Below are 53,319 nucleotides of genomic sequence, written 5' to 3'. Positions count from 1 at the left end.
CATACGAGATCAGCCAGCGTCCCGACTGCGCGCCGTCGACATCGTCGTCGCGATCGGCGGCCGAACCGGAGCGTGCGGAATCAGTTCGGGTGGTCATGTCGCAGTTCCGGGTTCGTCATGCGAGGGACTCCGCCGCGCGGCCGCGCACGTCGCCGGTCAGCCGCGTTTCGATCGTATGCGGCGACTCCTTGCGCGAGATCGCCAGCAAGCCGTCGAGATACAGCTTGCGGAAACGGAGCTCGCTGTCGATCTGCGCGCGCAGCTTTCCGTACAGCGGCAGAAACACGAGGTTCGCGAACGCGAGGCCATAGAGCGTCGCGATGAACGCCACCGCGATGCCCGGGCCGAGTTGCGCCGGTTCAAGCATGTGGCTCGTCACCTGCACGAGCCCGAGCACCGATCCGAGGATGCCGAACGTCGGCGCGTAGCCGCCGGCCTGCTGCCAGACGCGCGCAGCGGCCAGCCGGCTGCGCTCGTACGCGTCGAGGTCGCGCTGCAGCGCATCTTCCAGCACCGCGGTCGACACCCCGTTCGCGAGCAGCTCCAGCCCGCGTCGCGCGAAAGGATGAATGCCGCTCACGTCCATCGATTCGAAGGCGAGCAGGCCATCGAGCTTCGCGCGATCGCCCCACTCCAGCAGGTCGGCCAGATGCTTGCGATCGACTTCCTGTGCGCGCACGAACGCGAGCCGCAGTTGCTTCACCGCATCGAAGAAGCGCGCCCACGTGTTCTGGATCATCACCGCGCCGAGCGTGCCGCCGAGCACGATGACGAACGCCTCGAACTGGAACAGCATCGGGAAGTGCCCGCCTTCGAGCGCAAAACCGAATACGATGGCCGCGCCGCCGAGTAGCGCGCCGACCAGAGTCAACAGGTCCATATGTGTCTCCGTTCCGTCACCCGTCACGCACCGGACGCGGCCGGCGGCGCGGCTGCCGCGCCCGCCGCAGGCGCCCTGGCCGCACGCACGGCATCGAGCACGCGCCGCTCGATCTCCTCGATCTCGATCGGGTCGAGCTTCAGCTCGCGGCGCATCACCCACGCCACCTCGTTGCGCCGCGCTTCCGTCATCACGGAGAACAGCTTGTCGGCCACCGCGCGATCGTCGAGGCTGGCGATCAGTTTCGCGAGATCGTACGTATCGAATGCGCTGATCACGTCGAACAGCGTGCGCTGATCGACCCACACGATGTCCTCGAGGCCGCGCATGTCGCCGCCGGCCCGCGCGTTGCGCCGCGAGAAATACGCGACGCCCCTTTGCTCGACATAGCCGAGCACCTTCGATTTGCGGAACGCGAACACTTCTTCGGCGATCTCGGCATGCGACAGCTTGTTGAGCAGGAGTTTCCGGTCGACGCCGATCAGCGCCTCGAGATCGGCCAGCTCGATGAGTTCGAGCTCGCTGTTGATCGACACGTCGAGGTCGCGATCGGCGACCTGCTGCGCACGGTCGATCACGCGCGCCGCGTCGAACGTGACGATCTGGCGCGCATCCGACGACGCCGCATGGTCGGCCGCGTTGCCCGCATGATTCGTCTGCGCGGCTTCGATCGTGACGAGATTGAGCTTCTCCATGCGGCGCAGCATCGCGAGCACGTGCGGCCGCGAATGGCCGGCGATCGCACGGCACCGGCGGATCACGTCGGCCAGCGGCACCGACGTCTCGGCAGCATGCGCGTGCAGCGGCCGGCGCGTCCACGCGTCGCCGGACTCGCGCGTTTCGGCGCCCGCCATCAGCGACAGCACATGCGCATACGACAGCACGCCGGGCATGAAGTCGGCATGTGTATAGGTCGCGAGTTGATCGTCCTTGCGCTTCACGCGCCGGATCATCGTGCGCACGATATGGCGCAGCAGCGCGGACACCTGCTCGATTTCCTTGTCGAGCATCGCAGCCGGCACGACCGTGAGCTGACAGAACGACAGCGCCTTCGCGGTGTGTGCGCGCGGCTCGGACGCGAGCAGCGCCGATTCGCCGAAGAATTCGCCGCGGCCGAGCGTCGCGACCACGACGCGCTTGTCGTCGCATCGCGTGGATAGCTCGACCCTGCCGTCGGCGATCAGGAAGATGACGGGCTCACCGGCGAAGCCCTCCGAATAGATGATCTCGCCGGGCGCGGCGGTACGTGTCCAAGATTGCTGATGATTCAAGTTGATTCCCCTGCTGCGCTGGTTATTGCGGACCGCGCGTCGCACGTCGGATGCATGCGATCGACAGTCGTCCCCGTGACCGTTTAACGTCATCGGCACCCGCATCCTTTAGGGAAATCCTGCTCGTTATTATCGAAAATAAAGATGAAAGGTTCGCCGACGCGTCGGATCGCCGAACGGCTATCGCGCACGGGTGCGTGCGGATCGTGACCGGGGCGGCGTCAGGCGCGATGGAAGCGGTCGCCATGCGCATGCGTGGCGGCATGTCGCCGGCATGGCCCGGCCGCCCTGCGGGCCGGCCAACCGGGGCCGCCCGGATTCGTTTCGCGATGCTCCGTTTATCTTGCGACGGCCTCCGAACACCACGCCCAACCCGGACAATCCGCCCCCATTACCAGCATATCGTCGGATAATTATCTTTTATTTTCGCCTAAAATCCCGCTTCCCTTTGTTTTGGAGTGGAAGAACGTTTTGATTAAACTGACGAAATCTATCTCGCGCACGGCCATTGCCGCCTGTGTCGCCTATGCCGGCCTGATGCCGGTATCCCGGTTCGCCGAGGCCCAGGTCGAACCGCTGAAGAACCCGGTCTACGGCGTCACGCTCGACGACCTGACGAAACTCGATGCGATCATCGCGTCGCTGCAGAACCTGCCGTACCGGCCGACCGTGCGTGTCGTGTTCGATCCGGGCACGTCGGCCGCCGACTACTACGCCCCGCTGCTGCGCCTGCACGCCGTCGCGTACGTGATGGGCGAAGTCTACGATTCCTACTATTTCCCGACGAATCTCGCGACGTACCAGGCACGCACGCAGGAACTGGTGTCGCAGCTGAAGAACACGGTCGACGTGTGGGAGATCGCCAACGAAATCAACGGCGAATGGCTGCGCAACGATCCGGACGGCAGCAACGCCACGGTCAATTCGGAAGAGCAGCAAATCGGCCAGATGGTCGCCGCGGCCAACACGATCGTGAAATCGAACGGCGGCAAGACCGCGATCACGCTGTACTACAACGACGACAGCAAGGGCAACAACTGCTGGGAGAAGCCACAGGACTACTGGAAGACCTGGCCGACGACCTTCCTGCCGTCGACGGTTCGCCAGCAGGCCGACTACGCGTTGTTCAGCTACTACCCGTATCAGGATTGTCCGGGGCTGAGTCCGTCGTGGAACAACGATTTCTCGGCGCTGGAAAGCATCTTCCCGAACGCGAAGGTCGGCTTCGGCGAGATCGGCACGTCCGAAACCTCGGCGCCCGCATCGGTGCAGCAGAACCTGATCAAAACCTATTACCCGATGGTCGACAGCATGACCGATCCGCGCTTCATCGGCGGATTCTTCTGGTGGAACTACGTCGAGCAGATGCTCCCGTATTCCACGAGTTCGTACTTCCAGCTGTTGCGTCAGACGATCATCACGCTCAAGTCGCCGAACTGATCGGCCCATCCGTAGGCAGCCCCACCGTCAGCGCAGTCGCTCAGAACCACAATGTCGCGCGCACCACGAGACCACGTGCGCGGACCGCTGACGTCAATGGAAACCGGTATTGCACCGTCACATCGAGGTAGCTTGCCGGCGCGCTGTACCTGCCTTCGCGAAACCAGTACCTGAGCTGAATGCCGGGCCCCGCGCCGATTGCCGTTTCGTCAGGCTGACGATTGTCGTGATCGCCCGCCACGGCGACGTGCGGATAGACGGTCAGCCGGTCGCTGATCATCGGCAAACGCCACGTGTGCCCGTAACGCAGCTCCGAATAAATGATGTAGCGGCCTGCCTTGATGAAATACGCGCCCTCGACATACGCCTGCCAGCTGCGCCAGCTCGGTTCGGTCACCCTCAGGTCGGTGCCGCCTTCCGACGAATAGCCCAACCGCATCAGCCAGTCCGTCGTCGACAAGCTGCCGATGTGGAACAGCCGCTCGGCGGTCAACACCACGTTCTGGTCGGCCAGCGGCTTGTAACGCGCCCCAACCGATCCCTGCACGGTCGGCATGCCCGTCACGTTACCCGTGCCGTCGTAGGCCGTGCCGTATCCGCGCACGAAGAACTGGAGGATGCGACCGTTCTGATAGCCGATCTTCGGCGGCTGCCAGTACGCCTCGATACCGGGCTGGAGGACACTGATGGTGCCTTGCGGGCCGAACGCGGCCGACTGGTACGGCGCGCTCAGCACGAAACCCCAGGTGCGCTCCAGTTGCTCGACTTCCCGCCGATAGCCGAACTTGCGCTGCGCGTCGAATGCATGTTCGTTTTCATCTGCGTCGAGACTGTGCTCGAAAAACTGGACGGACTGCTCGTTCAAGCCGATCCGCTTGGCCGCATAGCCGGCGTCCGCGTAGTTCATCGCGTTGCCGGCGCCGCCGGCGAAGCCCTCCTGAAATGCATCGAGCGCCTCGCGATCCTTGTGTTCGCGAAGCAGGTCGTAGGCCTGCTGCAACTTCCGCGTCGCGGTGTCGTCCACCGGCACCGGCGCCGGCTGATCGGCTTGCCGCGCCTGCGCGACGATCGACGCGGCCATGTTCCGCTCACCATCGGTCGTTGCGTCACCCGCCGCCAGCTCGGCCACGCGGACGGCGCTTTCGTTGTCGCCCGCCTGCAAGCTCATCTGCGCGATGCGCACCTGGATCGCGGCCGATTTTTCGTCGGCCAGCGGCGCCAGCGCCACGCCGGCCTCGTGCGGGCGCTTCGCCGCGAGCGCACTGTCCGCCCACGCGAGGCGCAGGTTGCGCTGCTGCTCGTCGCTCCACTTCCCGGTCGCGACGGCCGCCGAGAAATCGCCGCACGCGACGTCGTAGCGCATCTGCCGCTGCGCCATGTAACCATGTTGCGCGAGTACCGACGCGCTTTTCGGGAACCGGGTGTTCAACGATTCGACCAGCGCGTCCGCTTCGTCGACCTTGCCTTCCCGGCGGTACACGTCGACGAGCAGCAGCCCGAGTTGTTCGCTTCCGGGCTGGATCCTGAGCGCGCGCGACGCATAGTCTTCCGCGCGCGGCAGGTCGCCGGCATTGATGGCCTTGTATGCGCCGTCGGCGAGCCGATAGGCTTTGGGCGTCAGTGGGCGGGCGGCGGAAGCCGGCGCCTGCCACGCGAGCGACATGGCGATCGCCAATGCGCTCGACCGCGCGCAGCGCTTGAGGCTCGCCGCGATCGGACGTGTCGCGCGCTTCATGCTTGTTCTCCCAACGGCTTCTGCGGCGTCGCGGCGTCGCCGTCGCGCGCCCGCGCTAGTTCGACAAAGCGCGAATGCCGGGCCAGTTCGGCTGCAATCTCCGCATCGCAAGCGATGAAATAGGCAACGCTCGATCTGGCGCCGCGTCGCACGACATCCTGTTCGTCCGACGTGAGCGGACGCCCGACTGCAACGTTCAAGGTTCCGTCGTCCGCGGTCGAAAACGGGACGGCGTGGTACGCGTACTGCACCTCGAATGCGAGCGAATCCGCGAAATGGCCCACCGCGACGTTGCCCAGGCTCACGCGGGGCAGCTCGGCCTGCTCGGCGATCGCATCGGCCAGCGATTCGGTCGACAGTGCGTAGTCTTCGAGCAATAGCTCGCCCAGCCGCCTGCCGCACGTAAGTTGCTTGTCGAGGCTCGCCTGCAACTGCTCCGGCGTGACCACGCCCCAGCCGACCAGGATCTCCCCGATCTTCAGGCGCGCCTTCCCGAGCGCTTCGTTCGACAGGTAGATATGGCTGGTCTTGTCCCACGCGATAGGCTTGCCGCTCGCAAGATGGTTGAGATAAATGCGCCACGCGCGGCAAACCGCGCAGAAGTTGATCAGGTTGTTGACGAACATGCGCGGAATCGACAGCAGCCCCTGCAACCGGCCGTTCAACCTACTGACGAAGTAATAGCGCTGCCCGGCGCGGGCAAGCAGCATGATCGTGTTCACCCACAGCAGCGGCGCGAGCCACGCGGCGGCCGTGACAAGAGGCCCGCCGACAGGGACGACCTGGCCGGCTCTTTGCAATACGGCAACCAGCAGGAAGTTGAGCAGCACGCCATACGCAACCACCGAAAACAGCGATGTCACGACGCCCTTGCGATCGTGAAAGAACATGTAACGGGTGAGGAGGTCGCCCTTCCAGCCCAGTTGCTCCCAACCCTGAAAGGCGATGCCGAGGATCCAGCGCGCGCGCTGCCGATAGGCGGTCCGGAAAGTCTTCGGAAAATACTCGCGCGTGGCCAGCAGGTTTTGATTGACGCCGCCGCCCGGTGCGGGCCGTGCGGCGGTATCGCGTGTGCGATCCGAAAGCGGAAAACGTGCAAACGTCTCCTTCATGCCGAGGTCTCTCAACCTGAAGCTGAAGTCGTAGTCCTCGGTCAGCGACGCGGTGTTGAACGCGCAGCCGCCGCGCGCCTTCATCGCTGCTTCGATCGAACGCCGGCTATAGCACGACGCGACGCCCGCGCCCGGGACGACGCCGGTCAGACGCGCGCGCACCGGCACATCCTTCTGGTGCGTTTCGCTGAAATCGTCGAGATAGCAGCCGGCGACGAACTCGTTCCATTTTCGCGGCAACGACAGGACGGGAAGCTGGACCAGATCGCTGTCCGCCACCGCATGATTGAGGTACTTGAGTTCGACCGGATGAATGACGTCTTCGCAGTCGTGCATGACGACGCCTGCGAACTGAATATGGTGGACCTCTTCGTAGCGCAGGATCGTTTCGATGATCCAGTTCAGGCAATCGGCCTTGCAGGTCGGCCCGTCGTTCATGACGGTCGCGCGCGTCACCCGCCCCGGATACCGGCGCACCATCCGTTCGACTTCCGCGGTGGTTTCGGCGTCGTTGTGATAGGTCCCGACGAAGATGACATAGCGCTCGTACTCGATGGTCGCCAACGTGTTTTCGATCATTTTGGCGATCACGTCATACTCTTTCCATGCCGGCACCATGAGCGCCAGATGGCGCTCTTCCAACGCACGCAGCGTGCCGACATCGATGCTCTGCGATTGCTCGCGACGCAGAAGGCGCCCGATCTCGAAGGACCAGTAGCAGGCGTCCAGCACGAGATCATCCAGCGTACTGACCAGGATGACGACGGCCGTCACGATGGCGACGGCGGTCAGCGCATTTATATACGTACTCCATATTATATGATTCATCATTGTTCCGATATTTGCGCTTGTCGGTATTGCTTCCCCCTCTCACCGACTCGGACGAAACGCGCTCCGTCCTCGTCGTCCCCGTCATACCCACCCGGCGACTTGCGCCACGAAAGCCTCCCCCGTTCGAACACGCTCCCGGCCCCTGGTCTTTCACGATTCACGCGAGCAACGTCGCCAAGAATGCAACGTATTCGACGCATGACATTCAACGCTGCGCGCTGCACTGCTCGTAAAGCAAGTCGTGCGCCATCGCCCGCGCCGCCCTTGATATTCAGGGTACCGATGTATGCGAAACGGGATTGGCTCGACGAATCCGGATCAAACGTTTCAGTGCTGAAACGCGCACCGGCCGGCCGTGAAAAATGGCGTTTTCATGGCGTCTGCCGCGCAATCGGCACGCGATGGCGACGGTCGCCGGTCGAAAAAAGCGTGTCGAAGCCGGCAATCCGGCGCGTCGGTCGCCATGGTTTGCGCCAGCACCCCGAATGAATTGCCGATTGGCCATTTATCGAGCGTGACGCGCAACTGGTTTTCCCTGAATCGTCCGAACACACTTCAACGGTTTGGCCGACTGAACGCGCAAAACCAGCGGCGTTGCATGCATGAAACGTTTATCGAAGCAATTTCGAACGGCCGTGACGCGCCAGTTCAGGTGCCGTGGCCCAGCATCCATTTGCGACGGATGGTACGTTTTTAGCTTGAGAAAACCACCATCCGGTTCAGGATTTTTATCCGGTATCAGGCGAAAAACACGACGCGGCATCCCGATTCCGAATCGGCATCCGGCCGTGCTCGTTTTCGTTCTCACGATGAATTTAATTTGCATATCAAAGGATGAAAATCATGCCTTCGCGCCGCAATCAATCTTTTCGAAACGGGTTGAGTGCCGTCGGGCTACTCGTCGCACTGGTTCCCGCGCTCGTCGTTATCGGCGCGACCCAGGAGGCGAGTGCGCAACAGACGAGCAAGTCGTCCCCCGGCAAGATCAAGCCGCCGCCGCTGCCGATCGGTTCGGCACAGGTCAACGTGAAGGCCGGCATGTCCGACGAGGATTGGGAAAAGGCATACAAGGAGACGGGGCGTCCCAAGTTCGACAGGAAGCTCGTCAAGAAAAGCAACGGCAACGTTGAACGCGACTAGGGAGAAACGGCCATGAAAAAGATCTTGATCGTCATTGCCCTGCTTGCCGGACTCGCGCAAATGACGTTGCCGGGCACGGCGCACGCGCAGGCCACCACCGCCCATACGCTCGTGCTGTACGACAACCCGCCCAACGACCCCTACTCGAAGCTCGGCCTGATGTACAGCATCATGCTGAGAAACCTGCTCGGCCACTTCAATACGACGGTCGACATGGTGCCGATACAGAACTACACGGCCGGCATGATCGGCAGCCACGATGCCACGTTCTACATCGGCGACTACTACAACAACCCGATTCCGGCGGCATTCATGAGCGACGTGATGACCGCCACGAAGACCGTCGTCTGGTTCAAGTACAACCTGTGGCAGCTCGCCTGGAACACGGCTTACACGTTCAACCAGACCTACGGGTTCAGCTTCCTGGGCCTTGCCGGGATGAACGCGACGCCGTCGTCGAGCAATCCTACCCCGGGCTTCTACGACACGGTCACGTACAAGAACCTGTCGATGGTCAAGTACTACGCGTATAACTCGTCGACCGGTGTCATCAGCGCGGACCCGGATGTCGGCCTGACCCAGGTGCTCGACACCACGAAGGCGCAGGCGCTCGTCACCATCAAGAACAGCCAGAGCGGCGCCACCACGCCGTACATCGTTCGCTCGGGCAAGCTCTGGTACTTCGCGGACGTGCCATTCTCGTACATCGGACCGACGGATCGCTACCTGGTGATCTGCGACATCCTGCACGACATCCTGCAGACCAACGCACCGGTGAATCATCGTGCGCTCGTCCGTCTGGAGGACCTCGACGCGTATACGACGACGAGTTCGATGACGACGCTGACGAATTACCTGTATTCGAAGAAGATTCCGTTCACGATGGCCACCATTCCCGTGTACACGGATCCGAACGGCTATTACAACGGCGGCGTCCCGGAAACGATCCATCTTGCGCAGGCAACGGGCCTCAAGAGCGCGCTGAACTATGCGATCGCGCACGGCGGCTCGATCGTGGTGCACGGCTATACGCACCAGTACGATTCGACGCCGAACCTTCAGAACGCGGTCAGCGGTAGCGATTACGAGTTCTGGTACGCCGTGCAGAACCGGCCGGTCGATGAGGACTCGATTCCGTGGGCGGAAGGCAGAATGGCCGACGGCATCGCCGAGTTCACGAACAACGGCTACAAGATCGTCGGCTGGGCCGCGCCGCAGTATCAGATGTCGCCGAATGCAGCGGCGGCCACCGCCGTCACGTTCCCGACGACGTTCCAGCGAGCCGTTTACTACACGTCGACCAATCCGCAACTCGGAACGGGAGCGGCCAACCAGGACTTTTCGGCCGGGCAGTTCTTCCCGTACATCATCAATTCCGATTACTACGGAGAGCGGATCATTCCGGAGAACCTGGGCAGCATCCAGTACAACATCTGCAATATCGATCCGTTCTCGTGCATCTCGTACACATGGCAGCAGCTTCTCACCAATGCGCAGTATGGCCTGGCGGTGCGGGACGGCTTCGCGTCCTTCTTCTTCCACCCGTACTGGCTCGAGCCCGATCTCAAATTGCCGGCCTACCAGGACTTCCAGAGTCTGATCACCGGCATTACGAAACTCGGCTATACGTGGGCGGACGGCACGACGGCCAAGTGACACACGTCGGCGAAAGCCTCGTGCGACCCGCTGCGGTGATGCGGGTCGCACATTTGCATGGGGTTGGCTACGATGACGCACGGGCATGCTTCCGGGGAGGCAGCGATGGTCACGTACGCCATCCAGGCCTTGCGCGGCATTCCGCAGCGTCTGGGCCGGTTCCGGCACGCAAGCCGGGCGCGCCGGCGCTCGCCCGCGCCACCCGCGCCGCACTCATCGCGGGCGGCGACGCTCGCGACCATCGGCGCGTCGCTCGTCATGGCCGCATGTAGCTGGACGCCGCACGACGTGCAGGCCGACGGCATCGTCTGGCAGGTGGACAACGCGACAACCCGTCCGGTCGGGAACTGGCAAATGCTCGGCGTCCACGATCTGTTGATCCAGTGGAGCGTCGTCGACGATACCGCGTACGTGCCCGGAACCGGTATCCGTTCCGCGCCGCACCTTCCGGACTGGGCGCGCATCGGCCGCGAACCGTGGGCCGCAAACGTCATTCTGGGCCTGGCCGGCTACCAGGACGAAAAGCGTGCGCGTACCCATCTGTCGACGCTGGCGGAGCAGTCCGCGCAGGTGGCCCGCGTGCGCGTCCCGCTGCATGTCACCGGTTACTACTTCCCGGTCGAAATCGATCCGACGTGGCAGGACGCGCCCAGGCTCGCCGAGATCCTGCAGCGACTGCCGCGGCCGCTATGGGTGAGCGTGTACGACCAGACCAATATCGGCGGAAAGGCGCTGGCCGACTGGCTCGCATCCTGGCTTCCCGCGGACGTCGGCGTGTTCTTCCAGGACGGCTGCGGCGTCTATGCGCGCGAACCCTACGTCGCGCGCACTTACGTCGACGAACTGGCCTCGCGCCTGGGGAAACGACGTGTGCGGATGATCGCGGAGGCCTTCCGGCCCGCCGAGCACGGCGGATTCCGTCCAGCCACCGCCGAGGAACTGGGCAAGCAGCTGGCGACTTACCGGGGCTACCCGGTCTATCTGTTCGATGGTCCGCACTACGTGTCGGACGATCTCACCCGCGCGCTCGTCACCGGAACGCCCGGGTCGCCGGCATCAGGGCCCGCCGCAACGACGCCCTGACGATCCTGCCGCGCCGGGCGGCAATGCGGACGGCGTGTCTCGGGCCGATCGACAGCAGATAAAAAAACGCCCCGCTCGAACGGCGGGGCGTGATGCCCGACGGACAGCCGGCGGGCAATGCGCGAGCAGGACTCGCGCGGCCGGCTTACGAACAGGCCTTGCCGTGCGACGGATGGAAGCCCTTCGCCTTCGCATCCGCTTCCGACATGTAGCTGCCGTGCTTCGTCTTGCCGTAGTACTTGTCGGTCGGGCAATGATAGACCTTGGTGCTGTCGTTGACCCACACCTTGCCCGCGCCGCCGCCTGCCGCCGCGGTCGTCGCCGGTGCGGTCTTCGCGGTTGCAGCGGCGGACGTCGAAGCCGCCATGGCAGGCGCGGCCGCGGCCGGTGCGCTGGCGGCGGCTGCCGCCGACGCGCCGTACCACGTCTTCACCCCCTTGTGACCCGCGCATGCGCCCTTCTTCGACGCGCCCGAGTAGAACGAGCCGTCCTTGCACAGGCCGGTCGTACCGGCCGGCGCGCTGGCCGGAACCTGTGCGAACGCACCGAGCGACAGCCCCATGCCGGCAGCGAGCACGGCGATCAACATCGTCTTTTTCATTTCCTCTCCTGATTTGCCTGAATGTCGACAGCGTCCCGGGCGCACCCGAGGAAAGTCGCGATTACGCGATTACCGCACCCAGCGACACACGCGGTGGTGGTGGTGATCGAAATGGCACACACGGTGCGAATGCGCTTCGGCAAGCGCCGGAACGAGAACGGCGCAAGCCAGTGCCGTGGCCGTCAGAATCTTCGCGATGCGGTTCATGGAACTCTCCCGGGTAGGTCAGCCGGTCATCCGGCTGGTATCTCCTTAACGCCGGTCGACGGATCCCGGTGTACCGCGCTTGCGCTGAATTGACGATGTTTGACATCGAATGCCTACAGTCTTTCGATGCTTTCAACGACGGGCGGGCGCGTGACGGGGGAGCGGGGAGGCTTCGCGACGAGGGATGTCATCACGCAGCAATCAGGAAAGGCATAAAAAACAGCGTGTGCCGCACGCGAGCGTCAGGCCGACGCCCATGCGGCACACATTACTGCAAGCTTACTTCAGGCGTCCCGACAGGAATTGCCCGAGGCGCTCGCTCTTCGGGCTCACCAGAATCTCCTGAGGATCGCCCTCCTCCTCGATCCTGCCCTGATGCAGGAAGATCACGTGATTCGACACGTTGCGCGCGAAACCCATTTCGTGCGTGACGACGACCATCGTGCGGCCTTCCTCGGCGAGCTTCTGCATCACCTTCAGCACTTCGCCGACCAGTTCGGGATCGAGCGCCGACGTCGGCTCGTCGAACAGCATCACCTCGGGCTCCATCGCGAGCGCCCGCGCGATCGCCACACGCTGCTGCTGGCCGCCCGACAGGTGCGACGGATACATGCTCTCGACGCGCGTCGGCAGGCCGACCTTCTCCAGGTATTTCCGGGCCCGCGCGATGGCTTCATCCTTGCTGACGCCGAGCACGGCCATCGGTGCCTCGATGACGTTCTCGAGCACCGTCATGTGTGCCCACAGGTTGAAGTGCTGGAACACCATCGACAGCTTCGTGCGCATCCGCTGCAGCTGCTTCTGGTCGGCCACGCGCAGCGAACCGTTGCGGTCGCGCGCGGTCTGGATCGGCTCGTCGCCGATCGTGATCTGCCCCGAGCACGGCTGCTCGAGGAAGTTGATGCAGCGCAGGAACGTGCTCTTGCCGGAGCCGCTCGAGCCGATGATGCTGATCACGTCGCCGGCCTTCGCCTTCATCGACACGCCCTTCAACACCTCGTTGTCGCCGAACTTCTTGTGGAGGTTTTCAACGGTGAGCTTGTACATGCTTGGTCCTTCGTTGCGATTAGTGGCTGCGCGGCGAGAGGTACGCGAGCCAGCGCGTCTCGAGCTTGCGGAATGCCCAGATGAGCGTGAACACGACGATGGCGTACAGCACGGCCGCGACGCCGTAGGCCTGGAACGACATGTACGTCGCGGAATTGACGTCGCGCGTGACCTTCAGGATGTCGGGCACGGTCGCGGTGAACGCGAGCGTCGTCGCGTGCAGCATCAGGATCACTTCGTTGCTGTAGCTCGGCAGCGAGCGGCGCAGCGCGGACGGCAGGATGATGCGCGTATAGAGCTTGAAGCGCGACATTCCGTAGGCCATGCCGGCTTCGATCTCGCCGGCCGCCGTCGCCTTGATCGCCCCCGCGAAAATCTCAGTCGCATAGGCGCATTCGTTCAGCACGAACGCGAGCAGCGTACAGTTCATCGCGTTGCGGAAGAACGTGTCGAGCAGCACGTGGTTGTGCACGACCTGCAGGCTGTAGATGCCGGTGTAGCACATCAGCAACTGCACGTAGAGCGGCGTGCCGCGGAACACGTACGTATAGAGCCACACCGGGCCGGAGATCCAGCGGTTCGACGACGCGCGCGCGATCGCGAGCGGCACGGCCAGCGCGAAGCCGAGCACGATCGACACGACCAGCAGCCACAGCGTGATCGCGAGGCCGCTGAAGCGGTAGCCGTCGGTGTACAGATAGTTTTGCCAGTACTGGCTGATGATTTCGATCACAGTGCGAGCCTCCGGACGCCGACGGAATAACGCTTCTCGAGGTGATGCAGCACGACGTTCGACACCGTCGTGATCGCGAGGTAGATCGCGCCGGCCGCGAGCGTGAAGAAGAAGAAATCGAGCGTGCTCTTGCCGGCGTCCTGCGACGCCTTCACCACGTCGGCAAGGCCGATGATCGACACCAGCGCGGTGGCCTTCACGAGCACCTGCCAGTTGTTGCCGATGCCCGGCAGCGCGAAGCGCATCATCTGCGGGAACAGGATCCGGTGGAACACGCGCCAGCCGCTCATCCCGTACGCGAAGCCCGCTTCGAGCTGACCGCGCGGCACCGCGAGGAACGCGCCGCGGAACGTCTCGGTGAAGTACGCGCCGTAGATGAAGCCGAGCGTGATCACGCCTGCGACGAACGGATCGATGTCGATCTGATCCCAGCCCAGCATGTCGGTCACGTTGTTCAGCAGGATCTGGATCCCGTAGAACAGCAGCAGCATCAGCACGAGGTCGGGCACTGCGCGGATCAGCGTCGTGTAGAACGTGCCGAGCGATTTCAGCACGCGGTTGGTCGACAGTTTCGCGGCAGCGCCGGCGAGGCCCAGTATGAGCGACGCGGCCAGCGACAACACCGCGAGCTTCACGGTCTCGACCGTGCCGGCCCACAGCAGCGGGCCAAATCCTTGGAAGATCATGTAAGGGATCCAGAGCGAGGTGGCTGGATTGTCAATAGCCATTAACTACGCATCAAACGATATCTGCGCACTACCTGATGCCGTCCGCTCATCAAGCCAGACGCATCATGCGAAGCAAGTGGCACCCGGAAACTGGCGCGGCGCGTCGCAGCCGATGCGCGCCGCATCGACGATCAGCCGCCGTAGACGTCGAACGCGAAGTACTTCTTCTCGAGCTTCTTGTACGTGCCGTCCTTCAGCATGCCGGCGATGGCTGCGTCGATCTTCGCCTTCAGGTCGGCGTCATCCTTGCGCAACCCGATGCCGGCGCCGTTGCCGAGCGTCTTCGGATCGTTGATGTCGCCGCCCGCGAACTGGAAGTTCGCGCCGCGCGGCGTCTTCAGGAAGCCGAGATCGGCCTGCACCGCGTCCTGCAGCGCGGCGTCGAGGCGGCCGGACATCAGGTCCTGGTACACGCCGTCCTGGTTCTGGTACGGCACGACCTGCACGCCCTTCGGCGCCCAGTAGGTCTTCGCGTAGGTTTCCTGGATCGTGCCCTGCTCGACGCCGACCGACTTGCCTTTCAGCGATTCGGCCGTCGGCTGGAGATTCGAGCCCTTCTTCTCGACGAGGCGCGTCGGCGTGTTGAACAGCTTGTCGGAGAACGCGATCTGCTCGGCGCGCGCCGGCGTCATCGACATCGACGACAGCACGCCGTCGAACTTCTTCGCCTTCAGCGCCGGGATCATCCCGTCGAAGTCGTTCTCGATCCACACGCATTTCGCTTTCAGGCGCGCGCAGATTTCGTTGCCGAGATCGACGTCGAAGCCGACGACCTTGCCGCTTGCATCCTTCGATTCGAACGGCGGATAGCTGGCGTCGACGCCGAACCGGATCGTCGACCAATCCTTGGCGTGGGCACCGACCGCGAGGCAGGCAAGGGCAATACTGAGCGCGAGTTTCTTCATGGCGTTCCTGTCATAGGCGAACTGGGCACGGGTCCCGCCGGGCGTCGCCGCCGTGAACCCTTCCAACCCGGGAGCCGTCCGTTTGACCGCACCCAAGTTGTACATACAACTTTGCCTTTTCCTGCCCGATGCCAGCAATCCGTGTTTATCTCTAATTGTCGGCGGATTATTGCCGTGGGTCGCGAATATCCTTGAATTTCAATTAATTAACGCTTACGCAGCGCTGAATTTTTGCTTTCTCGATGCGTAAGCAGCCAGCGGCACGACCGGAAAACCTGTCTATACCTGCCGGGGCGGGACGATCGTTTCCAGACCGACCAGCCGGTAGCCGAACTGCAATTCCGTCAGCAAGCGGCGCAGGCCGGCCGGCACGGGCTCGAGTTTCTGCCGCCGGTTCGTCATGTACACGCGCACGTGCTTCGCGGCGTTGTCGGTCAGGTTCATCAGCGCGCGAGCGCCATCGCGATCGACGAGCACCGCGTGTCGATCGGGCGGCGATCGTCGGGGATGGTCTGCACCAGCTGCGTGTCCGGCATGAGCGCGACGCGCGCCCCGAGCAGCGGCGGCGATCGTGTCGGCGCAGGTCGCCGAGAACTGGCCGGTCGCGAGCGCGACCGCGAGCATCCGCATGAACGTGAACACGTATCGCGGATCGGATACCGCGAACGACAACCTCGGTTCGACGAAGAGGAAATCGAAGCAGCCGGCGCAGACGAACCCGGCCCATGTGCCGGCCAGCCGGCCGAACCGCAATGCGATCACGACGACGGTCATCAGGAACAGCATCGCGACGCTCGGCATCCGGCATCGGTTTTGCCGCCACGCGGCACGCCGCTGTCCGACCGCCCTGCGCAATCCCGCATGGACGCGCACCGGCCGAACAGGGATCATTCACGGACTCCGGGCCTGCACGCCCACGAAACCGGTACACTCGGCGCCGGGCGCGCACCGGATCGGCATTCGGCGGCGGGCCGATGCCGACTCTGAAACCGTGATCCCATGACCACACCGATCTATCAGGAAATCAAGGACTTCATCCTCGCGCGCATTCATGCCGGCGAATGGGCGGAAGGCGACCAGGTACCGTCGGAGAACGAGCTCGCGCGCGAATTCAACGTCGCGCGAATGACGGTCAACCGCGCGCTGCGCGAGTTGACGGCCGAGCAAGTGCTCACGCGCACGCGCGGCTCCGGCACGTACGTCGCGTCACCGAAATACGAATCGACGCTGGTCGCGATCCGCAGCATCTCGGACGAAGTCGCCGCGCGCGGCCACCGCTATCGCGCGCAGGTGCTGGAAGTCGGCGCGGCCATCGCCGATGCGAAGCTCGCCGACGAACTGCAGCTCGACACCGGCAGCGCGATCTTCCATTCGCGCGTGCTGCACTTCGAAAACGACACGCCCGTGCAGCTCGAGGAACGCTGGGTGAATCCGGCCTGCGCGCCCGAATACGCGTTGCAGGACTTCACGACGACGACGCCGAACCAGTATCTGACGCGCGTCGCGCCGCTGCAGCGTGTCGAATACCGGATCGAGGCCGCGATGCCCGATACGGAAACGCGTCGCCACCTGACGATGGACGAGCGCGAGCCGTGCCTGTTGCTGCATCGGCGCACGTGGTCGCAGGGGATGGTCGCGGCGGTCGCCAATCTTTGGCACCCGGGCAGCCGCTATCGGTTCACCGGGCATTTCTGACCCAGGCGGGGGCGCGGGAAGCCTCGGCCGGCGCGTCAGCGCGCGCCGGAGCGCACACCGCATGCGTGTGGCAACAGCTGATCGCGGCCGGCCGGCAAACCGGAGAGCTGGACGCGGCGCTATCGGCCGGCCGGCTCGCGACGTGGTTCCATCACCTGTATCTCGCGGCGATGCTGCGCCGGCTGACCATACCGGGGTTGTCGCTGAAACGGGATTTCCAGTCGATTGCGAAGCCGTTCGTCGAAGGCGCACACGCGAAAGCCTGAGCGGCCGCCGCGGGCGCGCGGCGCTTCGCGCCTGCCGGCCATTGCGTCTCGTCGAGCAGCCGGTCGAACAGCCGCGCGCGCTTGTCGGCCGACAGCGGACACAGCCCGAACATCGCCGATAGCGCGATACCCCACGCCGCCTTCCACCGCAGCAGCGCCAGATCGGGATCGTCGGATTCGGTGGCGATGCGCTGCACGTTCTTCGCATCGGCTTCGCGAACCTTCTGCAACGGCTCGGTATCCTCGACGAGCGCGGCCATGATCGCGAGCGCCGCCGATGGCTGCGGGTCGATCGCCTCGCGCATCGTCGCGATCTGTGCGGACAGCGTCGGCCGGGCTTCGTCCGGATCGCGCGTGGCCAGGTAATCGCGCCGAAGGCATTCGTAGGACTCCTTCTGATGTACCATCAACGCATTCAGCACGTCGTCTTTCGTTTCGTGCGGAACTGATGCGGCGGGCGGCGTCGGCCTGCGACTCGACGCGGGCGGGATGAAGCTCGGCACGCCGTCGCTCGCCGCGATGCTTGCCGGCGGCCTCGCATTCGTGGTGCCGCCCGGACGCACGACCATCGTCGCGGCGCACGACGGGGCGCGTTTTCGCGTGGCCGACGATGAAATCGATGCGATGCGCACGCCCAACGCACCGGCGGCTCCGGTCGTCATGCGGTTCGACCGCTCGCTGCGCGGCCTCGACGTGGGAGCGCCGGTGGATTTTCGCGGCATCGAGCTCGGCACCGTGACGGCCGTCGGCACGGAATACGATGCGCGGCGCGGCAGCGTCACGATGCGCCTGACGATGGCGCTCTATCCCGATCGCCTCGGGCAGCGCTACCGCGACGTACTCGGCAACGGCGACACCGATGCCGGCAAGGCGCTGCTGCGCACGCTCGTCGCGCGCGGCTTGCGCGGGCAATTGCGCGTCGGCAACCTGATTGCAAACCGGTCGTCCGTCGCGCTCGACATGTTCCCGAACGCGCCGCCTGCGTCGGTCGACACCGATCGGCTACCGATCGCACTGCCGACCGTTCCCGGCACGCTAGACGTGCTGCGCGTCCAAATTGCCGACATCGCCGGCACACTTGCCCGCTTGCCGCTCGATCGCATGGGGGCGCGTGTCAACGCGGCGCTCGTGAGCACCGGTGCGCTGTTCGCGCAACTCGACACCGAACTCGCACCACAGACGCGCGACACGCTCGGTGCTGCGCGACGCGCATTCACGAGCGCGCAGGCGATACTGGGGCAGGAGGATGCGTCCGCATCCAGTGTGCGCCGCGCGCTCGCGCAATTCACGCGAACGTCGAGCGCGCTGCGTGCGCTGGCCGGTGATCTGGCGCGACATCCGGAGTGGCTGCTGCGCGGCGTCGCGCACGATACGCCACTGGCCGGCCCGCCGCGTGCAAACGGCGACGGCCATTGATTGCATCGTGCGATGCGCACGCATTTTTGCAACGAATGCACGTACGGGATGCCAAATTTCCCGAGCCGCAGTATGCTGGTGTCGTACGGCACGCACGATACATCGGGCAATCCCCTAGTCCGCACGTCGCTGCGCCGCCGTCGAGACCGCAATCATGCATTGCAAGGAGGGATTCGTGATGGCTACCACGCATCAGCACTTCCACCTCGAACTACGGCACGCCACCGCGCCGACGTACTTCATCAGCTACCTGTTTCCCGCCTTGCTGTTCGCTTACGAACTGCTGCGCGTCGGCCAGTGGATCCGCGATCACGGGATGCAATTCGCCGCGTTCAAGCAGATGGGTTACGAGTATCTGCTGATGCTGCTGTTCGTCGGGTTGCAGATCGTCATCGAAGCGATCTTCCTGCTCGGCGCCGCGATGCGCCGGGATCATCGCGATTTCGAGCATCGCCTGCCGAACGTGATCCTCGGCATCGGCTGCTCGATCGCGCTGCTCGCGGTCGACCTCGCGATCCAGCTGTCGTTCTGACAGCCGGCGGGCCCGCCCCGCCGGTCGTAGTGGCGCTCAGGCGCCCGCGTCGCGCAGGAACGTCGCGACGGCTGCCAGCACGTCGTCGGTTCGCTCGCGGTGCGGCATGTGTCCGCACCCGCTGAGCAGCAGGAACGACGACGGCCCGGCCACGCGTGCGGCGATTCGCTTCGGATGCACGTCCGAGCCGTATTCGTCCTGCTCGCCGTGAATCGCGAGTGTCGCGCAGCGTACGCGCGGCAGTTCGTCGTCGAGATTCCAGTCGCGAAACGCCGGCGACAGCCACGTGTCGACCCACGCGCGCAGCACCCACTCGGCCTTGTCGCCGTGATAGCGCGCGAGCCGGTCGAGCTGGCCCGGCGCACCGAACTGCTCGCCCGCTTCGCGAATGCCGTCGATCGTGCGATCTTCGACGAATGCCTGCGCGGCGACGGTCACCAGTGCACGGCAACGCGCCGGGTGCGCGGCCGCGCACCCGACCGCCATGCCGCCGCCGACGCTGTGCCCGAACGCGACGAACGCATCCACGCCGAACTGCTCGAGCAATGCATGAAACCCGTGGTCGGCTTCGTCGCGCACGAACGTCGTGCCGAGCTGGCCCGGATGACGATCCGAGCGGCCGAAGCCGAGCCGGTCGTACGCGATCACGTCGCGTTGCGTCGCGTGTGCCAGTTGCCCGGGGAAATCGCGCCATAGTTCGACGCAGCCGAGCGAATCGTGCAGCAGCACGATCGGCGCGGCCGGCATAGGCGCGGCCGCGTCCACCGCGGCAGTCCCTCGCCAGCGCTGCGCGAAGAGACGCCCCTGCGGCGTCTCGACAAAAGTCTCCTCGGTCACGATATCGGTCATCTGTCTGTCGTCGTTCCGCATGAAAACGGCGGCACACCGGCGTGCCGCATCGAATGCCGACGATGGTGGCTCGGCGCCGCGCGCCGCGTCAAGCAAGCCCCCATCGGGCGCCCGCTCATTCGGGCTGCGGCGGCAGGTATTCCATCTGCGACTCGTCGTACAGCCGGTAGATCAGCGCCTGTATCGCGCGAATGTCCTCCGACTCGTCGAGCATCCGCATGCTCATGATGATCGGCGACACGAGGTTCGGGTCGTCGAGCGGCTTGTAGCTGATGTCGTCGCGCTTCAGGCCGTACACGCTGTGCGGCACGACCGATACGCCCTCGCCCATCGCGACGAGTCCGAGCGCGATCTGCAGTTCGCGCGTCTCGTAGATGCGCCGCGGCTGCAGCGCGCGATCGTGGAATGCCGCGAGCACCTGGTCCGCATAGCTCGGACGCGGCGCCTTCGGAAAGATGATCAGCGTGTCGTTCACGAGATCGTGCAGCGACAGCACCGACTTCGCGCCGTCCAGCGGATGGCCGACCGGCAGCGCGACGATCATCCGCTCCTCGCGCAGCACGACGCGCCGCACGCTCGGATCCTCGTGGCGGATTCGCCCGAATCCGACGTCGATGCGCCCTTCCTTCAGCGCCTTGATCTGGTCCATCGTCGACATCTCGTGCAGGCTCAGCTCGACGGCCGGATACTCGCTGCGAAAGCGCCGGATGATCTTCGGCAGCATTCCGTACAGTGTCGAGCCGACGAAGCCGACCGACATGCTGCGCTCGATCTTGCCGACCCGCTTCGTCATCGATTCGAGCTCGGTCGTCTGCGCAAGCAGTTGCACCGCGTGCGAATAGAAGAAGCGCCCTGCGTCGGTCAGCTTCAGCGGCCGCGCGTTGCGCTCGAACAGCGGCACGCCGAGCTCCTCCTCGAGCTGCTGGATCTGCCGGCTCAGCGGCGGCTGCGCGATGTGCAGCCGCTCGGCCGCCCGCGTGAAATTCCGCTCCTCGGCAACCGCGACGAAGTAGCGGAGGTGTCTCAACTCCATTTTCGGTTCCTCCCCGGACAGGCACCGGACGTTCAACCGGCAGCGCGCGGGCCGCGCGCGCGCCGTTCGTCCCGTGATGGCCTGTCCCGATCCCGTGACGATACCTCAGCCGGCGTCGATACCGGTTCGAGCCGCGTCGCGCAAAACAAAACGGGAAGCCGCCAGGCTTCCCGTTTCTTCATCGACGCTGCGTGGCGGCCTCGTCGCAACCGCGCGTCATGCCTCGGTCGCGTATAGCGCGTCGCGCTGCGCGTCGCTCAGCGAATCGAGCGGCACGTCCGGCAGCCGATAGCAGATCATCGCGCCGTACAGCTCGGCCAGGCAGTTGCTGCCGGCGTCCAGCGCGTAGCCGTCCTCGCCGTCCGGGGCGGGCGGATACACTTCGCGCCACGCGTTGATCGCGGCTTCGATTCGCACGATGGAAACGGGTCCGGCCTTCCGCTCGGCGGGTGATGCGCTCATGGATTCCTCTGGGTTGCGCGCTCCGCGGGCCGTGCCGGCCCCGACGAAACGATGAAAACGCCGGGCGCCGCCGGCCGTCGCAGGCTGCGCGCACGCCGGATGCCGATCCGCGCCGCGCTCGTCGCGCCGGCCGGGCCGCAGCCCGGTAGGGTCGGGAAATATAACCGGCTTTGACCCCGTGCAGGCGAAAGCCGACAAAAAAAGCGGATTCGGCAAGAACGGACGCACCAAAGAGAAAAAACGGGAAGCCCGCAGGCTTCCCGTTTCGTCGGATATCGCGTGGCGGCGTGCCGCGCCCGCATCAGCCGGCGGTTTCGCGGTTCGTCACGCGCGGTGCTTGTGCGCCGCGATTCGCAGCCACCCACGGCGCAATCTCCATGTCCTCGTAGCGCACGAAGCGGCTCTTGTTCATGAACCGGTAGCCGAGCCATACGACGAGGAACAGCGGAATGCCGACGTAGGTCGCGGCCACGCCGGCCCAGTCGATCCGGTTCGCGAGGAACGCCTGATAGTCCTGCCCCAGCGCGATCACGAGACACAGCACGAACGCGAACAGCGGGCCGAACGGGAACCACTTCGACTGGTACGGCAACTGGTCGACCGAGTAGCCCTGCTTCACGTAACCCTTGCGGAACCGGTAATGGCTGATCGCGATGCCGAGCCACGCGATGAAGCCCGTCATCCCCGACGTGTTCAGCAGCCACAGGTACACCGTCTTGTCGCCGTACAGCGACGTGAAGAAGCACAGCGCGCCGACGGCCGTCGTCGCGTACAGCGCATTGCGCGGCACGCCGCCCGGCGACAGCTTCGCGAACAACTTCGGCGCGCGGCCTTCGGTCGCGAGGTTGTAGAGCATCCGCGTCGACGCGTACATGCCCGAGTTGCCGGCCGACAGCACGGCGGTCAGGATCACCGCGTTCATCACGCCGGCCGCGAACGCGAGGCCGGCATGGCGGAACACCAGCGTGAACGGGCTCACGCCGATGTCGGTCACGTCGCTCTTCAGCAGGTTCGGGTCGGTGTACGGAATCAGCACGCCGATCACGAAGATCGCGAGCACGTAGAACAGCAGGATCCGCCAGAACACCTGGCGCACCGCGCGCGGGATCGTCGTGCGCGGGTTTTCCGACTCGCCGGCCGCGACGCCGATCAGCTCCGTGCCCTGGAACGAGAAACCCGCGATCATCGCGACGCCCATCATCGCCGGCAGGCCGCCCGCGAACGGCGCGTCGCCGATCGTCAGGTTGCCCCAGCCGTTGCCGGGCGCGCCCTTCAGAATGCCGAAGATCATCAGCAGGCCGACGCCGATGAACGCGACCACGGTGACGACCTTGATCAGCGCGAACCAGTATTCGGCCTCGCCGAAGCCGCGCACGGTCAGCGCGTTGAGCAGGAACATCACGCCGAGGAACGCGGCGCTCCACCAGACGCCCGGCACGTTCGGGAACCAGTAGTGCATCACGAGCTGCGCGGCGACGAGTTCCACCGCGATCGTCACGGCCCAGTTGTACCAGTAGTTCCAGCCGAGCGCGAAGCCGAAGCCTTCGTCGACGTATTTCGCGCCGTAGGTCGCGAACGAGCCCGATACCGGCATGAACGCGGCCATTTCGCCGAGACTCGTCATCAGGAAGTACACCATCAGGCCGATCAGCATGTACGCGACCATCGCGCCGCCGGGGCCGGCCTGCGAGATCGACGCGCCGGACGCGACGAACAGGCCCGTGCCGATCGAGCCGCCGATGGCGATCATCGTCAGGTGGCGCGCCTTCAGCGCGCGATGAAGCTTGGGTGGGTTCGCGGACGAACCGGGTTGGTCGGAATTCGGGATTGCGGACATAAACGAGACGAACGTTGAGCGGGCCGGCATCCGGGGCCGGCGCATGCGGTATCGGGGCGCGATGCGCCACCTGCCGTGCATTCGATGCGGCCCCGATACGCGTTGCGCGCCGGGTGCCTGCGGCGAAGCGCGGATTCTACCTGATTCGTCATGGCGACAGCTCTGGTCAGAACGCACCGCCACCGCATGCAGACGCCGCAGAATCAACGAGTTGGATGCGGCTCGGCCCCGGCGCATCGATCGCCGCCGCCGGTCGGGTCGAACGGCCGTGGCCGTCGGCAGGTGATCCGGCATGCCGAACCGCGCAATGCGCGGAAAGCGCGGAACACATTTCCGATACGCGTTAAAACGACAAATCGGCAGGCTCGCCCGCCAATATTCAGACAAAAACCTCGATACGGTAATTGATTCAAATCAAACCGAATACGCGCGAGGCAGTAATGATGCGTAACGGACCAGAATCGCCATTCGGGCATGCATGTTTTGCATCCGCCGGCCGAATCCGGAAATTCGCGAGATAATACGGGTTAATGCGAAATAATCAGCGCGCGGAACCGTCCACGACGCAAATATCCGCCGCCACGCCCTTCCCGAGGATGAAGTCACACCCGCTGCTCGCTGCGCTGCGCCGCCATACCGCGTCGGCCGTCGCACGCATTTTGTCGCCTCGCGGCGTACTGGCTGCGGGCATCGTGCTGCTGATGTTCAGCTGGGGGCTTTCCGCGTCGCTTTTAATCGAGGCGCGCCGCGACGCGTATGACCATGCGGTCGAAAATGCGCGCAACCTGATGCTGCTGATCGAGCGCGATATTTCCCGCAATATCGAACTCTACGATCTGTCACTGCAAAACGTCGTCGATGGCCTCGCCGATCCGGAATTGATGGCATTGCCGCCGCGCCAGCGTCACCGGCTGTTGTTCGACCGCGCCGCCACCGGCGCGTATCTCGGCGCCATTTTCGTGATGGATCCGCACGGCAATATCGTGATCGATTCCGCTGCGTCGCCGCCGCGACAAGGCAATTTCGCCGATCGCGACTATTTCACCGTGCATCGCAACCGGCTCGTGCCGGGCCTCTACATCAGCCGGCCGTACGCGGCACGCTTGCGCGGCGGCGCGCTGACCATCGCGCTGAGCCGCCGGATCACGCTCGCCGACGGCCGCTTCGGCGGGATCGTCGTCGGCACGCTCAGCATCGACTACTTCCGCGCGCTGCTCGACGGCCTCGCGGTCGGCGAGCACGGCAGCGCGGCGATCGTCGAGGAGAACGGCACGCTCGTGTCGCGGCTGCCGTACGACGCGCGCGTGGTCGGCCTCGACCTGCACGATTCGCCGCTCTTCATCGAATCGCAGCGCAGCCGCGACGGCGTGCTGGCGGGCACCGGCGCGATCGACGGCACGCGGCGCATCTACGTGTACAAGCACCTCGCCGGCCTGCCGCTGATCGTCGACGTCGCGCCCGCCGAGATCGACATCTACGCGTCGTGGCGTCATCGCACGATCTGGGCCGCCGTGCTGATGGGCCTGTTCACCGCGTTCATCGCGTGGGGCTCGCTCGCGCTGTCGCGCGAGCTCAAGCGCCGGCAGATCGCCGAAGCGAAGCTGTACCGGCTCGCGCACACCGATTCGCTGACGGGGCTCGACAACCGCGGCACGTTCGACGCGGTGCTCGTGAAGGAAGCGCAGCGCGCATCGCGCAGCGGCCGCCCGCTGTCCGTGCTGTTCGTCGACGTCGATCATTTCAAGGCGTTCAACGACTACTACGGGCACCTCGCGGGCGACGACGTGCTGCGCCGCGTCGCGCAATCCGCGTCGCGCTGCCTGCGCCGCGACAGCGACCACGTCGCGCGCTACGGCGGCGAGGAATTCGTCGTCACGCTACCCGACACCGACGCGCGGGGTGCGGCGACGGTCGCCGAAGCAATCCGGCGCGCGATCGTGGGGCTCGACATCACGCACGTCCGCAGCCCGTACGGGCACGTGACGGCCAGCATCGGCGCCGCAACGACCGCCGGCGGGCGCGTGAATGCCGCGACGCTGCTGCGGCAGGCCGACGAGGCGCTGTACCGCGCGAAGTCCGGCGGCCGCAATCGCGTGTCGAACCCGCAGCCGAGAGCGGCCGACGCGTGACGTGACGGCCAGCCGCGTCGCGCCGCCCCGCCGTGGACAGCCCGCGCGCGTTCGGCTAGCGTTACGGCAGCTGCGCATGCAGCGCGGCGCCGGCCCGCGCAAGCCGCCCGCGCGTATTCCGGTCACCCCGCCGGCCACCCTCGATACCTCATGACCGCCCAGCTCCCTTCCCGCTTGCCGCCGCTCCTGCGCCACGCGCTTCGTCCGCTGCTGGACCCGTACCGGCGCTACCGGCACGCGAAACTGATCCACGCGGCGCGCGTCGCGCTCGCGATTCTCGTGTCAATCGGCTTGTCGACCGGGCTGCGCGTGCCGCACGGCGAATGGTCGACGATCACCGTGCTGATCGTCGTCGGCGGGCTGCAGCACCACGGCAACATCCGCAAGAAGGCGGCCGAGCGCGCGCTCGGCACGTCGATCGGCGCGCTCGCGGGGCTCGGGCTGATCCTGCTCTACTCGTTCCTGCACGCCCCGCTCGCGATCTACCTGCTGATGGCTGTCGCGTGCGGCTTCTGCGCGTATCACGCGATCGGCAAGGCCGGCTATATCGCGCTGCTGTCGGCGATCACGATGGTGATCGTCGCCGGGCACGGCGACAACGAGATCGTCGACGGCCTGTGGCGCGCGGTGAACGTGCTGACCGGCATCGCGATCGCGCTGGCGTTCTCGTTCGCGCTGCCGCTCTATGCGACCTACTCGTGGCGCTACAAGCTCGCCGACGCGCTGCGCGCGTGCGCGGCCGTGCATGCGCGGCTCGCGGGCGACCGCCACGTGAGCGACGACGCGCACCTGAAGGAAATGGCCGCGCTGAGCGCGTTGCTGGTGCAGCTGCGCTCGCTGATGCCGTCGGTGTCGAAGGAGTGCGAGATCTCGGTCACGCACCTCGAGGCGATCCAGCGCAGCCTGCGCCTGTGCATCGGCTATCTGGAGATCCTGTCGAGCACGGTGCCGGCCCGCGACGACGTGGCGTCCCGCGAGTACATGCGCACCGCGATGAAGGCCGTGAACCGGCGCATCCGCGACACGCTAGTCGGTGCGAGCCGCGCGCTGAAGTTCGGCACGCCGAGCCGGCTCACGCCGCGCCGCCGGCCGGCCGATCCGCCGCACGACGCGCCGCCGCCGCAGTTGTCCGGCTACGTGTCGATCACGGTCAAGCTGGCCGGTGAAGTGGATCAGTTGCGCGAGAAGCTGCTCGATACGGCGCAGGCGTGGAATATTTAAAATCCGGGCGTTGCCGCTGAATGCCGCGTGGAGCCGGGACAATCTTTCATTTTCATTTCAATCTGAAAAGGCAGCATTCCGATGCGCGGCAGCCGGGTATTTCGACCGATCCGGCCCCGGAAACACAGGCCGGCTCGCCGGTTCGCGATGGCCGGTTTCGATCGCCGTTCCACGCTGATTCGCGCCTGATTCTCCGGCCGGTTCACCTCCCGCCAGCCCTGTCGCGACAGGCCCGCCGACGCATTTGCACGAAAATCAGCCCTTGCCCCAACCTCCCGGACAGCCGATACTCGCATATTCCGCGAAATACGCACCGGACTTCAATCCACGGTAATTCCCATGAGCACGATTCTCGAAAGCCTCCCGACCGGCCAGAAGGTCGGCATCGCCTTCTCCGGCGGCCTGGACACCAGCGCCGCGCTGCACTGGATGAAACTGAAGGGCGCTGTCCCGTACGCATACACCGCGAACCTCGGTCAGCCCGACGAAGACGATTACGACGCGATCCCGAAGCGTGCAATCGAATACGGCGCAGAAGGCGCCCGCCTGATCGACTGCCGCGCGCAGCTGGTCGCGGAAGGCATCGCGGCGCTGCAAAGCGGCGCATTCCACATCACGACGGCCGGTGTCACGTACTTCAACACGACGCCGATCGGCCGCGCCGTGACGGGCACGATGCTCGTCGCCGCGATGAAGGAAGACGGCGTCAACATCTGGGGTGACGGCAGCACGTACAAGGGCAACGACATCGAGCGTTTCTACCGCTACGGCCTGCTCGTGAACCCGGATCTGAAGATCTACAAGCCGTGGCTCGACCAGACGTTCATCGACGAGCTCGGCGGCCGTGCCGAAATGTCGGAATTCATGAACCAGGCCGGCTTCGCGTACAAGATGTCGGCCGAGAAGGCGTATTCGACCGACTCGAACCTGCTCGGCGCGACGCACGAAGCGAAGGACCTCGAAAGCCTCGAAAGCGGCATCAAGATCGTGAACCCGATCATGGGCGTCGCGTTCTGGCGCGATGACGTGAAAATCGCCGCCGAAGAAGTGACGGTGCGCTTCGAAGCCGGCCAGCCGGTCGCGCTGAACGGCGTCGAGTTCAAGGATCAGGTCGAGCTGCTGCTCGAAGCGAACCGCATCGGCGGCCGCCACGGCCTCGGCATGAGCGACCAGATCGAGAACCGCATCATCGAGGCGAAGAGCCGCGGCATCTACGAAGCCCCGGGCCTCGCGCTGCTGTACATCGCGTACGAGCGTCTCGTCACCGGCATCCACAACGAAGATACGATCGAGCAGTATCGCGAGAACGGCCGCCGCCTCGGCCGCCTGCTGTATCAAGGCCGCTGGTTCGACCCGCAGGCGATCATGCTGCGCGAAACGGCGCAACGCTGGGTCGCCCGCGCAATCACCGGCGAAGTGAAGATCGAACTGCGCCGCGGCAACGACTACTCGATCCTGAGCACGAAGTCGCCGAACCTCACGTATCAACCGGAGCGCCTGTCGATGGAGAAGGTGGCGTCGACGTTCTCGCCGCGCGACCGGATCGGCCAGCTGACGATGCGCAACCTCGACATCACCGACACGCGCGACAAGCTGCGCGTCTACACCCAGGTCGGCCTGCTGACGCCGGGTGAATCGTCGGCGCTGCCGCAGATCAAGGGCGACGGCGAGCAATAAGCCGTTTTACCCGAAGCCGGCGCGCGTAGCCGATACGCGTGCCGCGCCGGGCAGGCCGTGTGTGCGTCGATGCATGCACGGCCTGCCGCTCCCTCCGCTTTTCCCCTCCCTGTTTTCCCCCGCCATCGTGTCACGCGCAAACGGCGCTGCAACGCTGCCGCGATCATGGCAAGCTGCGAGTCGTTCGATTTCCGACCCGGCTCATGGCTTCCCTCCTCGTCATTCACGTGAACGGCCCGATCAACAGCGGCAAGACGACGATCGATCGCGCACTCGCACGCGTGCTGCCCGATGCGCGCTTCATCGACGGCGACGATCACGATGCGCCCGACGACGCGCCGCTCCACGAGCAGTGGGCGATCGCGCTGGAGCGCATCGTCTCCCGCATCGCGCATGCGTGCGCGTTCAGCGATTGCTTCGTCGATACGTCGAGCGCGTCCGCCGATGCGTATGTGGAGGAGATCGCACGCCGCGCGGCGCTTCCGGCAGCGTGACGCTGGCGCCTGCATCGCGGAGACGCCTCGCCGTCCTTGCGTGTATCCTCGGGACTTTTCATCCACCGGGAACGGCACCCGATACCCCATGACGGCACGATACGGCTCGATCCTCGCGTGGATCGCGATCATCGAAATCATCGCGATGGTGATGTGCTACGGCTATGCCAGCTCGATGGCCGATCCTTATGCCGGTGTCGGCGTCGTGGGCTTCGGTCTGCGGTGCATGGCCTCGATCTCCGTCCTGGCGCTTGCCGTCGGCATCGGTTGCCTCGCGGCCGACACGTCGAAGCCGGACCAGCCGCCACGCAGCGCGTTCCGTGTCGCGCTCCCGCTGCACCTTCTGCTCTGCATCCCGGGCTTGTGGTTCTGGCTCCACGCGTAAGCATGCGGCGTGCGCGCCCGGACCCACGATCACGGACGCGCGCCACCTTCAATGATGATGCTGCACGCCCGACACGACCGCTTCGCGCGCACCCTTGCGACTCAGCAGCAGCGTGACAACCGCCGACACCGCGAGCGTGCCGGCCACCACGTACAGCCCGGCCGCATATCCGCCGGTCGCGTGCTTGAGCCAGCCGATCGCGAACGGCCCGACGAACCCGCCGAGGTTGCCGATCGAGTTGATCATCGCGATCCCCGCGGCCGCACCGGCGCCTGACAGGAACGCGCTCGGCATCGCCCACAACGGCGCCTTCGCGGCGCTGATCCCGATGTTGACGACCACCAGCGCGAGGACGGTCAGGAGCGCGGTACTCGCCTGCCCCGCGAACACGAAGCCGACGCATGCGAGCACGCACGGAATCACCACGTGCCACGTGCGCTCGCCGCTGCGGTCCGAATGGCGCGCCCACACGATCATCGCCACGACGGCGGCGATGCTCGGGATGCCGGTCAGCAGGCCCGTCTGCAATGCGGTGAAGCCGAACTGCCTGACCATCAACGGCGCCCACAGGCCGAGCGTATAGAGGCCTGCCGACGTGCCGAAGTAGATCAGCGCGAGCGCCAGCACGCGCGGGTCGCGCAGCGCCTGCCACGCGCCGGCCGTGTGCCCGGCGTGCGTGTGCCGCGCGTCGGCTTCCGACTTCAGCTTCGCGATCAGCCAGTCGCGCTCGTCCGCCTTCAGCCACGCGGCCTTCGACGGCGCATCGGTCAGGCACTTCAGCACCACGAAGCCGAGCACGACCGCCGGCAGCGCCTCGACGATGTACAGCATCTGCCAGTCGGCGAGCCCGAACATCGGCGGCATCTGCATGATCGCGCCCGACAGCGGCGAGCCGATCGCGGTCGAGATCGGCGCGGCCGCCATGAACCATGCGGCGGCCACCGCGCGTTGCTTCGCGGGGAACCACAGGCTCAGGTACAGGATGATGCCGGGGAAGAAGCCGGCCTCGGCCATGCCGAGCAGGAAGCGCAAGGTGTAAAAGCTCGTCGGCCCGGTCACGAATGCGGATACCGCCGACACAATGCCCCACGTGATCATCACGCGCGCGATCCAGATGCGTGCGCCGACGCGGTGGAGAATCAGGTTGGATGGCACTTCGAACAGGAAGTAGCCGATGAAGAACAGGCCGCCGCCCAGTCCGAACGCGGTCGGCGACAGGCCGATTGCCTTGTTCATCGTCATCGCCGCGAAGCCGACGTTGACGCGATCGAGAAAGCTGACGAAGTAAAGCAGCATCACGAACGGAATGATGCGCCACATCAGTTTCCGCGCGACGCGGGTTTCCAGATCTGCTTGCATGTGTCTCCTCCTTCTTCGAGGTCGAGCCGCTCCTGTCTGCGGGGCCCGGCGGGTGCTCTGCGAGCGCCGACCGGCGCCGCGGCGAAGGGCGTGCGCCGGCGCCCGGCTCGCGTCGAATGCGCGAGTCGCGGGCAGTCGATTTCCGGTGGAGGCGGACGGCAGGCGATCGTCGTCCGCCTCGTTGCCGTCAGGCTGCGACCGCCGCGTTCGCGACGCGCTCGCAGACGGCCGCCGTCACCTGCGCGGTCGTCGCGCTGCCGCCGAGATCGCGCGTATGCAGCGACGGGTCGGCCGTGACGGCCTCGATCGCCTGCATCACGCGCGCGGCGGCGGCCGTCTCGCCGAAATGCTCGAGCAGCATCACGACCGACCAGAACGTGCCGACCGGATTCGCGAGCCCCTTGCCCATGATGTCGAACGCGGAACCGTGGATCGGCTCGAACATCGACGGATAGCGGCGCTCGGGATCGATGTTGCCGGTCGGCGCGATGCCGAGGCTGCCGGCGAGCGCGGCGGCCAGATCGCTGAGGATGTCCGCGTGCAGGTTCGTCGCGACGATCGTGTCGAGCGACGCCGGGCGGTTCACCATGCGCGCGGTCGCGGCATCGACGAGCTCCTTGTCCCACGTGACGTCGGGGAATTCCTGCGCGATCTGCTTCGCGATCTCGTCCCACATCACCATCGCGTGACGCTGCGCGTTGCTCTTCGTGATGACGGTCAGCAGCTTGCGCGGACGCGACTGCGCGAGGCGGAACGCGAAGCGCATGATGCGCTCGACGCCGGCGCGCGTGAGGATCGACACGTCGGTCGCGGCCTCGATCGGATGCCCCTGGTGCACGCGGCCACCAACGCCTGCGTATTCGCCTTCCGAGTTCTCGCGCACGATCACCCAGTTCAGGTCGCCCGGACCGCAGCGCTTCAGCGGCGCGTCGATGCCGGGCAGGATGCGCGTCGGGCGCACGTTCGCGTACTGGTCGAAGCCCTGGCAGATCTTCAGGCGCAGGCCCCACAGCGTCACGTGGTCGGGCACGTCCGGGTCGCCGGCCGAGCCGAACAGGATCGCGTCCTTGCCGCGCAGCGCGTCCAGGCCGTCGGCCGGCATCATCGCGCCGTGCTGGCGGTAGTAGTCGGCGCCCCAGTCGAAATCCTCGAACTCGAACGCAAAGCGGTCGCTGCCGCGCGCCAGCGCTTCCAGCACCTGCTTGCCGGCCGGCACCACTTCCTTGCCGATGCCGTCGCCGGGAATGGTCGCGATACGGTAGGTCTTCATGCTGACATCCTCGATTGATCGTGAGCGTGAAGGCACTTTACCTAACCGGGAGTGCTGGAACCGGTGCTAGACTCAAAGCATCTTTAACTTTAATTCACCAATCCAGTCATGGCGGATACCGTGCAGCCGGCCGATCTCGGCTTCTTCTCGACGCTGGCCGCGTCGGGCAGCCTGAGCGCGGCCGCGCGCGAGCTCGGACTGACCGCGGCGGCCGTCAGCAAGCGGCTCACGCAGATGGAGCGGCGTGCGGGCGTGACGCTCGTCAACCGTACGACGCGGCGCATGATGCTGACGCCCGAAGGCGACGTGTATCTCGACTACGCGCGCCGGATCCTCGATCAGATGGATGAACTGGGCGAACTGCTCGGCAGCGCGAAGCAACGGCCGAAAGGGCTGCTGCGCGTGAACGCGACGCTCGGCTTCGGGCGCAGCCACGTCGGGCCAGCGATCTCGCGCTTCGTCGCGCGTTATCCGGAGGTGTCGGTGCAGTTGCAGCTGTCGGTGATGCCGCCGCCGCTGACCGACGACACGTTCGACGTGTGCATCCGCTTCGGCGAGCCGCCCGATACGCGCGTGGTCGCTCGGCGGCTCGCGCCGAATCGCCGGCTGCTGTGCGCGGCGCCCGCGTATCTCGCGCGGCACGGGACGCCCGGCACGCCGCACGAGCTGACGCGACACAACTGCATCGGTATCCGGCAGGGCGACGAAGGTTACGGGATCTGGCGCCTGACGAGCGGGCGCGGCGCAGCGCGCAACACCGAAGCGGTGCGGATCAACGGCAACCTGACGACGAACGACGGCGAGATCGCGGTGAAGTGGGCGCTCGACGGGCACGGGATCCTGATGCGCGCGGAATGGGACATTCGCGAGTATCTGGCCGACGGGCGGCTCGTCGTCGTGCTGCCGGACTACGAGACGCCGAGCGCGGACATCTACGCGGTGTATGCGCAGCGGCATCAGATGTCGACGCGGATTCGCGCGTTCGTGGCGTTTCTGGCGGAGGAACTGGGCGGGTGACCGGGTGCGGGGTGCGAGTGGCCAAGCGCCCACGCACGCTCCAGAACGACGTGATACCCGCGTCACGCATCGGATCAGCCAATCGGCACAATGATGATATTTCGGCAATTTTTCCTAAAAAACGCCAAAATACTTACACTTCTGCTCGTGCCACCGGATCGAAACAACACTCGGCCGAGCCACCAAAGTGCTAATATTTTGGCGTTATCATGTAAAAAGCGCTGAAATATTAGCTCTAACCATGGCCAGGAAAACTGCCCCGCTCTTGCCGGCATCCAGTCAGCTGCTCGTCGATTTCGGCGAGCGGCTGAAATTGGCGCGCCTGCGCCGAAAGCTGACGGCCAAGCAGGTCGCGGAGCGCGCCGGCATGTCGCCGATGACGCTTCGCTCGCTCGAGGCAGGCGGGTCGGGCGTCACGATGGGGGCGTATCTTTCCGTCATGCAGGCGCTCGGGCTCCAAGCCGATCTGGAAAAGCTGGCTGCATCAGACCCGCTCGGCCGTCAGCTTCAGGATGCCCGCCTCGCCACGCCACGGCGCGCGAAGCAGGCCACGCCTGCGGCGGCCGCAGCAGCGTCGCGCACGCGCGACAGGCGCGCGCGTGCGCGCGTCTCCCCCGCCACCCAAGCCGAGGGAACAGCAACAACGGCATCCGATCGCGCAGTGCCTGACGATAATCGCGGCACGACCGCTGCGGATCCGGCCGCATTGCTGAAACCCGTGGGCAGGCGACATGAGGGGCCGACCAAGAAATGACGACCCTCTCCGTCTAGGCGGACTGGAGCAGCCTGTCCGCTCCCCTGAAACTCGGTCTTCTGCACGGTCGACAGCCTGAACGTCGCCCACGCCGAAGCGCGAAAATTCGTCAGCGACTATCACTGCTTCCTGGTGCGACGATTCGATCGGACTGCCGATGGTGGCCGGCTGCATTCTGCATCGGCCATGACGATGACCGGCCACGTCGACGGCGACGATGCATCCACCGGCGTCAGCTCCCTGGAACTGGCGAAAGTCCTCATGCGACACGGCGCGCAACCGAATGCCGACCTGCACGAACTATGGGCCCGGATCGTATTCAACCTGCTCGTCTCGAGTACCGACGACCATCTTCGCAATCACGGGTTCATTCTCGAACCGGCTGCAGGCTGGCGACTCTCCGCAGCCTACGACATGAACCCCGTCGCCGATGGTCTCAAGCTCAATATCACGGAAACCGACAACGCGCTGAACCTCGAACTCGCCCGCGAGGTATGTGAATATTTCCGGCTGAGCCTGAAGGATGCCGACGAGATCATCGACGACTTCCGCGGCGTCGTCGGCCAATGGCGCACGCTCGCGACACGACTCGCGCTTTCTGCCCGGGAGCAGGAGCACATGGCCGACGCCTTCCGCCTCGCAGGCGCCTGAGCCCCCTTCATTCATTCGACGCACCGCCGTCACGCCGCGGCCGCCAGCCTGCCGTTCGCGTCGGGCTCGCTCGCGGCGACCGCACCCGCAGCGATCTGCCGCCCCGCTGCCCCGGGAACGCGCACGCCCGCTCCGTCCTGCGCCGCATCGGCGAAGCGCTCCGCGATCCAGTCGACGAACGCGCGCACGCCGGGCGACACATGCCGGCGCTTCGCATAGACGGCCGACACCGGAACCGCGCCCGGCCGCCACCGCGGCAACACCTCCCGCAACCGCCCCGCGTCGATCAGCGGCTGCGCGACGACGCGCGGCGGCTGGATCAACCCGAGGCCATGCACGCCGCAGGACAGGTACGCATGCTCGTCGTCGACGCTGACGACGCCGTCGAGCCGGATCTTGCGCACCGCGCCGTCCATCGCGAATTCGAGTTCGGCCGCACGCTGGCCGGATGCGAACGCGCCGTTGACCGCGCGATGCCCGGCAAGCGCGTCGAGCGAATGCGGCACGCCGCGGCGCTCGAGATACGCGGGGCTCGCGCACGTCACGCGCTCGAGTGCGCCGAGCGGGCGCGCCACCAGCGACGAATCGGGCAGCGCGCCCAGCCGGATGCCGCAGTCGACCGCATCGCCGATCAGGTCGGCCGCGCGCCCGGACACGCCCAGCAACAGCACGAGCTCGGGATGGCGCGCATGGAACGTGCCGAGCGCCGGCAGCACGATCGCGCCCGCCACCGATCCCGGCAGCTCGACGCGCAACGGCCCGCTCGGATGCCGCGCCGCATTGCGCAGGCTCGCTTCGAGCTCGTCGACGTCCGCGGTGATGCGCCGGCACCGCTGGTAATACGCGTCGCCTTCGGGCGTCGTCCGCAGCGCGCGGGTCGTGCGCACCAGCAACGGCATGCCGAGCGCCGCCTCGAGTTCCTGCACGGTGCGCGTCGCGGTTGCGCGCGAAATGCCGAGCGCGTGCGCCGCGCGCGTAAAGCTGTTCATCTCGACGATGCGCGTGAAGATGCGCATCGCGCGAATCGGATTGTCCACCGGAAACTCCCGGGAAATGCGGCATGACGCGACGCGCGCGAAGCGCGCTGCAACGCATGCCGGTCGGTGAGAAAGCCGCGCCGCCCGCGCGGCGAACGGTTCAGTCGCGCGCGGCCGCGGGAGCCGGCGCGGCGAGCAATCGTCGCGCCAGCGCGAGCGCCTCGTCACGATTCGCTGCCGCGTTCAGCGGATAACCCCAGACCTTCTCGAATGCGCCCGAGAACGCATCGAGCGCCGCGCGCCGCTGCGCATCGGGTTCGACAGCGATCATCGCGGGAATCCATTCGCGCGACCGCGCGCGATTCGCCTTGCTCCATTTCGCGAGCTGCTTGCGCATTTCGTGATCCTGCGCATCGCGATCGTCGCCGGACGGCGCGTCATCGGTCAGTAAAACGAAGCGTTCCCGGCGCGCGAACAACGCATCGAGTTCGGCCAGCAAGTGCGCGGGCTCGCTCGACGGCGAACGCGCGTAACGCAGCCACACCAACGGGAATTCATTCGTGACGATCTGCATGTCGACCTCCAGATGAGAATGATTCTCATGTTAGGGATCGACGGCCGTCCCGTCATTTCTCGTGCCGGCCAACCGCTTGTTCGATCCGGCCAACCGCGCTCAGCGCTGCCGGTCGGTCAGGTATTGGGTCGGCGACTTGCCGGTTGCGTTGCGGAACATCGTCACGAAGCTGCTCGCGCTCTCGTAGCCGAGATCGATCGCGATCTGGTGCACGCGGCGGCCCGCCGTCAGCATGCGCAGCGACAGCGCGACGTGCAGCCGCCGGCGCCAGTCGCCGAGGCTCATGCCGAGCTCCTTCACGGCGAGCCGCGTGAGGCTGCGCTCGCTGACGCCGGCGCGACGCGCGAGTTCGGACAGCGGCGACTTGTCGGCGGGATCGTCGAGGAGGTGATCGATCAGCTTGCGCAGCCGGCGGTCGGCCGGCATCGGCAGGTACAGGTCTTCCACCGGCGCCGCGACGAGCTCGTCGAGCAGCGTCGCCATCAGTCGCCCCTGCGGGCCGTCGATGTCGTACAGGCTCGGGAAGCTCGCGGCCTTCAGCAGCAGTTCGCGCAGCAGCGGCGACATGCCGAGCGTGCAACAACGTGCCGGCAAGTCGGGGGCCGCATCGGGTTCGACCAGCACCGCGTAGAACGTCGCACCCGCCGAGCCGCGCGCCGAATGCGTGACGCCGCCCGGAATCCACACCGTGCATTGCGGCGGTGCGCTCCACACACCGCCGTCGATCTCGCAATAGATGACGCCGCTCAGCGTGTACAGCAGTTGCGCCTGCGGATGGCTGTGCCGCTCGAGCCGCCACTCGGGCTCGACCACCGAGCCGCCGAACACGACGAGCGGCCGCGGCACGTGATAGACGTCGGCGTCGGCGGCAGGATCGGTAACGGCGGGCAGGTTGCGCATGGAGCGATGATGTCGGAAGCGGCCGGACGGCGTGCCCGTGCGGCCTTGTCGTGCCTATGCGTGCTTATACCAGAAAGGCGCGGCCGCGGCCGTGCGGTTCCCGGCCGGCGTCTGCAGCCGCGCGCCGATCCGAATACAATGCCCCGACCCCTCGCCGCTGCGCCAACCTTGCCGGAGCCGCCATGTTCGACCTGACCACGCTGACCACTTTCATCGCCGTCGTCCTGGGCCTGTTCCTGATCCCCGGCCCCGCCGTGCTGCTCGTGCTGAGCCGTACCGTGCAGGGTGGGCGCAAGACCGGCATCCTGACCGGGCTCGGCGTCGCGAGCGGCGATTTCGTGCATACGCTGTTCGCAGCCGTCGGGTTGTCCGCGCTGCTGATGACGTCGGCGCTCGCGTTCAACGTCGTGAAGCTGGTGGGCGCCGCGTACCTGATCTACCTCGGCGTGCGCGCGCTGCTCGACAGGCCGTCCGATCCGTCGCTGCCGAAGGTGGCGCCCGTCACGCCGCTGAAGGCCTATCTGCAGGCGATTCCCGCCGAAGTGCTGAACCCGAAGACCGCGCTGTTCTTCCTCGCGTTCATGCCGCAGTTCGTGCATCCGGAGCGCGGCTCGTCGTTCGTGCAGTTCGCGGTGCTCGGGCTGATCTTCGTCGTGCTCAGCTCGCTCTACACGACGCTGATCGCATGCTCGATCCGCCCGCTCGGCCGCCTCGTGAAGCGGCTCGCATGGCTCGCGCGCTGGCAGGGGAAGATCATCGGCACGATCTTCATCACGCTCGGGCTGCGGGTGGCGGCGCAGCAGCGCTGACGCGAACGCGCGCATGACGTCCCGCGCCGCGCCCGCAGGCGAAGTCCTCTATACCGACCCGCGCCTCGTCGCGGTCTACGACCTGTTCAACGCGGGCGATCGCGATTTCGCGTTCTACGCGTCGCGCATCGGCACTGCGCGGCAACGGATTCTCGATCTCGGCTGCGGCACCGGCACGTTCGCGCGCCGGCTCGCGGCGGCCGGGCACGAGGTCGTCGCGATCGATCCCGCGCCGGCGATGATCGAGTACGCGCGACGCCAACCCGGCGCCGACGCGGTGCGCTGGCTCGCGTGCGATCTCGACGGCCTGCCGCCGGGCGCATCGCTCGATGCCGTCGTGATGACCGGGCACGCGTTCCAGTGTCTGCTGACCGACGCGGAAATCGACGCGACACTGCGCAGCGTGCGGCGCGTGCTGGCCGGCGGCGGCCGCTTCCTGTTCGAAACGCGTAATCCGCGTGCCGAGCCGTGGCGTGCGTGGACACCGCAAGCGTCGGCATCCAGTGTCGCTTCGCCTGAATTCGGCGTGGTCGAACTCCACCACGCGGTGACCGCGATCGACGGCCCGATCGTGTCGTTCGATACGGTCTACCGGTTTCATCGCGACGATCTGCAGGTGACGAACGCGAGCCGGCTGCGCTTCGTCACGCAGGCCGACCTGCAGGCACGCATCGCGGCCGCCGGCTTCTCCGCGACCGACTGGTGCGGCGACTGGCACGGCGCGCCGTTCGACGACGCGGCAAGCGTGGAGATCATCGCGATCTGCCGCGCGTGAACCGGCCGAGGCAGCGCGCTCGCGCCGCCTCCCGACTCATCCCAGCGCCTGCCGCACGCTGTCCCAATCGAGCCCGAACCGCGCAAGATACTTGCGCAACCGGTCCGCGTCGTTCGGCTGCTTCTTGCTCTGGCGCGACACCGCGAACAGCGTGCGCCCGGCTTCCGACACACTCGCCGAGACGCGGCACACGTCCAGCACGCGTTCGAGCTGCACGCGGTCGAACAGGTCGAGTTCCGCCGCGCGTGCACCGAACACCGCGTCGACGCACGCGTCCGACGCCGGTCCGTCGCCCGGCGACGACCACGTGCGCGTCAGGCGATCGACCTCCTGTTCGGCGATGTCCTCGGTAATCCGTCCGGCATCGGCGAGCGTCGCCATCCGCGTAATCGATGCGGACAGTTCGCGGAAGTTGCCGGCCCACGTCGCGCGCGGCGATGCGGCGAATGCGAGATAGCGCCGCTTCGCCTCCACGTTGAACCGCACCTGTTCGCCCTGCTCGCGGCCGAAACGATCGAGCTCGAATTCGAGGTTCGGCTCGATGTCCTCGCGGCGTTCGGCCAATCCCGGCAATTCGTAAGTCCACAGGTTGATCCGCGCATACAGATCCTCGCGGAACGTGCCGGCCGCCACCATCTGCCGCAGGTCGCGATGCGTGCCGGCGATCAGTTCGAAATCGCTGGTCGCCTCGACGTCCGCGCCGACCGGCAGAAAGCGCTTCTCCTCGATCGCCTTCAGCAGCATCGCCTGCTCGTCGAGCCCGAGTTCGCCGATCTCGTCGAGAAACAGCAGGCCGCCGTCCGCCGCGCGCAGCAGACCCGCGCGTGCGGACTGCGCACCGGTGAACGCGCCCTTCACGTGCCCGAACAGCGTGGACATCGCCGCGTCGCCGCGCAGCGTCGCACAGTTGATCTCGATGAACGGCCCTGCGAGCCGATGGCGGCCGCGCTTCAGCTCGTACACGCGTTTCGCGAGAAACGACTTGCCGGCGCCCGTCGGGCCGACGAGCAGCATCGGCGCGCGCGAGCGCACGGCTACACGCTCCAGTTGCTCGATCAGCGCGTTGAAGCGCGCGTTGCGCGTCGCGATGCCGGCCTTCAGGAACGACACCGTCTCGTCGCGCTCGTGCGTGAAGCGCTGCGCGATCCGGTTGTAGCGCGACAGGTCGAGATCGATCACCGACATCGTGCCCGGCCCGCTCGGCCCTTCGTCGGTCTGCTGCGGCGGCCCGGTTTGCACGAGGCGCGCGGGCAGGTAGCGCGCCTCCGCGAGCAGGAACCAGCAGATCTGCGCGACGTGTGTGCCGGTCGTGATGTGGATCAGGTAGTCCTCGCGGTCGAGATCGAACGGATAGGCGCGCGCGTAGTCGTGCAGCGTCGCGTAGACCTCCTCGAAATCCCACGGATCGTGGATCGTGACCGGCGTGAGCCGCACGTCGGTATGCGGCGACAGTTCCGCGAGATCGTCGCGCACCTGCTCGGCGAGGCGCGTGTAGCCCGGCGGATGGAGCAATTCGAGGCGGTCGATCGCGAGATCCGGTTGCAGGCAGAGCGACACGGTCGGCCGCCACTTGCGGTAACGGCGCGGCGCGCGGCCGCCCTGATCAAGCACGGTGCCGAGAAAGCCGATGGCGACGGTTTTACGCATGTTTATCTCATGGGATAAAAGCCGATCCAATTGTATCCAGATTCCGGGATGACGCGGTAACAGCGCCCTCTTCGCCCATTGTCCGAAAATAAAAATCCTCCTTTTATTTCAATCACTTGCCGATACCTTTGCCGATCCCGCCAGCCGCTGGCACGCTCCTCGCTAAATAGAAGGCGCCGGATGTCCCGCTGGCCCGCGAGCCAGGGTTCACAAAGCCCTGCTGGTGCGCCGCCGCCGAACCTGGTTCGTTGCGGCAGTGCATGCCGCCATGGACAGACGAAGGCAAAGGGGCGCGCGAGGCAGCTTCGTCCGGGTTCGAATCCCGGGGCGCCCACTGTTCGGTAGCTCAACAGGTAGAGCAGCCGGCGCAAGCCGGTGTGTGGCGGGTTCGAATCCCGTCCGAACGTTGTCCGCAAGGACAATCTCTGATGAAAGCAGTACCCGCCGGCGCGGGCCGGGAAGCCCGCCGCGCGCCGAACCGGTTGCGGTTCCGCGCGATCGGCCGGGCGGCCGGACGGCCCGCGCGAATGCGCACGGCGACGCGATGCAGGATGCGTCGCCGCGTGCCGCAGCGCCGGCCAACGCGCCGCCTGCCCGATCGCGTCGCACCCCGATCCGTACGATGCGTGTCGCCCGGCGGTCATTGAAGAAAAGGACAAGAATATGTGGAAGCGTCATGTGGTGAAAAAGAACGAACGCGCGCTGCTGATGAATGAGGGCGATTTCGTGAAGGTGCTGGAGCCGGGCGTGTTCAAGGCCTTCGATCCGTTCAAGCGCCTGTCGGTGCAGACCGCGCGTCTCGACGCGCCGCTCGCCGATGCCGCGCTGGCCGACTACCTGCGTCACGACGCACCGGACGTGCTCGCGCGATACTTCGTCGCGATGGACCTGGCCGACGACGAAGCGGGCCTGCGCTACGAAGACGACGTGCTCGTCGAGATCCTGCCGCCGGGCACGCGCCGGCTGTACTGGCGCGGCCTGATCGCGCACCGTCTGGAGCGTGTCGATCTCGCGCAGGACAGCATGCTGCCGGCCGCGCTCGCGAAGCGCATCGCGCAACCGGCGCTGCGTGCGCGCGGCGTGGCGGGGCTGACAGGTGTGCTGCTTGCGCAGGTGCCGGCGTATCACGTCGGCGTGCTGAAGATCGACGGCAAGATCGAGCGGCTGCTGGACGCGGGCGTGACGGCGTTCTGGCGCTTCAACCGCGACGTGGCGGTCGAACTCGTCGACCTGCGCCTGCAGCCGCTCGAAGTCGCGGGGCAGGAAATCCTGACGCGCGACAAGGTCGCGCTGCGGCTGAACCTGTCGGCGACGTGGCGCTATGCGGATGTGCTGCATGCGTTCGGGCAGTTGCAGAAGCCGCTCGAACATCTGTATCGCGAGCTGCAGTTCGCGCTGCGCGCGGCCGTCGGCACGCGCTCGCTCGACGAACTGCTGGAGGACAAGCAGGCGATCGACGAGGTCGTGATCGCGCAGGTGCGCGCACGTCTCGAGCATTCTGGCGTGGAGGTGCGCAGCGTCGGCGTGAAGGATATCGTGCTGCCGGGCGACATGAAGACGATCCTCGCGCAGGTGGTCGAAGCCGAAAAGGCCGCGCAGGCGAACGTGATCCGCCGCCGCGAGGAAACGGCGGCGACCCGCTCGCTGCTGAACACCGCGAAGGTGATGGAAGAGAACCCGACCGCGCTGCGGCTCAAGGAACTGGAAACGCTGGAGCGCGTCGCGGAACGGATCGACCGCATCTCGGTGTTCGGCGGTCTCGACCAGGTGCTGAACGGACTCGTCAGCATCAAGGGTGCGTGATGCGCGAAACGCACGAAACCGGATGAAACGGCGCGGCGCATGGCCGCCGCGCCGGACGCATGAACGAATGGTGAAACCAATGAGCAACGACGATTATCAAGTGATGGAACTGGCGAACGGCAAGCCGGTGAAGATGTGGACGCAGGGCGTCGCCGTCGAGGACGACGCGCGCACGCAATTGCGCAACACTGCGCAGATGTCGTTCATCTTCAGGCACGTCGCGGTGATGCCGGACGTGCACCTCGGCAAGGGCTCGACGATCGGCAGCGTGATCCCGACGAAGGGCGCGATCATCCCGGCGGCGGTTGGCGTCGACATCGGCTGCGGGATGATGGCCGTGCGCACGACGCTCGCCGCCGCCGATCTGCCGGACTCGCTCGCGGGTCTGCGCGGCGCGATCGAACGCGCGGTGCCGCACGGCCGCGCGCCGGGCCGCCGCGATCCGGGTGCGTGGGGCGATCGCACGCCGGCCGCCGTGACGGATGCATGGAAGTCGCTGCTGCCGGGTTTTCAGCGGATCGTCGACAAGTATCCGAAGCTGGAGAAGACGAACCACTACGCGCACCTGGGCACGCTCGGCACCGGCAACCACTTCATCGAAGTGTGCATCGACGAAGCCGATCGCGTGTGGTTCATGCTGCATAGCGGCTCGCGCGGCGTCGGCAACGCGATCGGCAGCCTGTTCATCGAACTCGCGCAGGCCGACATGCGGCAGCACATCGCGAACCTGCCGGATCGCAACCTCGCGTATTTCAACGAGGGCAGCCGGCACTTTGACGATTACGTCGAAGCGGTCGGCTGGGCGCAAGACTACGCGCGCCGCAACCGGCAGGCAATGATGGATGCGGTGATCGGCGCGGCGCGCAGCGCGATCGCCAGGCCGTTCGGACTCGACGAACACGCGGTGAACTGCCACCACAACTACGTGCAGCGCGAACGCCACTTCGGCGAGGACGTGCTCGTGACCCGCAAGGGCGCGGTGTCCGCGCAGAAGGGGCAACTCGGAATCATTCCGGGCTCGATGGGCGCGAAGAGCTTCATCGTGCGCGGACTCGGCAACCCGGAGAGCTTTTGTTCGTGCAGCCACGGCGCCGGCCGCTCGATGAGCCGGACCGAAGCGAAGCGCCGCTTCACGGTCGACGACCAGGTGAGCGCGACGCGTGGCGTCGAATGCCGGAAGGACGCGGGCGTCGTCGACGAAATCCCGATGGCCTACAAGGACATCGATGCGGTGATGGCGGCGCAGCGCAGCCTCGTCGAGGTGGTGCACACGCTGCGTCAGGTGGTGTGCGTGAAAGGATAGCGGGCGCGCCGCCGGCACCCGCTCGCCAACGAACGGCGCGATGCCCGCAGGCATCGCGCCTTTTCCCGTTGCGCGCGCCTTCGACCGCCATCGCACGATTCGCTGCCGCAGCAGCGGTATACTCGACTCGACGCTGTCCGGCCGCGCTCGATCCGCATCGCGCGCTTACGATGCGCTTGCAACCGGACGTCCGCCCTGCTCCCTGTCATTGCCGATACGAACCGTCATGTTTCGTCATCTCCCGCTTGCTGTCGCCGTCATCCTGCTCACCGCGTCGCTGTCCGCTGCCGCGCGCGACCCCGCGCAACATCCGGTCGCGCGCGATTTCAAGAACTGGTCGGTCGTCTGCGACAACGCGAATCGCTGCGTTGCCGAGGGCGGCAACGACGACATCGACGACACGCGCACCAGCCTGATCGTGCGGCTCACGCGCGACGCCGGCCCCGATGCGCGGCCGTCGCTGGAGATATTCGCGTCGGCGCCGCTCGATCTGCGCACCGCGCGCGCGGACGGTCAGCCGTTCGATGCAGTGCAAGCCGAGTGGCACGCGGTCGCGAAGACGAGCGACGAAGACGACGACGTCTATCCGTTCCATATTCGCACCAGCGATCCGACGACGGTCGACGCATGGCTGACGATGTCGCACAACGCACAGGTGCTCGGTTTCGGCGACCCGGCCGACACGCGGACGCCGCGCGTTTCGCTATCGGGGCTCAACGCCGCGCTGCTGCTGATCGACGACACGCAGGGCCGCATCGGCACGGTCACCGCGCTGTTGCGCAAGGGCGCCAAACCCGCATCGGCGGTACCCGTCGCGCCGGCGCTGCCGCCCGCGCCCGTTCCGGCGCCGCGCGTGGCCGATCTCACGCCCGCCGAACAACGCCCGCTCGTCGACGCAGTATTCGACAAGTTCGGCGGCAGCGTGAAGCGTTGCGCGGCCGATGCCGGCGACGCAATGTCGGCGCCCGATCGCCGCAAGGCCGCGTCGGCCACCGCGATCTCGACCGCCGATGCGATCGTGTCGATCCCGTGTCAGACGAGCAGCGCGTACAACCATACGGACCTGTGGTATCGCGTACACCGCAGCGCGCCGTATGCGCCGACGCCGCTCGACTTCGGCGAGAACGCCAGCGCGGGCCTCGACCCGGCGTCGTTCTCGAACCAGCTGACCGAAGCCATCTACGATCCCGCGCATGCGACGCTGTCGAGCCTCGATCGCGTGCGCAGCGCCGGCGATTGCGGGTCGAGCGCGTCGTGGGTGTTCGACGGCAAGCGCTTCGTGCTGAGCGACGTCGCGATGCACGGCGCGTGCAACGGGCTGTTCCAGGATCAGTGGCCGCGGCTGTATCGCACCGCAGCGTCGACGAATGTGCGGCCCTGACGCAAACGCATCGCGACAATCAAGGCGGCAATCCGCAACAATACCGAGGCTCCGAGCCATGCCCCCCTCTTCCCTCGTGTCGATGCGTCGACGCGTCGCGGCGATCCCGTTCGCGTCCGTCGTCGCCCTGCTGGCGTCCGCGCCCACGAGCGCCGCGGCGGCCGCGACGGATACGCACGCCGAACCCACCGTCGAATTCCCCGTGTGGTCCGACACGTGGGTCGGCACGCTCGGCAACCGGCACATCGAGGTGGCGTTGTCACGCACGGCCGACACGCTGGCGGGCACGTACTGCTATGCGCCGTGCGCGACGAGCGTGCGTTATCGCCTGTCGCTGCAAGGGTCGGTCGACCCGCGCGGGGCATCGCTGTCGGAACGGGACATCGGCGCGGCATCGAACCCCGAGCGCGTAACGGGCACCTGGAAGATGGACGGCTTCAACGACACGGCGTCGGGCACGTGGACGTCGCCGGACGGCAAACGCACGCTGCCCGTATCGCTCGCCAGAAAGCATGACGGCAAGCGGTTCCCGTACGACGTCCATCTCGTCGCGAATGCATTGCCGGGAAACGGCTCATGCGACGACACCCCGCATGTCACCGCGATTCGGCTTTACGACCATGCGCGCCTCGTGCAGACGCTCGCGACCGACTCGCAAGGCGCATGCGGCATTTTCACGCCCGAGTTCGACGACGTGAACTTCGACGGGTGGCCCGACCTGATGCTCGCGCAATCGATGGGCGCCGGCCCGAACATTCCGTATCAGACATGGATCTTCGATCCGAAGACGCGGCGCTTCGTCGACGCGCCGCCCAAACTGCAGGCGATCACGTCGCCGTCGTTCGATCCCGTGCACCGGATTGTCTGGACGAGCTGGCGCGCGAGTGCCGCCGAGCACGGCGTGACGACCTACCGCTGGCAGGGCAACGACGTGAAGGAGATCGACACGGCAACCAGCTATCTGTTGCCGGTGCTGGACGGGAACACGCGCCGCTATTGCTACATCACGCCGAGCTATGGCGACGGTTTCATCGAATTCCCGCAACGCATCGAACAAATCGCGTCCGGGAGCCTGCGCGCCACGCTGCCGAATCCGAAGGACTGCGAAACCGACGATTCGCCGTTCCTCTCCCGAACGTATATCGACATCTGGAAAGCCGGCGCGGCCGGCCATGCGCCGGCGCTCGTCCGCACGGAAGCCGTCACATGGAAGCCGGCGCAAACGCGTGCGGGCCGGAAGTTCTGCCCGGAGGTGCCGTTCTACGACAACGGCCGGATCCGCCGGATCCTGCTGCGCGACGATCCCGACCAGTGCAGCGATACGAATCCGGACAAGGGCTAGCCGGACGCAGGCCGTCGCGGCATGGCGCGGCCCCCGTCGCTTCGCGTCACCTCACGTCACGCGCCGACGATCGAGATCGAGAACCCGTCCCAGCCCTTCAGCCCGACCGTCTGCACGGCGGTCGTCGCGACGTTCGGCTCGGCGACGATCCGCGCGAACCCGTTGCGCACGCCGACGACATCCGGCTCGTGATTGTCGGGATCGGCAACGCGCCCGCCCCGCACGACGTTGTCGACGACGATCACCGTGCCGGGCCGCGACAGCTTCAGCGCGGCGTCCAGATAAACGGCGTTGCTGTCCTTGTCCGCATCGATGAAGATGAAGTCGAACGGTGCCTCGCCCGCATCGACGAGCCGCGCGAGGCTGTCCTTCGCGCTGCCGACGACGACCGACACGATGCTCGCGAACCCGGCGCGCGCGATGTTCCGCGTCGCGACCTTCGCATGGTCGGGATTCAGTTCGAGCGTGACGAGCTGCCCGTCCGGCGGCAACGCGCGCGCGAGCCAGATCGTGCTGTAGCCGCCGAGCGTGCCGACCTCGAGGATGCGCCGCGCACCGCGGATCGTCGCGAGCAGTTGCAGCAGCTTGCCCTGGTTCGGCGCGACGTTGATCGCGGGCAGCCCGGCCGCGTCGCTCGCCGCGAGCGCGGCGTCGAGCGCGTCGTCGGACGGCACGAGCGTCGCCGAAAAATACGCATCCACCTTGTTCCACTGATCCTGAGCCATCGCGCATCCTTTGCCTGTAGTGTGTGGAAAAGGCATTCTATGCGGCGCAAGCCCATAAGCAACAAACCATTCGTTCTAAGGGCAGCGGCGCGCATGCTCCTATAATCGCTCGACGATCACAACAACATACGGAGCACCCATGACCGATCAGGCCTCTTCGAACTGGCGCCTCGAAACCATCGCCGTGCACGGCGGCTATCGCCCCGACCCGACCACACGCGCGGTGGCGGTGCCGATCTACCAGACCGTTGCGTACGCATTCGACGACACGCAGCACGGCGCGGACCTGTTCGACCTGAAGGTCCAGGGCAACATCTACACGCGGATCATGAATCCGACGACCGACGTGCTCGAGCAGCGGATCGCCGCGCTCGAGGGCGGCATCGGCGCGCTCGCGCTCGCATCGGGCCAGGCGGCCGTCACGTACGCGATCCAGACGATCGCGGAAGCGGGCGACAACATCGTGTCCGCGAGTTCGCTGTACGGCGGCACCTACAACCTGTTCGCGCACACGTTGCCGCAATACGGGATCACGACGCGCTTCGCCGATCCGCGCGACCCCGCATCGTTCGAGCCGCTGATCGACACACGCACGAAGGCGATCTTCGCGGAATCGGTCGGCAACCCACTCGGCAACGTGACCGACATCGCCGCGCTCGCCGACATCGCACATCGCCACGGGATCCCGCTGATCGTCGACAACACGGTGCCGTCGCCGTACCTGCTGCGCCCGTTCGAGCACGGCGCGGACATCGTCGTGCACTCGCTGACGAAATATCTCGGCGGCCACGGCACGAGCCTCGGCGGCGCGATCGTCGATTCGGGCAAGTTCCCGTGGGCACAGCACGCGGAGCGCTTCAAGCGGCTCAACGAGCCGGACGTCAGCTATCACGGCGTCGTCTATACGGAAGCGTTCGGGCCGGCCGCGTATATCGGCCGCGCACGCGTGGTGCCGCTGCGCAACATGGGTGCGGCGATCTCGCCGTTCAACGCGTTCCAGATCCTGCAGGGCATCGAGACGCTCGCGCTGCGCGTCGAGCGCATCAGCGACAACGCGCTGAAGATCGCGCAGCATCTCGCGCGCCATGAAAACGTCGAATGGGTGAACTACGCGGGGCTGCCCGATCATCCGGACCATCCGCTCGTCGCGCGCTACCTGTCCGGCCGCGCGCCGGGCATCCTGACGTTCGGCGTGAAGGGCGGCCGCGACGGCGGCGCGAAGTTCCAGGACGCGCTGAAGCTGTTCACGCGGCTCGTGAACATCGGCGACACGAAGTCGCTCGCGACGCATCCGGCCTCGACGACGCACCGGCAGTTGTCGCCGGCCGAACTCGCGAAGGCCGGCGTGAAGGAGGAAACGGTGCGGCTGTCGATCGGCATCGAGCATATCGACGACCTGCTCGCCGATCTCGACCAGGCGCTCGCGCAGGTGTGACGGGAAGCGGGCGGACACCGTCGCTCCGCATCGAACGACGGCACCCCTTCAGATGCGAGGGGGTGCCGCGCGTCGGGCAGAACGTGTGCGGGGTGCCGGCAAGCACCCGTCAGGCACCCCCCTGCTTCTCACGCCGGCGTAGCACCAGCCAGTCGAGCAGTTGCCGCCCGTCGCGTTCGCCGAACCATTGCGCATGCCCGATCAGATAACCGTCGTACGCAACGTCGACAATATCGGGCGCGTTGACGATACAGCCGAAATACGCGACTTCCGACAGCGCGAACTCCGTATGCACGATCGGCAGCAGCGCGACCAGCGCCGCATGGGCATCGTCGCTCAGCGGTTCGAGCGACTCGTAGCCGTCGAGCAGCGCGGCGATCTGTTCGTATTCGATGCGACGCGCATCGGCCGGCGCCATCCAGTCGACCGTGTTGCGCTCGATCGCTAGAGCGACGTCCATCACCGCACAGGTACGATCCGCCAAACCGAAGTCGAGCACCGTCCGAACCTCCGCACCCGGCCCGGCATCGGTCCACAGCAGGTTCGACGCATGCCAGTCGCCGTGCGTCCACAGCGGCGGCAACGCGCGCAGCAGCGGCACGAGGCGCGCGTGATGCGGGCCGATGACGCTCGCGACATCACCGCGCCAGTCGCGCTTGCCGAGCGCGTTGACGAGCAACGGCTGCGCCGTGACCCAGCGTTCCAGCGCACCGGCAAGATCGCCCGACGACAGCACGCGAAAACTCGACAGCAGCGGGCGAACCGGCCGCGCGGGCGCATCGTAGCCGGCCGATGCGCGATGCAGTTCGGCCAGCGCGCGGCCGGCCGCGTACGCATGCGACGGATGCGTGAACGGCTTCCACGACATCACGCCGCGATACGCGTCGACACCCGGCGCGACCACGTGCACTTCATACGTCCAGTCGCCGGATGCGAACGCGGTCGTGCCGTCGCGGCCGGCAAGCACGTCCGCCACCGGCACGCCCCGCGCGCGCAGATGCGCGATGAAGCGATGCTCTTCCTCGAGCCCCGCGACGTCGCGCAGGCTCGCGTGATGACGCTTGACGAACAGCGCGCACTCGTCGGTCGTGCGCACCAGCACGGCCGCCGAGAACGGCCGCGGGCTGTGCCACGTGAGGCGCGCGGGCGCGCCGACGCCATCGATGCGCGCGAGCACGGCCGCGACTTCGTCGTGCGTCATCAGCGGCCAGTCGCGTTCGGCCTGTTCGCCGTCGACGCCGAACTGCGGCGGCGCGACCTCGCGCGCATCGGCGAGCTCACGCGATGCGGGCGCATCCGGCTCGAGAGGAAATGACATGAACGACGTTGCTCCGTAGTGAATCAGCCTGCCGGGCTCGCCGTCGCGCGCAGCGCGTCGGCCGTCCGGCTCCAGTCGCGCCAGCCGACGACGGCGAGCGCGATGAACAGCGCATAGAGTCCGGCTGTCAGATACAGCTCCTTGAACACGAACATCCCGACATACACGACGTTCACGACGATCCACAGCCCCCACGACGCGATGTAGCGCCGCGCGGTCCAGTATTGCGCGACGAGGCTGAACGCAGTCAGCGACGCATCGACGAACGGCAACGCCGCATCGGTCCAGCGCGCCATCATCCCGCCGAGCAGCGCGCTGCCGACCACGGCCGCGATCAGGTCGGGCAGCATCTGGCGCGGCCGCACGCCGGTGACGGGCGCGACATCGCCCGCCGCCGCCGCGCCGCCGCCCGCCTCCAGCGTACGCTGCGCGATCCAGCGCCTCCAGCCGTACACCTGCAGCACCGCGAACGCGCCTTGCAGCAGCATGTCCGAATACAGCTTCGCGTCGAAGAAGATCCAGCCGTATAGCGCGACCGACGCAAGCCCGACGGGCCAGCACAGCATGCGCCGCTTCGCGGTCAGCCAGATCGCGAGTGCGCTGACGATCACGCCGGCGATTTCGAGTGGGGACATCGTCTGTGCTCTCCTGGTTGGCTACCGGGGCCGCGCATCATGCGGCCGGATCCGGACGATCAGAAATCATAGGTCAACGACACGCGCGCGGTGCGCGGCGCGCCCGGGAACAGGTACGCGTCGCCCTGCTGCTCGCCCGCGTCTCGCCAATAGAACTTGTTGAACAGGTTGTCCACCGACACGCGCAGCACCGTGCGATGGCGGCCGATCTTCGTCGTATAGCGCGCGCCGAGACTGAACACGAACCACGACGGCACGCGCGCGGTGCCCTCTTCGTTCGCGTTGCGCGCGGCGCTGTACTCGACGCCGCCGAGCACGTTCAGGCCCGCGACGCCCGGCACCGCGTAATCCGCGTACAGCGACGCGCGCAGCACCGGCACGTTGATGATCTGGTGCCCTTCGTACGCGGGCGAACCCGAATCGTACGCGCGCGCACGGATCGCCGCGACGCTGGCCGTCAGCGACAGCCGCTCGGTAAGCCGGCCGGCCGCGCCGAGCTCGATCCCCTGGTGGCGCTCCGTGCCGCGCTGCACGAACGTATAGCTCGTGCCCGACGCATCGGGGTCGGCGAACTGGAACGGCTTGCTGATCGAGAACACGGCCGCCGTGAGGCTCAGCCGGTCGAGCCAGTCGTATTTCGCGCCGAGCTCGAACTGGTGCGATTCGACGGGCGGCAGAAACGCATATGCGTTGGTCGCGCGCACCGGCGCCTGGTCGCCGAGCGACAGCGCCTTGCTGTACGACGCATACAGCGACAGCTCGTTCACCGGCTTGTAGACAAGCGCGAGCTGCGGCAGGAACACCGAGCGGTCGGTGTGCGTCGCGTCGCCGTCGAGGCTGTCCCAGCTGCGCTGGCGCAGCAGCACTTCCTTGCCGCCCGCGAGCACCTGCCAGTGCTCGCCGATGCTGATGCGGTCGAGCCCGAACACGCCGTACTGCCACGCATCGAGTTGCGGATACGACGGTCCGGCCGAGTTCGGCGACGGCGCGAACGCGACGTCCGGCCCGTAGACGTTCTCGCTGCCGACGTAGTCGTACACGGCGTCGGCCATGTGCACGACACGGCGCTGCACGCTCACGCCGAGCGTCAGCTCGTGCTGCAGCGGGCCGGTCGCGAACTTGCCCGTCGTCACCGCCCGCAGATCGTCGTTGCGGCGGTATTCGCCCGGGCTGCGGAAATCGTACACGTCGTAGTCGCCGTTCGCGCCGAAGAAGAACGGCGACGTCGTGCCGGCCGCGCAGCTCGGTGCGTACGAGCAACCGTACGGGAACGCGCTGTTGTCGTCGATCATCGTACGGCTGCGGCCCACAGCGACGTATGCCTTCCAGGCGTCGTTGAACTGGTAGTCGAAGCGCGCGTTCAGGTTCAGCGCGTCGGTCGTCACCGGCTTTGCCCACGGCTGCGTGCCGAGCGCCTTCGACGTCGTGTTGACGGACGGCACGACGGTGCCGCCGAGCAGTTGATAGCCCGGTGCCGAACGCTGGATCCACTGCTGGAATTCCGCGTTGAGCTGCAGGCTCGCGCGCGGGCTGATGTCCCAGTCGGCGGCGATCGAACCGAACGTGCGCCGGCCGTTCGTGCCGTCGACGTACGAGTGCATGTTCTCCTTCGCCGCATTGATCCGGAAACCAAACTGATTGTCCGGGCCGAAGCGGCGGCCGAGATCGACGGCCGCCGACGTCGAGCCGCGGCTGTCGACGCCGGTCGTCACGCTCGCGACGTTGGCCGAGCGCTTCGTCACGAAGTTGATCACGCCGCCCGGCGCGACCACGCCGCTGTCGATGCCGGCCAGCCCCTTCAGGATCTCGACGCGCTCCTTGTTCTCGAGCGGCACGTTCTGCTCACCGGACACGGTGAGCCCGTCGATCCGGATCGCGCTCGCGAGATCGACCGGGAAACCGCGGATCGCGAAGCCTTCGTAGTAGCCGACCGGCGCATAGTCGTTGACGACCGATGCGTCGTTGCGCACCACGTCGCTCAGGCGCCTGGCCTGCTGATCGTCGATCTGCGCGCGCGTGACGACGCTGACGGAGGCCGGCGTGTCGCGCAGCGGCGCGTCGTCGAGCCCTGCGACCGACGCGTCGCGCGTGCGAAACGTGCTGCCGCGCTCGCCGCTGACCGTGATCGCCGGCAGCGTCGCGCTGCCCGCCGCATCGGCGTCCGGCGCCGGTGCGTCTCCCTGCGCCGCGGCAGCCTGCGCCGCGAAAAGCGTGATGCCGAGACCGACGCCAAGCCCGACCTTCGCGCGCCGCCGCCGTGCGCGCGACGCTGTTGTTCTATTTACCGTCATTGTTCTGGATGGAAAACTCGCCACTCGACCCTGTCGAAACACGTTACGAAGCTGCGAAGCGCGATCCCGCGAACGAATCCGCGACGGGCCCGGCGAATCTCCGGGCGCGTGCGTCGACACGACATTCATCAGACGAATCGGGCGATGCGGCCGCATGCTGGCCGATCGATCGGGAAAGCGCAGGATGGGACATCGGATCCGGATGACGTACCGGGTCCCGACGCGGCCGCCGATTCGTTCGTCGGGTGCCTGTCGGGCGGGCCGGCTGCATCGCGCGGTCTTGTGTTGCGGGGGACGCTTCGAACGCCCCGGTGCGGGCGCGCGGCGCGGCGGTGCGCCGTTCGTCGGAACGGCGGCAGGCCCGGCGCGCGCGGCATCGCGGCGTGGCGCGCATTTTACCCCGGGCGGGCGCGGCGGCAGGAAAACCGCCCGGCGGGCGGACGCGGCGGGCGGCATGACCGCCGCCGCTGGACAACTACGCGGTATCGGCGGCTTTCAGCCCCCATGCGTCGATCATCTGCTGGCGCATCACGAACTTCTGCACCTTGCCCGTCACCGTCATCGGCAATTCGTCGACGAAACAGACGTACTTCGGGACCTTGTAATGCGCGATCTGGCCGTCACAGAACGCACGCACGTCGTCCTCGGTCATGTGCTCGTCCGCGCGCAGGACGATCCACGCGCACAGCTCCTCGCCGTATTTCGCGTCCGGCACACCGAACACCTGCACGCTCTGGATCTTCGGATGCCGGAACAGGAATTCCTCGATCTCGCGTGGATAGATGTTCTCGCCGCCGCGGATCACCATGTCCTTCAACCGGCCGACGATGTTGCAGTAGCCGTCCTCGTCGAGCGTCGCGAGATCACCCGTATGCATCCAGCCGTCGACGATCGTTTCCTGCGTTTTCGCATCGTCGTCCCAGTAGCCGAGCATCACCGAATAGCCCTTCGTGCACAGCTCGCCCGTCGCACCGACCGGCACGATATC

The 53,319-nt window shown here is 66.4% G+C and carries 49 protein-coding genes, 1 tRNA gene and 2 pseudogenes; 24 read left to right on the top strand and 28 right to left on the bottom strand.

All coding sequences use genetic code 11. The annotated features are described in order from the left end of the window. From DIE13_RS33880 to DIE13_RS29330, 3 genes and pseudogenes are all read right to left on the bottom strand, one after another. Positions 1-97: pseudogene (locus tag DIE13_RS33880) on the bottom strand (motility protein B); the annotation flags it as partial. Positions 98-115: 18 nt separating this feature from the next. After that, positions 116-880 (bottom strand): flagellar motor protein, encoded by a 765-nt coding sequence (locus DIE13_RS29335; protein WP_124830532.1) that lies wholly within the window; start codon positions 878-880, stop codon positions 116-118. A 23-nt stretch (positions 881-903) separates the two neighbouring features. Next, the gene (locus DIE13_RS29330; RefSeq protein WP_124830531.1) at positions 904-2,151 is read right to left on the bottom strand and encodes a Crp/Fnr family transcriptional regulator; all 1,248 of its coding nucleotides are present in this window, start codon (positions 2,149-2,151) and stop codon (positions 904-906) included. Positions 2,152-2,688: 537 nt separating this feature from the next. Here DIE13_RS29330 and DIE13_RS29325 point away from each other — a divergent pair. Next, positions 2,689-3,591 (top strand): hypothetical protein, encoded by a 903-nt coding sequence (locus tag DIE13_RS29325; RefSeq protein WP_233410096.1) that lies wholly within the window; start codon positions 2,689-2,691, stop codon positions 3,589-3,591. Between the two features lie 40 nt (positions 3,592-3,631). Here the strand turns inward: DIE13_RS29325 and DIE13_RS29320 are convergent, their stop codons facing one another. Then, positions 3,632-5,326 carry an NfrA family protein gene (locus DIE13_RS29320; RefSeq protein WP_124830529.1) on the bottom strand — a complete coding sequence of 565 codons (1,695 nt, stop codon included), beginning with the start codon at positions 5,324-5,326 and terminating at the stop codon, positions 3,632-3,634. Then, the gene (locus DIE13_RS29315; RefSeq protein WP_244107570.1) at positions 5,323-7,266 is read right to left on the bottom strand and encodes a glycosyl transferase family protein; all 1,944 of its coding nucleotides are present in this window, start codon (positions 7,264-7,266) and stop codon (positions 5,323-5,325) included. Before DIE13_RS29315 ends, DIE13_RS29320 begins: the two co-directional genes overlap by 4 nt. Positions 7,267-8,148: 882 nt before the next feature. Here DIE13_RS29315 and DIE13_RS29310 point away from each other — a divergent pair. The 3 genes from DIE13_RS29310 (at position 8,149) to DIE13_RS29300 (ending at position 11,148) form a co-directional block, all read left to right on the top strand. Beyond that, positions 8,149-8,409 carry a hypothetical protein gene (locus DIE13_RS29310; RefSeq protein ID WP_234745341.1) on the top strand — a complete coding sequence of 87 codons (261 nt, stop codon included), beginning with the start codon at positions 8,149-8,151 and terminating at the stop codon, positions 8,407-8,409. A gap of 12 nt (positions 8,410-8,421) precedes the next feature. Further along, entirely contained in the window at positions 8,422-10,065 is a 1,644-nt protein-coding gene (locus tag DIE13_RS29305; RefSeq protein WP_124830526.1) for a DUF2334 domain-containing protein, read from the top strand. A gap of 105 nt (positions 10,066-10,170) precedes the next feature. After that, positions 10,171-11,148: a hypothetical protein gene (locus DIE13_RS29300; RefSeq protein ID WP_124830525.1), complete on the top strand. Its 978-nt coding sequence runs from the start codon at positions 10,171-10,173 to the stop codon at positions 11,146-11,148. Positions 11,149-11,293: 145 nt separating this feature from the next. On the opposite strand, the gene DIE13_RS29295 is transcribed toward DIE13_RS29300, so the two are convergent. The 7 genes from DIE13_RS29295 to DIE13_RS33585 all read right to left on the bottom strand — a co-directional run bounded on the left by DIE13_RS29295 (position 11,294) and on the right by DIE13_RS33585 (position 16,155). After that, entirely contained in the window at positions 11,294-11,749 is a 456-nt protein-coding gene (locus DIE13_RS29295; protein WP_124830524.1) for a DUF3761 domain-containing protein, read from the bottom strand. 69 nt (positions 11,750-11,818) lie between these two features. Beyond that, entirely contained in the window at positions 11,819-11,956 is a 138-nt protein-coding gene (locus tag DIE13_RS33050) for an HHHH-motif protein (RefSeq protein ID WP_006488624.1), read from the bottom strand. Positions 11,957-12,235: 279 nt separating this feature from the next. Further along, entirely contained in the window at positions 12,236-13,003 is a 768-nt protein-coding gene (locus tag DIE13_RS29290; RefSeq protein ID WP_124830523.1) for an ABC transporter ATP-binding protein, read from the bottom strand. Positions 13,004-13,022: 19 nt separating this feature from the next. After that, complete coding sequence (locus DIE13_RS29285; RefSeq protein WP_124830522.1) at positions 13,023-13,736, bottom strand: ABC transporter permease; 714 nt, start codon at positions 13,734-13,736, stop codon at positions 13,023-13,025. Next, entirely contained in the window at positions 13,733-14,422 is a 690-nt protein-coding gene (locus DIE13_RS29280) for an ABC transporter permease (RefSeq protein ID WP_124830521.1), read from the bottom strand. Before DIE13_RS29280 ends, DIE13_RS29285 begins: the two co-directional genes overlap by 4 nt. Before the next feature lie 173 nt (positions 14,423-14,595). Next, positions 14,596-15,369: an ABC transporter substrate-binding protein gene (locus DIE13_RS29275; protein ID WP_124830520.1), complete on the bottom strand. Its 774-nt coding sequence runs from the start codon at positions 15,367-15,369 to the stop codon at positions 14,596-14,598. 279 nt (positions 15,370-15,648) lie between these two features. Further along, the gene (locus tag DIE13_RS33585; RefSeq protein WP_234745342.1) at positions 15,649-16,155 is read right to left on the bottom strand and encodes a DUF4118 domain-containing protein; all 507 of its coding nucleotides are present in this window, start codon (positions 16,153-16,155) and stop codon (positions 15,649-15,651) included. A 213-nt stretch (positions 16,156-16,368) separates the two neighbouring features. Here DIE13_RS33585 and hutC point away from each other — a divergent pair, with 213 nt between their 5' ends. Both hutC and DIE13_RS33580 read left to right on the top strand, forming a co-directional pair. Then, positions 16,369-17,064, top strand: coding sequence for a histidine utilization repressor (gene hutC / locus DIE13_RS29260; RefSeq protein ID WP_124830519.1), 696 nt, complete (start codon positions 16,369-16,371; stop codon positions 17,062-17,064). Next, positions 17,049-17,330: pseudogene (locus DIE13_RS33580) on the top strand (TetR/AcrR family transcriptional regulator); the annotation flags it as partial. The gene hutC and the pseudogene DIE13_RS33580, both read left to right, overlap by 16 nt. Here the strand turns inward: DIE13_RS33580 and DIE13_RS29250 are convergent. After that, positions 17,216-17,752, bottom strand: coding sequence for a TetR/AcrR family transcriptional regulator (locus DIE13_RS29250; protein WP_409333470.1), 537 nt, complete (start codon positions 17,750-17,752; stop codon positions 17,216-17,218). The pseudogene DIE13_RS33580 and the gene DIE13_RS29250 overlap by 115 nt on opposite strands. 67 nt (positions 17,753-17,819) lie before the next feature. On the opposite strand from DIE13_RS29250, the gene DIE13_RS29245 reads away from it, so the two are divergent. After that, positions 17,820-18,746, top strand: a complete 927-nt coding sequence (locus DIE13_RS29245) for an MlaD family protein (protein ID WP_124830518.1) — start codon at positions 17,820-17,822, stop codon at positions 18,744-18,746. A gap of 178 nt (positions 18,747-18,924) precedes the next feature. Further along, a complete protein-coding gene (locus DIE13_RS29240) occupies positions 18,925-19,278 on the top strand; it encodes a hypothetical protein (RefSeq protein ID WP_096505674.1) in 354 nt (117 codons plus the stop codon). 36 nt (positions 19,279-19,314) lie between these two features. Here the strand turns inward: DIE13_RS29240 and DIE13_RS29235 are convergent, their stop codons facing one another. From DIE13_RS29235 to DIE13_RS29220, 4 genes are all read right to left on the bottom strand, one after another. Then, positions 19,315-20,127, bottom strand: a complete 813-nt coding sequence (locus DIE13_RS29235; RefSeq protein WP_124830517.1) for an alpha/beta fold hydrolase — start codon at positions 20,125-20,127, stop codon at positions 19,315-19,317. A gap of 115 nt (positions 20,128-20,242) precedes the next feature. Continuing rightward, complete coding sequence (locus DIE13_RS29230) at positions 20,243-21,160, bottom strand: LysR family transcriptional regulator (protein ID WP_124830516.1); 918 nt, start codon at positions 21,158-21,160, stop codon at positions 20,243-20,245. Between the two features lie 216 nt (positions 21,161-21,376). Next, complete coding sequence (locus DIE13_RS29225; RefSeq protein WP_006761486.1) at positions 21,377-21,622, bottom strand: DUF3717 domain-containing protein; 246 nt, start codon at positions 21,620-21,622, stop codon at positions 21,377-21,379. A 301-nt stretch (positions 21,623-21,923) separates the two neighbouring features. Beyond that, complete coding sequence (locus tag DIE13_RS29220) at positions 21,924-23,459, bottom strand: amino acid permease (RefSeq protein ID WP_124830515.1); 1,536 nt, start codon at positions 23,457-23,459, stop codon at positions 21,924-21,926. Positions 23,460-24,055: 596 nt separating this feature from the next. Here DIE13_RS29220 and DIE13_RS29215 point away from each other — a divergent pair. From DIE13_RS29215 to DIE13_RS29195, 5 genes are all read left to right on the top strand, one after another. Continuing rightward, a complete protein-coding gene (locus DIE13_RS29215) occupies positions 24,056-25,588 on the top strand; it encodes a sensor domain-containing diguanylate cyclase (protein ID WP_124830514.1) in 1,533 nt (510 codons plus the stop codon). 150 nt (positions 25,589-25,738) lie between these two features. After that, complete coding sequence (locus DIE13_RS29210; RefSeq protein ID WP_124830513.1) at positions 25,739-26,809, top strand: FUSC family protein; 1,071 nt, start codon at positions 25,739-25,741, stop codon at positions 26,807-26,809. A 339-nt stretch (positions 26,810-27,148) separates the two neighbouring features. Continuing rightward, positions 27,149-28,486, top strand: coding sequence for an argininosuccinate synthase (gene argG, locus DIE13_RS29205; RefSeq protein ID WP_124830512.1), 1,338 nt, complete (start codon positions 27,149-27,151; stop codon positions 28,484-28,486). 203 nt (positions 28,487-28,689) lie between these two features. Beyond that, entirely contained in the window at positions 28,690-28,980 is a 291-nt protein-coding gene (locus DIE13_RS29200; RefSeq protein ID WP_124830511.1) for a hypothetical protein, read from the top strand. A gap of 88 nt (positions 28,981-29,068) precedes the next feature. After that, positions 29,069-29,365, top strand: coding sequence for a hypothetical protein (locus DIE13_RS29195; protein ID WP_124830510.1), 297 nt, complete (start codon positions 29,069-29,071; stop codon positions 29,363-29,365). Between the two features lie 48 nt (positions 29,366-29,413). On the opposite strand, the gene DIE13_RS29190 is transcribed toward DIE13_RS29195, so the two are convergent. After that, a complete protein-coding gene (locus DIE13_RS29190; RefSeq protein WP_124830509.1) occupies positions 29,414-30,724 on the bottom strand; it encodes an MFS transporter in 1,311 nt (436 codons plus the stop codon). Between the two features lie 187 nt (positions 30,725-30,911). Beyond that, the gene (locus tag DIE13_RS29185; protein WP_124830508.1) at positions 30,912-31,994 is read right to left on the bottom strand and encodes a tartrate dehydrogenase; all 1,083 of its coding nucleotides are present in this window, start codon (positions 31,992-31,994) and stop codon (positions 30,912-30,914) included. A 108-nt stretch (positions 31,995-32,102) separates the two neighbouring features. On the opposite strand from DIE13_RS29185, the gene DIE13_RS29180 reads away from it, so the two are divergent. The 3 genes from DIE13_RS29180 (at position 32,103) to DIE13_RS29170 (ending at position 34,416) form a co-directional block, all read left to right on the top strand. Further along, positions 32,103-33,011 carry a LysR substrate-binding domain-containing protein gene (locus DIE13_RS29180; protein WP_124830507.1) on the top strand — a complete coding sequence of 303 codons (909 nt, stop codon included), beginning with the start codon at positions 32,103-32,105 and terminating at the stop codon, positions 33,009-33,011. A gap of 241 nt (positions 33,012-33,252) precedes the next feature. Then, positions 33,253-33,765 carry a helix-turn-helix domain-containing protein gene (locus tag DIE13_RS29175; RefSeq protein WP_124830506.1) on the top strand — a complete coding sequence of 171 codons (513 nt, stop codon included), beginning with the start codon at positions 33,253-33,255 and terminating at the stop codon, positions 33,763-33,765. Positions 33,766-33,897: 132 nt separating this feature from the next. Beyond that, on the top strand, positions 33,898-34,416 hold the full coding sequence (locus DIE13_RS29170; RefSeq protein WP_233410076.1) for a type II toxin-antitoxin system HipA family toxin: 519 nt from the start codon (positions 33,898-33,900) through the stop codon (positions 34,414-34,416). A 29-nt stretch (positions 34,417-34,445) separates the two neighbouring features. Here DIE13_RS29170 and DIE13_RS29165 read toward each other — a convergent pair whose 3' ends face one another. The 3 genes from DIE13_RS29165 to DIE13_RS29155 all read right to left on the bottom strand — a co-directional run bounded on the left by DIE13_RS29165 (position 34,446) and on the right by DIE13_RS29155 (position 36,867). Continuing rightward, entirely contained in the window at positions 34,446-35,453 is a 1,008-nt protein-coding gene (locus DIE13_RS29165) for a LysR family transcriptional regulator (protein ID WP_124830504.1), read from the bottom strand. Positions 35,454-35,553: 100 nt separating this feature from the next. Then, positions 35,554-35,967 carry an ATP--cob(I)alamin adenosyltransferase gene (locus tag DIE13_RS29160; protein WP_124830503.1) on the bottom strand — a complete coding sequence of 138 codons (414 nt, stop codon included), beginning with the start codon at positions 35,965-35,967 and terminating at the stop codon, positions 35,554-35,556. Positions 35,968-36,066: 99 nt separating this feature from the next. Then, entirely contained in the window at positions 36,067-36,867 is an 801-nt protein-coding gene (locus DIE13_RS29155; RefSeq protein ID WP_124830502.1) for a helix-turn-helix domain-containing protein, read from the bottom strand. Between the two features lie 182 nt (positions 36,868-37,049). Between DIE13_RS29155 and DIE13_RS29150 the strand changes: the two genes are divergently transcribed. Together DIE13_RS29150 and DIE13_RS29145 are read left to right on the top strand one after the other, a co-directional pair. Further along, positions 37,050-37,676 (top strand): LysE family translocator, encoded by a 627-nt coding sequence (locus tag DIE13_RS29150; RefSeq protein WP_124830501.1) that lies wholly within the window; start codon positions 37,050-37,052, stop codon positions 37,674-37,676. 13 nt (positions 37,677-37,689) lie between these two features. After that, positions 37,690-38,451 carry a bifunctional 2-polyprenyl-6-hydroxyphenol methylase/3-demethylubiquinol 3-O-methyltransferase UbiG gene (locus tag DIE13_RS29145; RefSeq protein WP_124830500.1) on the top strand — a complete coding sequence of 254 codons (762 nt, stop codon included), beginning with the start codon at positions 37,690-37,692 and terminating at the stop codon, positions 38,449-38,451. A 36-nt stretch (positions 38,452-38,487) separates the two neighbouring features. Here the strand turns inward: DIE13_RS29145 and rtcR are convergent, their stop codons facing one another. Next, on the bottom strand, positions 38,488-40,098 hold the full coding sequence (gene rtcR, locus DIE13_RS29140; RefSeq protein ID WP_124830499.1) for an RNA repair transcriptional activator RtcR: 1,611 nt from the start codon (positions 40,096-40,098) through the stop codon (positions 38,488-38,490). 335 nt (positions 40,099-40,433) lie between these two features. On the opposite strand from rtcR, the gene DIE13_RS29135 reads away from it, so the two are divergent. From DIE13_RS29135 to DIE13_RS29115, 5 genes are all read left to right on the top strand, one after another. Then, positions 40,434-40,505: transfer RNA gene (locus tag DIE13_RS29135), tRNA-Cys, on the top strand. 256 nt (positions 40,506-40,761) lie between these two features. Continuing rightward, positions 40,762-41,901: a slipin family protein gene (locus DIE13_RS29130; RefSeq protein ID WP_124830498.1), complete on the top strand. Its 1,140-nt coding sequence runs from the start codon at positions 40,762-40,764 to the stop codon at positions 41,899-41,901. Between the two features lie 79 nt (positions 41,902-41,980). After that, positions 41,981-43,204: an RtcB family protein gene (locus DIE13_RS29125; protein ID WP_124830497.1), complete on the top strand. Its 1,224-nt coding sequence runs from the start codon at positions 41,981-41,983 to the stop codon at positions 43,202-43,204. 226 nt (positions 43,205-43,430) lie between these two features. Next, on the top strand, positions 43,431-44,585 hold the full coding sequence (locus tag DIE13_RS29120) for a DUF1176 domain-containing protein (RefSeq protein WP_124830496.1): 1,155 nt from the start codon (positions 43,431-43,433) through the stop codon (positions 44,583-44,585). Between the two features lie 58 nt (positions 44,586-44,643). Further along, on the top strand, positions 44,644-45,927 hold the full coding sequence (locus DIE13_RS29115; RefSeq protein ID WP_124830495.1) for an XAC2610-related protein: 1,284 nt from the start codon (positions 44,644-44,646) through the stop codon (positions 45,925-45,927). Between the two features lie 56 nt (positions 45,928-45,983). On the opposite strand, the gene DIE13_RS29110 is transcribed toward DIE13_RS29115, so the two are convergent. Further along, complete coding sequence (locus DIE13_RS29110) at positions 45,984-46,652, bottom strand: O-methyltransferase (protein WP_124830494.1); 669 nt, start codon at positions 46,650-46,652, stop codon at positions 45,984-45,986. 139 nt (positions 46,653-46,791) lie between these two features. On the opposite strand from DIE13_RS29110, the gene DIE13_RS29105 reads away from it, so the two are divergent. Then, positions 46,792-48,087, top strand: a complete 1,296-nt coding sequence (locus DIE13_RS29105; protein WP_124830493.1) for an O-acetylhomoserine aminocarboxypropyltransferase/cysteine synthase family protein — start codon at positions 46,792-46,794, stop codon at positions 48,085-48,087. A 109-nt stretch (positions 48,088-48,196) separates the two neighbouring features. Here DIE13_RS29105 and DIE13_RS29100 read toward each other — a convergent pair whose 3' ends face one another. The 4 genes from DIE13_RS29100 to DIE13_RS29085 all read right to left on the bottom strand — a co-directional run. After that, positions 48,197-49,405: a phosphotransferase enzyme family protein gene (locus DIE13_RS29100; RefSeq protein WP_124830492.1), complete on the bottom strand. Its 1,209-nt coding sequence runs from the start codon at positions 49,403-49,405 to the stop codon at positions 48,197-48,199. 23 nt (positions 49,406-49,428) lie between these two features. After that, a complete protein-coding gene (gene pnuC / locus DIE13_RS29095; protein ID WP_124830491.1) occupies positions 49,429-50,040 on the bottom strand; it encodes a nicotinamide riboside transporter PnuC in 612 nt (203 codons plus the stop codon). Positions 50,041-50,099: 59 nt separating this feature from the next. Further along, positions 50,100-52,331, bottom strand: coding sequence for a TonB-dependent siderophore receptor (locus tag DIE13_RS29090; protein WP_124830490.1), 2,232 nt, complete (start codon positions 52,329-52,331; stop codon positions 50,100-50,102). Positions 52,332-52,806: 475 nt separating this feature from the next. Then, positions 52,807-53,319: AMP-binding enzyme (locus DIE13_RS29085; protein ID WP_148094090.1), on the bottom strand; the 513-nt coding region annotated here is incomplete at its 5' end.

The organism is Burkholderia sp. Bp9016, assembly GCF_003857765.1.
In the GTDB taxonomy this organism is placed as follows: domain Bacteria; phylum Pseudomonadota; class Gammaproteobacteria; order Burkholderiales; family Burkholderiaceae; genus Burkholderia.
Note: the sequence above shows the minus strand (reverse complement) of the source record. Positions and strands in the feature narration are given on the sequence as shown.

What these genes read in the sequence shown, in the direction of transcription:
- DIE13_RS29215 (WP_124830514.1), top strand. Translation starts at nt 24,056, where the DNA reads ATGAAGTCACACCCGCTGCTCGCTGCGCTGCGCCGCCATACCGCGTCG.
- DIE13_RS29280 (WP_124830521.1), bottom strand. Translation starts at nt 14,422, where the DNA reads ATGATCTTCCAAGGATTTGGCCCGCTGCTGTGGGCCGGCACGGTCGAG.
- DIE13_RS29090 (WP_124830490.1), bottom strand. Translation starts at nt 52,331, where the DNA reads ATGACGGTAAATAGAACAACAGCGTCGCGCGCACGGCGGCGGCGCGCG.
- DIE13_RS29290 (WP_124830523.1), bottom strand. Translation starts at nt 13,003, where the DNA reads ATGTACAAGCTCACCGTTGAAAACCTCCACAAGAAGTTCGGCGACAAC.
- DIE13_RS29125 (WP_124830497.1), top strand. Translation starts at nt 41,981, where the DNA reads ATGAGCAACGACGATTATCAAGTGATGGAACTGGCGAACGGCAAGCCG.
- DIE13_RS29295 (WP_124830524.1), bottom strand. Translation starts at nt 11,749, where the DNA reads ATGAAAAAGACGATGTTGATCGCCGTGCTCGCTGCCGGCATGGGGCTG.
- DIE13_RS29155 (WP_124830502.1), bottom strand. Translation starts at nt 36,867, where the DNA reads ATGCGCAACCTGCCCGCCGTTACCGATCCTGCCGCCGACGCCGACGTC.
- DIE13_RS29110 (WP_124830494.1), bottom strand. Translation starts at nt 46,652, where the DNA reads ATGGCTCAGGATCAGTGGAACAAGGTGGATGCGTATTTTTCGGCGACG.
- DIE13_RS29195 (WP_124830510.1), top strand. Translation starts at nt 29,069, where the DNA reads ATGACGGCACGATACGGCTCGATCCTCGCGTGGATCGCGATCATCGAA.
- DIE13_RS29275 (WP_124830520.1), bottom strand. Translation starts at nt 15,369, where the DNA reads ATGAAGAAACTCGCGCTCAGTATTGCCCTTGCCTGCCTCGCGGTCGGT.
- DIE13_RS29175 (WP_124830506.1), top strand. Translation starts at nt 33,253, where the DNA reads ATGGCCAGGAAAACTGCCCCGCTCTTGCCGGCATCCAGTCAGCTGCTC.
- DIE13_RS29160 (WP_124830503.1), bottom strand. Translation starts at nt 35,967, where the DNA reads ATGCAGATCGTCACGAATGAATTCCCGTTGGTGTGGCTGCGTTACGCG.
- DIE13_RS29190 (WP_124830509.1), bottom strand. Translation starts at nt 30,724, where the DNA reads ATGCAAGCAGATCTGGAAACCCGCGTCGCGCGGAAACTGATGTGGCGC.
- DIE13_RS29185 (WP_124830508.1), bottom strand. Translation starts at nt 31,994, where the DNA reads ATGAAGACCTACCGTATCGCGACCATTCCCGGCGACGGCATCGGCAAG.
- DIE13_RS29105 (WP_124830493.1), top strand. Translation starts at nt 46,792, where the DNA reads ATGACCGATCAGGCCTCTTCGAACTGGCGCCTCGAAACCATCGCCGTG.
- DIE13_RS29320 (WP_124830529.1), bottom strand. Translation starts at nt 5,326, where the DNA reads ATGAAGCGCGCGACACGTCCGATCGCGGCGAGCCTCAAGCGCTGCGCG.
- DIE13_RS29230 (WP_124830516.1), bottom strand. Translation starts at nt 21,160, where the DNA reads ATGGAGTTGAGACACCTCCGCTACTTCGTCGCGGTTGCCGAGGAGCGG.
- DIE13_RS29245 (WP_124830518.1), top strand. Translation starts at nt 17,820, where the DNA reads ATGAAGCTCGGCACGCCGTCGCTCGCCGCGATGCTTGCCGGCGGCCTC.
- DIE13_RS29180 (WP_124830507.1), top strand. Translation starts at nt 32,103, where the DNA reads ATGGCGGATACCGTGCAGCCGGCCGATCTCGGCTTCTTCTCGACGCTG.
- DIE13_RS29220 (WP_124830515.1), bottom strand. Translation starts at nt 23,459, where the DNA reads ATGTCCGCAATCCCGAATTCCGACCAACCCGGTTCGTCCGCGAACCCA.
- DIE13_RS29100 (WP_124830492.1), bottom strand. Translation starts at nt 49,405, where the DNA reads ATGTCATTTCCTCTCGAGCCGGATGCGCCCGCATCGCGTGAGCTCGCC.
- DIE13_RS29240 (WP_096505674.1), top strand. Translation starts at nt 18,925, where the DNA reads ATGGCTACCACGCATCAGCACTTCCACCTCGAACTACGGCACGCCACC.
- DIE13_RS29335 (WP_124830532.1), bottom strand. Translation starts at nt 880, where the DNA reads ATGGACCTGTTGACTCTGGTCGGCGCGCTACTCGGCGGCGCGGCCATC.
- pnuC (WP_124830491.1), bottom strand. Translation starts at nt 50,040, where the DNA reads ATGTCCCCACTCGAAATCGCCGGCGTGATCGTCAGCGCACTCGCGATC.
- DIE13_RS29305 (WP_124830526.1), top strand. Translation starts at nt 8,422, where the DNA reads ATGAAAAAGATCTTGATCGTCATTGCCCTGCTTGCCGGACTCGCGCAA.
- DIE13_RS29325 (WP_233410096.1), top strand. Translation starts at nt 2,689, where the DNA reads ATGCCGGTATCCCGGTTCGCCGAGGCCCAGGTCGAACCGCTGAAGAAC.
- DIE13_RS29210 (WP_124830513.1), top strand. Translation starts at nt 25,739, where the DNA reads ATGACCGCCCAGCTCCCTTCCCGCTTGCCGCCGCTCCTGCGCCACGCG.
- DIE13_RS29120 (WP_124830496.1), top strand. Translation starts at nt 43,431, where the DNA reads ATGTTTCGTCATCTCCCGCTTGCTGTCGCCGTCATCCTGCTCACCGCG.
- DIE13_RS29115 (WP_124830495.1), top strand. Translation starts at nt 44,644, where the DNA reads ATGCCCCCCTCTTCCCTCGTGTCGATGCGTCGACGCGTCGCGGCGATC.
- DIE13_RS29300 (WP_124830525.1), top strand. Translation starts at nt 10,171, where the DNA reads ATGGTCACGTACGCCATCCAGGCCTTGCGCGGCATTCCGCAGCGTCTG.
- rtcR (WP_124830499.1), bottom strand. Translation starts at nt 40,098, where the DNA reads ATGCGTAAAACCGTCGCCATCGGCTTTCTCGGCACCGTGCTTGATCAG.
- DIE13_RS29235 (WP_124830517.1), bottom strand. Translation starts at nt 20,127, where the DNA reads ATGACCGATATCGTGACCGAGGAGACTTTTGTCGAGACGCCGCAGGGG.
- DIE13_RS29130 (WP_124830498.1), top strand. Translation starts at nt 40,762, where the DNA reads ATGTGGAAGCGTCATGTGGTGAAAAAGAACGAACGCGCGCTGCTGATG.
- DIE13_RS33585 (WP_234745342.1), bottom strand. Translation starts at nt 16,155, where the DNA reads ATGCTGTTCCTGATGACCGTCGTCGTGATCGCATTGCGGTTCGGCCGG.
- argG (WP_124830512.1), top strand. Translation starts at nt 27,149, where the DNA reads ATGAGCACGATTCTCGAAAGCCTCCCGACCGGCCAGAAGGTCGGCATC.
- DIE13_RS29145 (WP_124830500.1), top strand. Translation starts at nt 37,690, where the DNA reads ATGACGTCCCGCGCCGCGCCCGCAGGCGAAGTCCTCTATACCGACCCG.
- hutC (WP_124830519.1), top strand. Translation starts at nt 16,369, where the DNA reads ATGACCACACCGATCTATCAGGAAATCAAGGACTTCATCCTCGCGCGC.
- DIE13_RS29150 (WP_124830501.1), top strand. Translation starts at nt 37,050, where the DNA reads ATGTTCGACCTGACCACGCTGACCACTTTCATCGCCGTCGTCCTGGGC.
- DIE13_RS29315 (WP_244107570.1), bottom strand. Translation starts at nt 7,266, where the DNA reads ATGAATCATATAATATGGAGTACGTATATAAATGCGCTGACCGCCGTC.
- DIE13_RS33050 (WP_006488624.1), bottom strand. Translation starts at nt 11,956, where the DNA reads ATGAACCGCATCGCGAAGATTCTGACGGCCACGGCACTGGCTTGCGCC.
- DIE13_RS29225 (WP_006761486.1), bottom strand. Translation starts at nt 21,622, where the DNA reads ATGAGCGCATCACCCGCCGAGCGGAAGGCCGGACCCGTTTCCATCGTG.
- DIE13_RS29200 (WP_124830511.1), top strand. Translation starts at nt 28,690, where the DNA reads ATGGCTTCCCTCCTCGTCATTCACGTGAACGGCCCGATCAACAGCGGC.